58 protein-coding genes, 1 rRNA gene and 1 other annotated feature (1 of these 60 cut by a window edge) are annotated in these 56,771 nt (G+C 35.8%); of the genes, 57 read left to right on the forward strand and 2 right to left on the reverse strand.

The annotated features are described in order from the left end of the window. From RZ55_RS02450 to trxA, 36 genes are all read left to right on the forward strand, one after another. A protein-coding gene (locus RZ55_RS02450) for a cysteine desulfurase family protein (protein ID WP_057175673.1) crosses the window boundary here: on the forward strand, positions 1 to 512 show its final stretch. 637 nt of this gene lie to the left of the window's left edge; only the last 512 of its 1,149 coding nucleotides appear in the window; its start codon lies off the left edge, out of view; it ends in the stop codon at positions 510 to 512. Between the two features lie 15 nt (positions 513 to 527). Continuing rightward, the gene (gene thiI / locus RZ55_RS02455) at positions 528 to 1,745 is read left to right on the forward strand and encodes a tRNA uracil 4-sulfurtransferase ThiI (RefSeq protein ID WP_034532110.1); all 1,218 of its coding nucleotides are present in this window, start codon (positions 528 to 530) and stop codon (positions 1,743 to 1,745) included. Positions 1,746 to 1,857: 112 nt separating this feature from the next. After that, positions 1,858 to 2,355: a thiol peroxidase gene (locus RZ55_RS02460; protein ID WP_057175674.1), complete on the forward strand. Its 498-nt coding sequence runs from the start codon at positions 1,858 to 1,860 to the stop codon at positions 2,353 to 2,355. A 45-nt stretch (positions 2,356 to 2,400) separates the two neighbouring features. After that, positions 2,401 to 2,617 (forward strand) — a binding site (T-box leader). A gap of 37 nt (positions 2,618 to 2,654) precedes the next feature. Beyond that, complete coding sequence (locus tag RZ55_RS02465) at positions 2,655 to 5,315, forward strand: valine--tRNA ligase (RefSeq protein ID WP_057175675.1); 2,661 nt, start codon at positions 2,655 to 2,657, stop codon at positions 5,313 to 5,315. A gap of 61 nt (positions 5,316 to 5,376) precedes the next feature. Then, entirely contained in the window at positions 5,377 to 6,687 is a 1,311-nt protein-coding gene (locus tag RZ55_RS02470) for a bifunctional folylpolyglutamate synthase/dihydrofolate synthase (RefSeq protein ID WP_057175676.1), read from the forward strand. 166 nt (positions 6,688 to 6,853) lie between these two features. Then, positions 6,854 to 7,858 carry a rod shape-determining protein gene (locus tag RZ55_RS02475; protein WP_034532118.1) on the forward strand — a complete coding sequence of 335 codons (1,005 nt, stop codon included), beginning with the start codon at positions 6,854 to 6,856 and terminating at the stop codon, positions 7,856 to 7,858. A gap of 57 nt (positions 7,859 to 7,915) precedes the next feature. Continuing rightward, positions 7,916 to 8,767, forward strand: a complete 852-nt coding sequence (mreC, locus tag RZ55_RS02480) for a rod shape-determining protein MreC (protein WP_054483195.1) — start codon at positions 7,916 to 7,918, stop codon at positions 8,765 to 8,767. Between the two features lie 11 nt (positions 8,768 to 8,778). Next, a complete protein-coding gene (gene mreD / locus RZ55_RS02485) occupies positions 8,779 to 9,297 on the forward strand; it encodes a rod shape-determining protein MreD (protein ID WP_034532121.1) in 519 nt (172 codons plus the stop codon). Between the two features lie 33 nt (positions 9,298 to 9,330). Continuing rightward, positions 9,331 to 10,002 (forward strand): septum site-determining protein MinC, encoded by a 672-nt coding sequence (locus RZ55_RS02490; RefSeq protein ID WP_034534333.1) that lies wholly within the window; start codon positions 9,331 to 9,333, stop codon positions 10,000 to 10,002. Continuing rightward, positions 10,002 to 10,805 carry a septum site-determining protein MinD gene (minD, locus tag RZ55_RS02495; RefSeq protein ID WP_034534331.1) on the forward strand — a complete coding sequence of 268 codons (804 nt, stop codon included), beginning with the start codon at positions 10,002 to 10,004 and terminating at the stop codon, positions 10,803 to 10,805. The genes RZ55_RS02490 and minD overlap by 1 nt, the downstream gene beginning before the upstream one ends. Positions 10,806 to 11,124: 319 nt before the next feature. Further along, positions 11,125 to 11,763, forward strand: coding sequence for an amino acid ABC transporter permease (locus tag RZ55_RS02500; protein WP_034532127.1), 639 nt, complete (start codon positions 11,125 to 11,127; stop codon positions 11,761 to 11,763). Between the two features lie 11 nt (positions 11,764 to 11,774). Continuing rightward, on the forward strand, positions 11,775 to 12,413 hold the full coding sequence (locus tag RZ55_RS02505) for an amino acid ABC transporter ATP-binding protein (protein WP_034532129.1): 639 nt from the start codon (positions 11,775 to 11,777) through the stop codon (positions 12,411 to 12,413). Positions 12,414 to 12,416: 3 nt separating this feature from the next. Further along, positions 12,417 to 13,280: an amino acid ABC transporter substrate-binding protein gene (locus RZ55_RS02510; protein ID WP_057175677.1), complete on the forward strand. Its 864-nt coding sequence runs from the start codon at positions 12,417 to 12,419 to the stop codon at positions 13,278 to 13,280. Between the two features lie 20 nt (positions 13,281 to 13,300). Next, positions 13,301 to 14,575: an EF-P 5-aminopentanol modification-associated protein YfmF gene (yfmF, locus tag RZ55_RS02515; RefSeq protein ID WP_057175678.1), complete on the forward strand. Its 1,275-nt coding sequence runs from the start codon at positions 13,301 to 13,303 to the stop codon at positions 14,573 to 14,575. Next, positions 14,565 to 15,821: an EF-P 5-aminopentanol modification-associated protein YfmH gene (yfmH, locus tag RZ55_RS02520; protein ID WP_054483202.1), complete on the forward strand. Its 1,257-nt coding sequence runs from the start codon at positions 14,565 to 14,567 to the stop codon at positions 15,819 to 15,821. Before yfmF ends, yfmH begins: the two co-directional genes overlap by 11 nt. 78 nt (positions 15,822 to 15,899) lie before the next feature. Continuing rightward, positions 15,900 to 16,757 (forward strand): helix-turn-helix domain-containing protein, encoded by an 858-nt coding sequence (locus RZ55_RS02525; protein ID WP_057175679.1) that lies wholly within the window; start codon positions 15,900 to 15,902, stop codon positions 16,755 to 16,757. A 47-nt stretch (positions 16,758 to 16,804) separates the two neighbouring features. Then, positions 16,805 to 17,392, forward strand: a complete 588-nt coding sequence (gene pgsA, locus RZ55_RS02530; RefSeq protein ID WP_034532136.1) for a CDP-diacylglycerol--glycerol-3-phosphate 3-phosphatidyltransferase — start codon at positions 16,805 to 16,807, stop codon at positions 17,390 to 17,392. A 44-nt stretch (positions 17,393 to 17,436) separates the two neighbouring features. Then, positions 17,437 to 17,904, forward strand: coding sequence for a CinA family protein (locus RZ55_RS02535; RefSeq protein WP_054483206.1), 468 nt, complete (start codon positions 17,437 to 17,439; stop codon positions 17,902 to 17,904). A 90-nt stretch (positions 17,905 to 17,994) separates the two neighbouring features. Further along, positions 17,995 to 19,038, forward strand: a complete 1,044-nt coding sequence (recA, locus tag RZ55_RS02540; protein ID WP_057175680.1) for a recombinase RecA — start codon at positions 17,995 to 17,997, stop codon at positions 19,036 to 19,038. 196 nt (positions 19,039 to 19,234) lie between these two features. Then, positions 19,235 to 20,800 (forward strand): ribonuclease Y, encoded by a 1,566-nt coding sequence (rny, locus tag RZ55_RS02545; protein ID WP_057175681.1) that lies wholly within the window; start codon positions 19,235 to 19,237, stop codon positions 20,798 to 20,800. 79 nt (positions 20,801 to 20,879) lie between these two features. After that, positions 20,880 to 21,680 carry a TIGR00282 family metallophosphoesterase gene (locus tag RZ55_RS02550; RefSeq protein ID WP_054483208.1) on the forward strand — a complete coding sequence of 267 codons (801 nt, stop codon included), beginning with the start codon at positions 20,880 to 20,882 and terminating at the stop codon, positions 21,678 to 21,680. A 23-nt stretch (positions 21,681 to 21,703) separates the two neighbouring features. After that, complete coding sequence (gene mutS, locus RZ55_RS02555; protein WP_057175682.1) at positions 21,704 to 24,325, forward strand: DNA mismatch repair protein MutS; 2,622 nt, start codon at positions 21,704 to 21,706, stop codon at positions 24,323 to 24,325. 15 nt (positions 24,326 to 24,340) lie between these two features. Continuing rightward, a complete protein-coding gene (gene mutL / locus RZ55_RS02560; RefSeq protein WP_057175683.1) occupies positions 24,341 to 26,281 on the forward strand; it encodes a DNA mismatch repair endonuclease MutL in 1,941 nt (646 codons plus the stop codon). A gap of 13 nt (positions 26,282 to 26,294) precedes the next feature. Further along, positions 26,295 to 26,912 carry a Holliday junction branch migration protein RuvA gene (gene ruvA / locus RZ55_RS02565; RefSeq protein ID WP_034532150.1) on the forward strand — a complete coding sequence of 206 codons (618 nt, stop codon included), beginning with the start codon at positions 26,295 to 26,297 and terminating at the stop codon, positions 26,910 to 26,912. 13 nt (positions 26,913 to 26,925) lie between these two features. After that, positions 26,926 to 27,936 carry a Holliday junction branch migration DNA helicase RuvB gene (gene ruvB, locus RZ55_RS02570; protein WP_054483214.1) on the forward strand — a complete coding sequence of 337 codons (1,011 nt, stop codon included), beginning with the start codon at positions 26,926 to 26,928 and terminating at the stop codon, positions 27,934 to 27,936. Between the two features lie 67 nt (positions 27,937 to 28,003). Beyond that, positions 28,004 to 28,318, forward strand: a complete 315-nt coding sequence (gene yajC / locus RZ55_RS02575) for a preprotein translocase subunit YajC (protein WP_057175684.1) — start codon at positions 28,004 to 28,006, stop codon at positions 28,316 to 28,318. Positions 28,319 to 28,454: 136 nt separating this feature from the next. Then, complete coding sequence (locus RZ55_RS02580) at positions 28,455 to 29,423, forward strand: DHH family phosphoesterase (protein WP_054483257.1); 969 nt, start codon at positions 28,455 to 28,457, stop codon at positions 29,421 to 29,423. 3 nt (positions 29,424 to 29,426) lie between these two features. Beyond that, positions 29,427 to 30,788 (forward strand): DEAD/DEAH box helicase, encoded by a 1,362-nt coding sequence (locus RZ55_RS02585; protein ID WP_054605495.1) that lies wholly within the window; start codon positions 29,427 to 29,429, stop codon positions 30,786 to 30,788. 265 nt (positions 30,789 to 31,053) lie between these two features. Continuing rightward, on the forward strand, positions 31,054 to 33,696 hold the full coding sequence (gene alaS / locus RZ55_RS02590; RefSeq protein ID WP_057175685.1) for an alanine--tRNA ligase: 2,643 nt from the start codon (positions 31,054 to 31,056) through the stop codon (positions 33,694 to 33,696). Positions 33,697 to 33,775: 79 nt separating this feature from the next. After that, complete coding sequence (locus RZ55_RS02595; RefSeq protein WP_034532160.1) at positions 33,776 to 34,048, forward strand: IreB family regulatory phosphoprotein; 273 nt, start codon at positions 33,776 to 33,778, stop codon at positions 34,046 to 34,048. Positions 34,049 to 34,051: 3 nt separating this feature from the next. Beyond that, the gene (ruvX, locus tag RZ55_RS02600) at positions 34,052 to 34,483 is read left to right on the forward strand and encodes a Holliday junction resolvase RuvX (protein ID WP_034532162.1); all 432 of its coding nucleotides are present in this window, start codon (positions 34,052 to 34,054) and stop codon (positions 34,481 to 34,483) included. An 18-nt stretch (positions 34,484 to 34,501) separates the two neighbouring features. Continuing rightward, entirely contained in the window at positions 34,502 to 34,816 is a 315-nt protein-coding gene (locus RZ55_RS02605; protein ID WP_034532164.1) for a DUF1292 domain-containing protein, read from the forward strand. Between the two features lie 109 nt (positions 34,817 to 34,925). After that, positions 34,926 to 35,189: a cell division protein ZapA gene (zapA, locus tag RZ55_RS02610; RefSeq protein ID WP_034532166.1), complete on the forward strand. Its 264-nt coding sequence runs from the start codon at positions 34,926 to 34,928 to the stop codon at positions 35,187 to 35,189. Further along, positions 35,189 to 35,674 carry a CvpA family protein gene (locus RZ55_RS02615; protein ID WP_034534301.1) on the forward strand — a complete coding sequence of 162 codons (486 nt, stop codon included), beginning with the start codon at positions 35,189 to 35,191 and terminating at the stop codon, positions 35,672 to 35,674. The genes zapA and RZ55_RS02615 overlap by 1 nt, the downstream gene beginning before the upstream one ends. Before the next feature lie 13 nt (positions 35,675 to 35,687). After that, complete coding sequence (locus RZ55_RS02620; RefSeq protein ID WP_057175686.1) at positions 35,688 to 38,045, forward strand: endonuclease MutS2; 2,358 nt, start codon at positions 35,688 to 35,690, stop codon at positions 38,043 to 38,045. 84 nt (positions 38,046 to 38,129) lie between these two features. Then, positions 38,130 to 38,447 (forward strand): thioredoxin, encoded by a 318-nt coding sequence (trxA, locus tag RZ55_RS02625; protein WP_272946541.1) that lies wholly within the window; start codon positions 38,130 to 38,132, stop codon positions 38,445 to 38,447. A 48-nt stretch (positions 38,448 to 38,495) separates the two neighbouring features. Here the strand turns inward: trxA and RZ55_RS02630 are convergent, their stop codons facing one another. Beyond that, entirely contained in the window at positions 38,496 to 38,987 is a 492-nt protein-coding gene (locus RZ55_RS02630) for a YslB family protein (protein WP_052471501.1), read from the reverse strand. Positions 38,988 to 39,151: 164 nt separating this feature from the next. On the opposite strand from RZ55_RS02630, the gene racE reads away from it, so the two are divergent. The 19 genes from racE (at position 39,152) to RZ55_RS07345 (ending at position 54,815) form a co-directional block, all read left to right on the forward strand. Next, positions 39,152 to 39,967 carry a glutamate racemase gene (gene racE / locus RZ55_RS02635; protein WP_241772087.1) on the forward strand — a complete coding sequence of 272 codons (816 nt, stop codon included), beginning with the start codon at positions 39,152 to 39,154 and terminating at the stop codon, positions 39,965 to 39,967. A 2-nt stretch (positions 39,968 to 39,969) separates the two neighbouring features. Beyond that, entirely contained in the window at positions 39,970 to 40,560 is a 591-nt protein-coding gene (locus RZ55_RS02640) for an XTP/dITP diphosphatase (protein WP_054483224.1), read from the forward strand. 69 nt (positions 40,561 to 40,629) lie between these two features. Next, the gene (locus RZ55_RS02645) at positions 40,630 to 41,007 is read left to right on the forward strand and encodes a DUF948 domain-containing protein (protein WP_051592199.1); all 378 of its coding nucleotides are present in this window, start codon (positions 40,630 to 40,632) and stop codon (positions 41,005 to 41,007) included. Positions 41,008 to 41,022: 15 nt separating this feature from the next. Then, the gene (locus tag RZ55_RS02650; protein ID WP_034532178.1) at positions 41,023 to 41,445 is read left to right on the forward strand and encodes a YtxH domain-containing protein; all 423 of its coding nucleotides are present in this window, start codon (positions 41,023 to 41,025) and stop codon (positions 41,443 to 41,445) included. 156 nt (positions 41,446 to 41,601) lie between these two features. Further along, positions 41,602 to 42,603: a catabolite control protein A gene (gene ccpA, locus RZ55_RS02655; RefSeq protein ID WP_057175687.1), complete on the forward strand. Its 1,002-nt coding sequence runs from the start codon at positions 41,602 to 41,604 to the stop codon at positions 42,601 to 42,603. Between the two features lie 95 nt (positions 42,604 to 42,698). Beyond that, positions 42,699 to 43,433 (forward strand): YebC/PmpR family DNA-binding transcriptional regulator, encoded by a 735-nt coding sequence (locus tag RZ55_RS02660; protein WP_034532182.1) that lies wholly within the window; start codon positions 42,699 to 42,701, stop codon positions 43,431 to 43,433. A 90-nt stretch (positions 43,434 to 43,523) separates the two neighbouring features. After that, entirely contained in the window at positions 43,524 to 44,432 is a 909-nt protein-coding gene (gene comGA / locus RZ55_RS02665) for a competence type IV pilus ATPase ComGA (RefSeq protein ID WP_057175688.1), read from the forward strand. Next, complete coding sequence (locus RZ55_RS02670) at positions 44,410 to 45,381, forward strand: type II secretion system F family protein (RefSeq protein ID WP_057175689.1); 972 nt, start codon at positions 44,410 to 44,412, stop codon at positions 45,379 to 45,381. Before comGA ends, RZ55_RS02670 begins: the two co-directional genes overlap by 23 nt. Before the next feature lie 3 nt (positions 45,382 to 45,384). Beyond that, positions 45,385 to 45,690 (forward strand): competence type IV pilus major pilin ComGC, encoded by a 306-nt coding sequence (comGC, locus tag RZ55_RS02675; RefSeq protein WP_057175690.1) that lies wholly within the window; start codon positions 45,385 to 45,387, stop codon positions 45,688 to 45,690. A gap of 22 nt (positions 45,691 to 45,712) precedes the next feature. Continuing rightward, a complete protein-coding gene (locus RZ55_RS02680) occupies positions 45,713 to 46,111 on the forward strand; it encodes a hypothetical protein (RefSeq protein ID WP_143444177.1) in 399 nt (132 codons plus the stop codon). 137 nt (positions 46,112 to 46,248) lie between these two features. Further along, complete coding sequence (locus tag RZ55_RS02690) at positions 46,249 to 46,671, forward strand: competence type IV pilus minor pilin ComGF (protein WP_053792628.1); 423 nt, start codon at positions 46,249 to 46,251, stop codon at positions 46,669 to 46,671. Between the two features lie 236 nt (positions 46,672 to 46,907). Beyond that, positions 46,908 to 47,942 carry a class I SAM-dependent methyltransferase gene (locus RZ55_RS02695; RefSeq protein WP_057175692.1) on the forward strand — a complete coding sequence of 345 codons (1,035 nt, stop codon included), beginning with the start codon at positions 46,908 to 46,910 and terminating at the stop codon, positions 47,940 to 47,942. A 10-nt stretch (positions 47,943 to 47,952) separates the two neighbouring features. Next, positions 47,953 to 49,143: an acetate/propionate family kinase gene (locus RZ55_RS02700; protein WP_034532195.1), complete on the forward strand. Its 1,191-nt coding sequence runs from the start codon at positions 47,953 to 47,955 to the stop codon at positions 49,141 to 49,143. Between the two features lie 203 nt (positions 49,144 to 49,346). Next, positions 49,347 to 50,717 carry an amino acid permease gene (locus RZ55_RS02705; RefSeq protein ID WP_057175693.1) on the forward strand — a complete coding sequence of 457 codons (1,371 nt, stop codon included), beginning with the start codon at positions 49,347 to 49,349 and terminating at the stop codon, positions 50,715 to 50,717. A 121-nt stretch (positions 50,718 to 50,838) separates the two neighbouring features. After that, positions 50,839 to 51,447 (forward strand): metallophosphoesterase, encoded by a 609-nt coding sequence (locus RZ55_RS02710; RefSeq protein ID WP_054483242.1) that lies wholly within the window; start codon positions 50,839 to 50,841, stop codon positions 51,445 to 51,447. Between the two features lie 13 nt (positions 51,448 to 51,460). Next, the gene (locus tag RZ55_RS02715; RefSeq protein WP_054483244.1) at positions 51,461 to 52,834 is read left to right on the forward strand and encodes a bifunctional metallophosphatase/5'-nucleotidase; all 1,374 of its coding nucleotides are present in this window, start codon (positions 51,461 to 51,463) and stop codon (positions 52,832 to 52,834) included. Between the two features lie 12 nt (positions 52,835 to 52,846). Beyond that, on the forward strand, positions 52,847 to 53,395 hold the full coding sequence (locus tag RZ55_RS02720) for a YutD family protein (protein WP_034532203.1): 549 nt from the start codon (positions 52,847 to 52,849) through the stop codon (positions 53,393 to 53,395). Between the two features lie 12 nt (positions 53,396 to 53,407). Further along, positions 53,408 to 54,187 (forward strand): TIGR01457 family HAD-type hydrolase, encoded by a 780-nt coding sequence (locus RZ55_RS02725; RefSeq protein WP_034535331.1) that lies wholly within the window; start codon positions 53,408 to 53,410, stop codon positions 54,185 to 54,187. Between the two features lie 16 nt (positions 54,188 to 54,203). Then, positions 54,204 to 54,815, forward strand: a complete 612-nt coding sequence (locus RZ55_RS07345) for a TIGR01906 family membrane protein (RefSeq protein WP_431354840.1) — start codon at positions 54,204 to 54,206, stop codon at positions 54,813 to 54,815. 30 nt (positions 54,816 to 54,845) lie between these two features. On the opposite strand, the gene RZ55_RS02735 is transcribed toward RZ55_RS07345, so the two are convergent. After that, a complete protein-coding gene (locus RZ55_RS02735) occupies positions 54,846 to 55,487 on the reverse strand; it encodes a VTT domain-containing protein (RefSeq protein WP_057175695.1) in 642 nt (213 codons plus the stop codon). A gap of 147 nt (positions 55,488 to 55,634) precedes the next feature. On the opposite strand from RZ55_RS02735, the gene RZ55_RS02740 reads away from it, so the two are divergent. Beyond that, positions 55,635 to 56,225 carry a peptidylprolyl isomerase gene (locus RZ55_RS02740; protein ID WP_034530939.1) on the forward strand — a complete coding sequence of 197 codons (591 nt, stop codon included), beginning with the start codon at positions 55,635 to 55,637 and terminating at the stop codon, positions 56,223 to 56,225. A 383-nt stretch (positions 56,226 to 56,608) separates the two neighbouring features. Then, positions 56,609 to 56,771: ribosomal RNA gene (locus tag RZ55_RS02745) — 16S ribosomal RNA — on the forward strand; the annotation flags it as partial.

Below are 56,771 nucleotides of genomic sequence, written 5' to 3' on the forward strand. Positions count from 1 at the left end.
ACAAACGAAGTGGTAAGAAGATTGCTCCATTAATTACCGGTGGGGGGCAAGAACGTAACCTAAGAAGTAGTACAGAAAATCTACCTGCCATTACCGCAATGGCCCGTGCTTTACGTCTATTATTAGATGATGAAGATAAAAAGGTTGCAAAACAACGTAAAATCAAGCAAAATATTTTAGGACATATTTCTAAATTTGATAAAGTAAAGGTCTTCTCAAAGGATAACGAACACTTTGCACCACATATCTTATGTTTTGCAATCTTAGGAGTTCGTGGTGAAACTATCGTTCATGCTTTTGAAAGTCATGGAATTTTTATTTCAACTACAAGTGCATGTTCTTCTAAACGTCACGTTGCCTCAGGTACTTTATCAGCTATGAAGGTTGATGAAGATGAAGCAACTAGTGCTGTGCGTGTTTCATTAGATGAACATAACACAATGGAAGAAGCAGATCGTTTTAACGAAGTCTTTGACGAACTTTACGAAAGATTTAAAAAGATTAACTCATAGAAAGGAAATCCGTGAATGCAATATACTGAAATAATGGTCAGATACGGTGAATTATCCACAAAGGGTAAGAACCGTAAAGACTTCATTAAGCAACTAGGCAAGAACGTTGACAGAGTGTTGCATGATTTCGAAAACCTAAAGGTAAGTGCTAAGCGAGATCGTTTGCACGTTACTTTGAACGGTGATGACTCAGATAAGGTTATCGAACGTTTAAAGGATGTTTTTGGAATTGAAAACTTTTCTCCTTCAATTAAGGTAGAAAAGGATATCGATAAGGTTAAAGAAACCGCCGTTGAAATGGTGAAAGCCCAATTCAAAGATGGTATGACCTTTAAGATTGACACTCGTCGACAAGACAAGCATTTCCCAATGGACACTCACGACATTAACGATGCTTTAGGTGGATACATCTTGAGCAACGTTGATGGTATCAAGGTTCAAATGAAGAACCCTGACATCAAGTTAAGAGTTGAAGTTCGTATGAACGGTATCTTCTTATCAAGTGAAACCATTGATGGTGCCGGTGGATTACCTGTCGGTACTGGTGGACGTGCTACTATGATGCTTTCTGGTGGAATTGATTCACCAGTTGCAGCATACATGGGAATGAAACGTGGAGTGAAGTTAGATATGGTTCACTTCTACAGTCCTCCATACACAAGTGAACAAGCATTAGCTAAGGCAAAAGAATTAGCTGCTAAGTTGACTCGTTTTGGTGGTAACATTCAATTCATTCAAGTTCCATTTACCGAAATTCAAGAAGAAATTAAGGAAAAGGTTCCTGAAGGATACTTAATGACTATCCAACGTCGTATGATGTTAAGATTGGCTGCTAAATTGACACTAGACAGACACTGTAAGGGTGTCTTTACTGGTGAATCACTAGGTCAAGTAGCATCGCAAACCCTTGAAAGCATGATGGCAATCAATGACGTAACTACTGTTCCGGTATTGAAACCATTACTTTCAATGGATAAGACAGAAATCATTAAGATTGCTGAAAGAATTGATACTTACGACCTATCAATTATGCCATTTGAAGACTGTTGTACTGTCTTTACTCCTCCTGCACCAAAGACTAAGCCTGATTTAGAAAAGACTAGAGCATGTGAAAAGTTAATTGATGTTGAAGGACTAATGCAACGTTCATTAGATAAAGTTAAGATTATCGACATTAAACCAGGGGAAGAATTCTTGAATGCTCAAGAAGATGTTTTCGCTGAATTACTATAATCTATAAAAAGAGATCATCTTTATTGATGGTCTCTTTTCTTTTTGCTTGCAAATCAATCGTGTAAGTTGTATTTTAAATAACTAGCAACTACCAATTAAGGAGATTTATAACATGCAATTAAAATTTTTAGACAAACCAGTAGAAACTATCAAAGAACCAATGGATAAGGGGCAATCACTACCAGATTTCAAAGTCCTAGATTCTAACAACAACGAATTCACTAACAAGGACTTCATCGGCAAGCCAGCATTGATTTTAACTGTTCCAGACGTTAACTCAAGAGTATGTAGTCTAGAAGCTAAGAAGTTCAACAGAAACGCTGACAAGTACGAAAATGTTGAATTCTACACTATCTCAAAGAACTCAGTTGAAGAACAAAGTAACTGGTGTGCAGCTAAGGGTGTTGAAAGCATGCACTTATTATCAGATGCTGACACAGACTTTGGTAATCAGTCAGGTACTTACGTTAATGAAATTGACGCATTAGCACGTATGGTTTTTGCTATCGATGCCAATGGTGAAATTGTTTACCGTCAAGTTGTTGAAGAAATTGGTTCACAACCAGATTTCAAAGAAGCTCTAGCAGTTGTTGAAAAATTAAACAAATAGAGTTGACGATTTTCCAAAAATTGTCTAATATAATCAATATAGATTACAAATGCGAAGATCAAGAGAGTAGTTTTGATGATGAGTATCAGAGAAAAGATGATTAGGTGAGACATCTTTCCGTTATCAAAATGAAGGTAGCTTGTGAGCATTCATATTGATATTGATAATTTAGATATGAACGGGCCATCGTTAATTGGATTTAAGAGAAAGTATTTTTTTAATGCTTTAAATTAGGTGGTACCGCGAGCACTTCGTCCTATTGGATGGAGTGCTCTTTTTATTTACTGGAGGGATGGACTATGGCAAAAGAAACTGAAATGTCTACAAAGTATGACCATAACGCCGTTGAATCAGGTCGTTATGAAAAATGGCTAGAACAAGACGTTTTCAAACCAAGTGGTGACAAGAAGGCAAAACCTTACTCAATCGTTTTACCACCACCAAACGTTACAGGTAAGCTTCACTTAGGACATGCATGGGATACAACCCTACAAGACATGTTAATCAGACAAAAGAGAATGTTAGGATACGATACTCTATGGGTTCCTGGTATGGACCACGCTGGTATCGCTACTCAAGCTAAAGTTGAAGCAAAGTTAAGAGACCAAGGTGTTTCTCGTTACGATCTAGGTCGTGAAAAGTTTGTCGACAAAGTTTGGGAATGGAAAGACGAATACGCAGCAACTATCAAGAAACAATGGGCTAAGATGGGACTTTCACTTGATTACTCACGTGAACGTTTCACTTTAGACGATGGTTTATCAGAAGCTGTTCGTAAGGTCTTCGTTGATTTATACAACCAAGGTTTAATTTACCGTGGTGAATACATTATCAACTGGGATCCACAAGCACAAACTGCTTTATCAGATATCGAAGTTATTCATAAAGATGATAAAGGTGCTTTCTACCATGTTAAGTACCCATTTGTAGACGGTACTACTTTTGATGGTAAAGATTACATTGAAATTGCCACTACACGTCCTGAAACTATGTTTGGGGATGTTGCCGTAGCTGTTAACCCAAGTGATGAAAGATACAAAGACATCGTTGGTAAGAAGATTATGGTTCCTCTAGTACAAAGAGAAATCCCAATCATTGCCGACCAATATGTAGACCCTGAATTCGGTACTGGTATGGTTAAGATTACTCCAGCTCATGACCCTAATGACTTCAAGGTTGGTAACAGACATGACTTAAAACGTATTAACACTATGAACGGTGACGCAACTATGAACGAAAATGCCGGCAAGTACGTTGGTATGGACCGCTTTGATGCTAGAAAAGCAATGGTTGCTGACCTAGAAGACCAAGGTTACATGCTAAAGATTGACCCAATTGTTCACTCAGTTGGTCACTCAGAAAGAACCGGTGTCCAAGTTGAATCAAGACTTTCAACTCAATGGTTCGTTAAGATGCAACCACTAGCTGACCGCGCAGTTAAGAACCAATCAACTGATGATAAGGTTAACTTCGTGCCAGAACGTTTTGAAAACACATTCACTCAATGGATGGATAACATTCATGACTGGGTTATTTCAAGACAACTATGGTGGGGTCACAGAATTCCAGCATGGTACAACAAGCAAACAGGTGAAATGTATGTTGGAATGGAAGCTCCTAAGGATGCTGAAAACTGGGAACAAGATCCAGACGTTCTAGATACTTGGTTCTCATCTGCATTATGGCCATTCTCAACTTTAGGTTGGCCTGATGAAAACTCAGAAGACTTCAAACGTTACTTCCCAACTAATACTTTAGTTACTGGTTACGACATTATCTTCTTCTGGGTATCAAGAATGATTTTCCAAAGTTTAACATTTACAGACCGTCGTCCATTCAAGGATGTTTTACTTCACGGATTAATGCGTGATGCACAAGGCCGTAAGATGAGTAAATCACTTGGTAATGGTATTGATCCAATGGATGTTATCGATAAGTACGGGGTTGACGCATTGCGTTGGTTCTTAGCTACTGGTAACACAGCTGGACAAGACGTTCGTTTCAGTTACGAAAAGATTGAAGCTGCTTGGAACTTCATTAACAAGTTATGGAACGCTAGTCGTTACGTAATCATGAACCTAGGTGACATGGAAAAACCAGAATTACCTGATTCTTCAGAATGGAACCTAGCAGACAAGTGGATTCTAAGCAAGTTAAACAGCGTGGTAAACCAAGTTACTGATCACTTTGAAAAGTACAACTTTGGTGAAGCTGGCCGTGCATTATACGACTTCATTTGGAATGACTTCTGTGACTGGTACATTGAAATGAGTAAAGAAACTCTAACTGGTGACGATGAAAAGGCTAAGAATAACACTAGAAATATCCTAGCTTACACATTAGACAAGATTTTGAAACTAATGCACCCAATGATGCCATTTGTTACTGAAAAGATTTGGTTAACAATGCCTCATGAAGGTGAATCAATCGTGGTTGCTCCATACCCAGTTAACCATGACGAATTCAAGGATGCTAAGGCAGAAAAAGATATGGCTGCATTAATTGAATTGATTAAGGTAGTTAGAAATATCAGATCACAAGCTAATGCTCCAATGTCATCATCAATCGATTTATTGATTAAGACTGATAATGACGACTTGAAGAACATCTTCGAAGAAAACAAGCATTACATCGATCGTTTCTGTCATCCAAAGGAATTATCAATTGGTTCAGATGTTGTAGCTCCTAAGTTAGCTATGACTGGAATCATGACTGATGCTGAAATTAGTATTCCTTTAGCCGAACTAGTTGATTTAGATGAAGAAATCGCTAGAATCGAAAAGGAAATCGAAAACTACACATTTGAGGTACAACGTGCCGAAAAGAAACTTGCTAACAAGAAGTTTGTTGACAACGCTCCAGAACAAGTTGTTAACGCTGAAAAAGAAAAGCAAGCTGATAACCAATCTAAGTTAGATGCTGCAAAGCAACGACTAGAAGAAATTAAGAGTCAAAAGTAATTTAGATTAATTAAAGAGTCGGGCGATATTGGCCCGGCTCTTTTTTGAAGGGATGACAAAGATGGATTATGAAACAGCACTTAGCTTTATCCATGGTAGATATAAGTTCAAAAAGCATCCAAGTTTAGACATTATCAAGGACCTTTTAAACCGTTTAGGTAATCCACAAAAAGACATTAATGCGATTCATGTCGCTGGAACCAACGGGAAGGGTTCGACGGTGGCCTACCTTAGAAATATCTTTCAAGCAGACCATAAAACCGTCGGAACATTCACGTCACCATTTTTAATTAAGTTCAATGAACGTATTAGTGTAGATGGTGACCCGATTTCAGACGACGAATTAATTGAATTAGTGGAAAAGATTAAACCAATTGCTGAAGAAATGGATGAGACAATACCGGGCGGTGGTCCCACTGAGTTTGAAATTATCACTGCTATGATGTTCTTATACTTTGCCATGCATCCAGTCGATGTTGTGATTGTCGAAGTCGGAATTGGTGGTATTTTGGACTCTACCAACGTGTTTGAACCAACTGTCTCAGTGATTACAACGATTGGGATGGATCACATGAAGCTATTAGGTGATACGATTCCAAAAATTGCTAGTCAAAAAGCGGGAATTATTAAACAAAATCGTCCGGTTGTAATTGGTAAGGTCGATGACGACGCGATGGAAGTCTTTAAGAATAAGGCGGCAGAACTTGATGCGCCGCTATATGCTTACGGAAGTGAATTTAATACTTCTAAACCAGTCATGAACAATAACTGGCAACAATCATTTGATTATGAAGACGATGACAATTTGGTTCGAAACATCAAGACCAGCTTGCTAGGTTTTTTTCAACCCCATAATGCAGCATGTGCGATTAAGGCATATGTTTTACATCAACAAGATAAGGGCAAAGAGGTAAAAAGTTCAGCAATCGTAAGTGGGATTGCCAAGACAACTTGGCCAGGTCGTTTTGAAAGGGTTAACGACCAACCACTTGTTGTTTTAGATGGCGCCCACAATATTGATGCCGTAAACGAAATTAAGAAGTTATTAACTAAGGACTTCTCATCAAACGAAATTTACATCATTATTGGTATCTTAGCTGATAAAGATTACATGGATATGTTGAATATTTTAGGTAGTATTAAGAATGTTCATTTAGTATTAACTAAGTTTGAGGCATACGGTTCAAGACAAAGTGTGGATGTGGATGAGATAAGTGGTCAAATTAAGGCCAAAAATCCGGTGTCTGTTATCGATGATTGGAAACAAGCAATTGCTCAAACTGCTGGTGAAATGTCTGAAGATGACATGATTTTAATCACTGGATCGCTATATTTCATCTCAGATGTGCGAAAATTATTCAAATTAGAATAAAAAATTGTTAAATTTTAAATTCTTTAATGATAAATGTTGCAAAATCGTATACACTAGAGAGTGTTATTAAAAATTAAAAAATAACTATGGTATACTAAGAAAGTATGCAAAAAAAGGTGAAATTAAAAATAGCCAGCCAAATGTAATTATGAAGGGATGAAAAACTGTGTTTGGATTTGGAACTAAAAATATTGGAATTGATTTAGGAACTGCCAACACAATTGTTTACGTTGATGGTAAAGAAATTGTGTTAAGAGAACCTTCAGTTGTTGCTAAAAATACAAAAACTGGAGAAATCGTTGCAGTTGGACAAGAAGCAAGAGATATGATTGGTCGTACTCCTGCTAGTATTTCTGCAATTAGACCTATGAAAGATGGGGTAATTGCTGACTACGAAACTACTGTTACAATGCTAAAATACTACATTAACAAGACCGTAGGACATGCTTCAGGTAAGCCTTACGTTATGGTCTGTGTACCAAGTGGTATTACTGCTGTTGAAAAGAGAGCCGTAATCGATGCAACTCGTGTTGCTGGTGCAAAGGATGCTTACGTAATTGAAGAACCTTTTGCAGCTGCCATTGGGGCAGGTCTACCAATCATGGACCCAACTGGTAGCATGGTTGTTGATATTGGTGGTGGTACTACTGATGTTGCTACTATCTCATTAGGTGGTATCGTATCAAGTAGATCACTTCGTGTAGCCGGTGATCGTCTAAACGACGCAATTGCCGCTTACATCAGAAAGAAGTACAACCTATTAATCGGTGAAAGAACTGCTGAAAAGCTAAAATGGGATATCGGTTCAGCTTCAATTGAAGGTGCTAAAGATATCGAAAACGTTACTATTCGTGGTAGATACCTACTAACTGGTTTACCAAAGAGTGTGGAAATTACTGCTGAAGACGTAGCAAACGCTATTTCAGAACCAATTCAAGAAATCATTGGAACTGTTAAGGAAACCCTTGAAGAAACATCTCCAGAAATCTCTGCCGATGTTATCGATCATGGTATTGTCTTAACTGGTGGTGGTGCTTTATTGAAGAACTTACCACAAGTTATTTCAGAAGCTACTAAGGTTCCAGTTTCAATCGCTAAGAACCCGCTAGATTGTGTTGCAATCGGAACTGGTGAATCATTAAAGAGCATTGATATTATGAAGAGAAAATAGATTAAATAAGCGGGGAGGTTATCTTCCCGCTTATTTACTAGTTCGGAGGATTGAAAAATGCGTAAGTTTTTCTCCAATCGAAAGTGGTTAACTGCCATTTTGATTTTTATTATTTGTTTAGGTTTTATTTCCGTTTCTGTTTCAACCAGAAATAACAAATCAATGCCACCATTTATCCAACGTTTTGGAAATGACGTGGTAGGGATTGCTAGTTGGACTGTCGCTGTTCCTGCAAACTCAGTTAGACATGCTGGTGAAACAGTAAACAATCTAATTAACACATACAAAGAAAATCAAAAGCTAAAAGCACAAGTAGAAACAATTACAGCAACTAAGGTTAGAGACCAAGCTATTCAAAGCGAAAATGATCAACTAAAACGTGAACTTAAGATTAAAAGTGGTTTAGCTGATTACAATCCAATTGTTGCTGAAGCTTTAGTTAGAACTCCATCAGCATGGAACGACCAATTTGTTATTAACAAGGGTTCATCTGCTGGTGTTAAGAAGAACATGTCCGTTCTTGGCGCTAAGGGATTGATTGGACGCGTCATCGAAGTTAATAACAGTAACAGTAAAGTAGAACTAATTTCTAACACTGTTGATTCTGATAACAAGTTCCCAGTTGAAGCTACCAATTCAAAGGGTGAAACTGTTAACGGAATTATTAATGGTTATGACAGAAAGACTGGTCAATTAATCGTTGGTCATTTAAATACCAAGGTTAAGATTAAGGTAAATGACAAAGTATCTACAAATGGTCTTGGTGGAATTACACCAAAGGGTATTTACGTAGGTAAAGTTGCAAAGGTAACAACTGATGATTATGGAACTGCTACTAAGTTATACATTCAAACTCCAGCAAGCATGAATGATCTAGAAGTTGTTACAGTTGTAGATAAAACATCATAGGGGTGATTAGGATGAGAGAACACCAACCAATTAGATACGTTTTCATAATTGGATTGTTCATTTCTTTGTTCTTGGATGGATCAATTTCATTAATTTTTAGTCACCTTCTATATGGAAAATATATACTAGTCCCAAGCATTACATTTGCATGGTTATTCTTTGGTATGTACTTCATTAATCGAACAAATGAACACGTTGAAATATGGGCAGCCATTGCCGGATTATTGTTTGATTTGTTCTATACCGGGATATTAGGGGTGTACGTAATTGTCTTCCCAATCGCAATCATCATCGGTAGAAAGCTATATCGTTTCTTACCAATGAACATTGTGACCGGATTATTTTCATTTGCGTTTAACATTGCACTAATCAATGTTTTGGCTTATGGATTAAATCGTTTAATGAATGCTACTAACATGGCAGCTGGGTACTTTTTAATTCATGCAGTGATTCCAACTGTATTGTTTAACTCAGTGTTATTCTTAATTTTGTACGTGCCAATCGGGGTATTATTTGATCGAATTGAGTAGAGTAATAAAAGAGATAAGAGGGAGTATCTATAAATGCAATCTGTAGTACTTAAAGGAACCAAAGATGGATATGAGTTAATCCTAAAAGAAACAGCTAGTGTGAGAGAAATCCTAGTTGATTTGAAACAACTACTAGAAGGCCTTGGCGAAGAAAGTGAAAAAGGCAAAGACCAATTACATTTGAATGTTCAGATGGGTAACAGATTGATGTCAGAAGAAGATAAAAATGATATCATTAAGTTAGTTGATGACTATGAAAATCTAGTTATCGATAACTTTTTATCCAACGTTATTACCAAGGAAGAATCTGCTAAAATCATGGCGCAAAACAATGTTGAAGTGATGAGCAGAGTGATTAGAAATGGTCAAGAAGTAAATGTCGATGGTGATGTTTTATTCTTTGGTAAGATTCATGAAGGTGGAAAGTTAATTGCCACTGGTAATGTGTTTAATATGGGAGTTATCGAAGGAATTGTTCAAGCAGGTTTTCCTGATGACGAAAGTAAGTTAATCATCGGTAATTTACATACAGCACAACAAGTTCGTGTAGGAGAACAATACGATATTGTAGCGGATCGTCCAATTGAGGATTCTGAAAAGACAGTAGTATATGTAAACGACCTACACGTGCTAAGTTATGGTAAAATAAAGAATCTAAAAGAGATTAATCCAAAGTTCTTTAATCGAATTGGAGGTATTGAATAATGGGAAAAGCCATTGTAATTACATCAGGTAAAGGTGGAGTTGGAAAGACAACTTCAAGCGCTAATATTGGAATTGCGTTAGCAATGATGGGAAAAAGAGTTTGTTTGATTGACTTAGATATTGGTCTAAGAAACCTAGATGTTGTTATGGGTCTAGATAATCGTGTTATGTACGATATCGTAGATGTTGCAACTGGTAGAGTAAAGCTAGTTCAAGCAATGGTGAAAGATAAGCGTTTCGATGACTTATTATATCTATTACCTGCAGCCCAAAATACTGATAAGACAGCTCTAAACGAAGAACAAGTAAAGAGCATTGTTGATGAATTAAAACCAGATTTTGACTATGTCTTTATTGACTGTCCAGCCGGAATCGAACAAGGTTTCATTAACGCCGTTTCTGGTGCCGATGGTGCAATCGTTGTTACTACTCCAGAAATTTCAGCCGTTCGTGATGCCGATCGAGTAATTGGTTTATTAGAACAACATCCACTTCAAGAAACACCAAAATTAATCATTAATCGTATCAGAAAATCATTGATGCAAGATGACAACTACATGGATGTTGATGAAATCACCACCCATTTAGGGATTGATTTATTAGGTATCATCTTAGATGATGACAAGGTTATTAGTACTTCAAATAACGGTGAATCAATTGTTATGAACCCTGACAACCCAACAGCCCAAGGCTACAGAAACGTAGCTAGAAGACTTGAAGGCGAAACAGTTCCATTGATGAAGATTGATGTCAAAAAGGAAAGTGCATGGGATAAGTTTAAGCATTTATTTAAACGTAACTAAACTTTGTTATTGACTTACGATTGAAATTAAGTTATTTTATTATTTATCAAAAGACTTTGAGCAGAAATGCATTTGTATGTAATTCACAGAGATCCTAGTAACAGGTGAAAGCTAGGTAATTACAGCAGGTGTTCACATCTGTGAGTTGTTATTCTGAACGTAATTAGGAATAAACCGGTGCAGCCGTTATCTGCGAGTCAATAGACTCACTGAGCTATTTTGCGCGAGCAGAATAGGAAATTAGGTGGCACCACGTTTTCAACGTCCTTTTAGCATATTGCTAAAAGGGCGTTTTTTTTTATCAAAGGAGGAATAATTAATGCAATATATTTTAGAAATATTACCTTCACTATTTTCTGGGGTGGTAACCACATTAGAGATTTTCGCATTAACAATCGTTTTATCAATCCCATTAGGAATTTTAGTTTCCCTAGCATTAACCGGAAAGAATATTATCAAAGCAATCTTTGAATTTTATGTCTGGATCATGCGTGGAACTCCGCTATTATTACAATTGATTTTTATCTTTTATGGTTTACCAATTATCGGAATCGTGTTCCCAAGATTTGAAGCAGCTGTAATCGCATTTGTTTTAAACTATGCAGCTTACTTTGCTGAAATTTTTAGAGGTGGTTTTCAATCCATTCCAAAGAACCAATTCGAAAGTGCTAAGATGCTTCGCTTAACACGTTGGCAAACACTTCGTAAGATTATCATTCCACAAGTTTTCAAAATTGTGTTACCTTCAATCGGAAACGAAGTAATTAACCTAGTTAAGGATTCATCATTGGTATACGTAATTGGTATCGGTGACTTATTGCAAGCCGGAAATATCGCCACAGCACGTGACGTTACATTGGTTCCATTAATTCTAGTTGCTGTATTCTACTTGGTATTAACAGCGGTATTAACATTGGTACTAAGAAAAATTGAACAACGTTTTGATTACTGGAGATAGGAGGGATTAACATGTTTCAAGTAAAAAGTTTAAATAAGAGTTTTCAAGGTAAAACCATCATCAAGGACATGAACCTAGATGTTGCTGATAACGAAATCTTAAGTATTGTTGGTCCTTCCGGTGCTGGTAAGACAACACTATTAAGATGTATCACTGGTTTGGAAAAGGCTGATTCAGGTAAGTTCTTCTTGGATGGTGAAGAAATTGATCCAACTGATGATTCAAAATCAGTTATCGGTGTAGTATTCCAAGACTTTGGTTTATTCCCAAACTTAACTGTCATTGAAAATATCATTCTGGCACCACAATTAGTGTTAAAGAAATCAAAAGAAGAAGCATTAAAAGAAGCACAAGAATTAATCGACAAGCTAGATTTGACTGGTAAGGAATCACTTTACCCATACCAATTATCTGGTGGACAAAAACAACGTGTGGCAATTGTTAGAACTTTAGCAATGCACCCAAAGATTATTTGCTACGATGAACCAACATCTGCATTGGATCCTAAGTTAAGTGAAGAAGTTGGAAAGATTATTTTAGACTTAAAGAAACAAAATATCACACAACTTGTGGTTACCCACGATGTGGCATTTGCAAATCAAGTTGCTGACAAGGTGAAGGAAGTTAGACCGTTTAAAGAGGAGGGGTAGTCTATGAAGACCAAAATTTTAAAAATGGTTGGACTTATTAGTGTTTGTTTGATGGTTGTCATCATGCTATCTGGTTGTGAATCTGTTACAAAAAAAGCAGATCATCAAGATACATGGAGTCGTATCAAGAAGAACAAACAAGTGACCATTGGTCTGGATGTTACCTTCGTTCCGATGGGGTTTGAAAACAAGAGTGGTAAAATCACCGGTTTCGACGTTGATTTAGCTAATGCTGTGTTTAAACAATACGGTATTAAGCCAGTCTTTCAACCAATCGATTGGTCAATGAACGTAACTGAATTGAGAAATACTACCATCGATTTAATTTGGAATGGTTTCTCAATTACCCCTGAACGTCAAGCTGTTGTTAACTTCAGTAAGCCATACCTGGCAAATGATCAAGAATTAGTTACTTTGAAATCATCTAATATTAAAAAATTTAGTGATATGAAGGGCAAGTATTTAGGTGCTCAAAGTGGTTCATCTGGTCTAAATGACATTAATGATCAACCAAAATTACTAAAACAATACATTAAGAACCAATCACCAATTCTATATAATTCATTTACTAATGCATTTATTGACTTGAATCATGGTAGAATTAGTGGATTGTTAATTGATAGCACATATGCAAACTACTACATTGCACACCAACCTAATCCAAACCTATACAGGGTGGTTACAGGTAAATTCCCACAAGAACAATTCGGTGTTGGAATTCGTAAAGGTGATAAGACAATGCAAGCGAAGATTAATGCTGCATTTAAGAAGCTAGCAAAGAATGGTGAACTAAAGAAGATTTGTGAAAAGTGGTTCGGTAAGAACTACAACACACCATTAATGAAATTAACAAATAATATGAAATAGGAACTAGAGGTGGGGTTTTGTTGCATAAGAAATTAGCTAATGGAGTAGACTTAAATGTTATTTTAGAAGATAAATTCAAAACAATTTCATTTACTTTTGATCTAGTTAGCGAGGCTATTCCAGAAAATTTTGCTAAACGAGCAGTGCTTGCAGAATTGATGGAAATTAGTAATCAAGATTATCCAACGCAATCCAAATTAGCAAGATACTTATCATCAATGTATGGAGCCAGTTTTGGAACCAACGTTTTGAGATATGGTAATTTGTCAGTTCTAAGAATTAACTTGAGTATCCCAAATCCAAAGTTTGTGGATGCAAAAGATGATTTATTACAACAGGCTGTTAGTTTTATTTATAGTGTAGTATTCAAGCCATTGGCTGCTGATGGTCAATTTGATAAGGACACGTTTACCTTACAAAGAAACAACATGAAAAAATATGTTGAATCAGTGGCAGATGACAAACAATACTATGCTTCAACTCAATTGAAGAAATTATTTTACAAGGACTACTTAAACCGTGGTTCTTTTATATTTGGAACACCAAATGATTATGATTTAATTGATAGTCAAAATGAATATGAATACTATTCAAATGTTTTAAACAACGATAATATCAAGATTTCCGTGATTGGGGATGTTGATGAAGAAAGAATTTATAACTTATTTGATCAATTTAAATTGTCAGATCGAAGTGCTGAATATGAATTAGCACCATTGACTTCATTTAAGATGAATGATGATGTTGAAATGGTCGATAAGAAGATTCAATCATCACAAAGTTGTTTGAATTTAGGGTATCGTTTGCCAATTTTCTACAATAATAAAGAAGCAATGGCAGCGGTATTGTTCAATGCTATCTTTGGTGGAACACCACAATCTAAACTATTCAAAAATGTGAGAGAAAAGAACAGTTTAGCATACAGTGCAAGCAGTTCATACAACTCTATCAATGGGTTTGTAATGGTAAGCACTGGTATCAATTACAGCAATAAGGATAAGGTCTTAGCTATTGTTAAGGAACAATTAAACGATATTGCTAAGGGAAATGTCGACATCGACGTCTTAAATAGTATTAAGGCTGAAATGATTAACGCCAAAAAAGCTGTTTTGGATAGTCCTCGTCAAAACATGGAACAACAATTCGTTAATGGCTTGTTGAATCGTGCTCTATCATTTGACGAATGGAAGCAACGCGTTAATGATGTGACAATCGATCAAATTGCTGAGGTTGCTAAAAAGGTCGAATTGAATTCAATTTTCTTCTTAGATGGGAGGATTGATGATGCAAATTAAGGAGTATCGTAAGTTTAACGAAAAAGTATATATCGATAAGATGGACAATGGATTATCGGTAGTAGTCGTTCCAAAGAAGGGTTACCAAAAGACTTACGCCACACTTTCCGTGCGTTATGGATCTATTGATACCAACATTAATGGCAAGAATTATCCAGCCGGAATTGCTCATTTTCTAGAACATAAGATGTTCGATAAAAAAGATCATGATGCCATGGATGTCTTCTCCAAATACGGTGCAGGCTCTAATGCATTTACTAGTTTTAATAAAACCAGTTACCTATTCTCTACAACTGATAATGTTCATGAAAACCTAACTGAGTTATTGAATTTTGTGCAAGAACCTTACTTTAGTGACGCAAAGGTCGAAAAAGAAAAGGGCATCATTGGTCAAGAAATTAGTATGTATGATGATGAACCCGGAGCCGTTTTGTTCTTCAAGACAGTGCAAAACATGTTTCCTGATACGCCATTGAATGTTGATATTGCTGGAACAGAGGATTCAATCTATAAGATTACCAAGCAGGATTTGTATGACTCTTATAACTACTTCTATCAACCACAAAACATGCAACTTACAGTTGTTGGAAATGTTGTTCCTGAAGATATCTTTAAGTGGGTTAGTGATAATCAAAGTAAAAAGAGTTTTGATGAACCAAAAGATGTTAAAAGAACAACAATTCAATCTACTGAAATTGTGAGGGAAACCACTCATTACATGGATGTGAACCGTCCTAAAGTAGCTTTAGGAATTAAGGGTGATTCCAAATACAATGGTGACATCAAATATGAACTATCCATTTCATTATTACTACAACTTCTGTTATCAGAAGGTTCTGAGATTTATGAAAAAATGTATAACGATGGCATTATTGATGACTCATTTGGTTTTGACTTCGATTGCGAAGATCAGTTTAACTTTGCGGTATTAGCTGGTGAAACTGAAAAGATTGATGAGTTCATTGATAGAATTTCAGATGTATTGGTTAACTTTTCTGACTATATTTCAGATAAAGCTGATGAGTTTGAATTAATTAAGAAAGAAGAAATCGGTCAACACGTTTCAATGATGAATTCCATTGAAGCAATTGCAAATAACATGTCAGATAAAGATCATGGTTTTGAAAATATTTATGATGAAATTGAAATGATTAAACAATTAGAATTAGATGATTTAATCCATTATGGAAAATTATTCCTAAAACCTGACATGATAGTGAAAAACAAGATTTTTCCTAAAAATTAATTAGTTTAGATGTCTAGATAATATGGCTAATTATGATATACTGTAGATGTAAAATAATAAATAAGTGGAGTAGTACCTATGCAAAATAACAATGGAAAACAAGTAGAAATTGGTAAATCACTACACGAAGCACGTGTCGCCAAGGGAATGTCCATTGACGATATTCAAAAGATTACCAAAATCCAAAAACATTACCTTGAAGCAATCGAACAGGGGAACTTTGCTGAACTTCCTGGTGATTTTTACGTTCGCGCGTTTATTAAGCAATTCGCTGACACTGTTGGCGTTAACGGTATTGAACTATTGAATGAACATGATGATAGTCTACCTGATACTCAAAGCGAAGAATACGCTGATGAAGTATCAAAGGATGACGTTAATAGCCGTGTAGCTAGTCGTGGTCGTGAACACAGAAAAGACTCATTCCGTAAGGTTATGCCAACCATCGGAATTATCGTTGCAATTCTAGTAGTTGTTTGCGGTATTTGGGCAGTTGTTGTACATACTAATAGTTCTTCTCAAACTAGCATTAGTAGCAGTTCTGTTTCAGTTACTGGTTCTTCAGAATCATCAAGTTCATCAAGCAGTAAGGCTGATGACAAGAAGAAAGAAGATAAGAAGTCCACTGAAAAGAAAACTACCATCAAGGAAGTTAGCGCTACTAAGTATAATGTGACTGGTCAAAAAGAAAACACTGTTACTTTAAAGGCTACTGGTAGAGCATGGTCGTCAATCATGGCTGACAACAAGACTCTATTCCAAGGCTCACAAAACAGTGGTGATAAGAAGGATGTTAAGCTTCCAGCTGACACTAAGAGTGTTAACATTTCATTAGGTAACACCCAAGGCGCTAAGATCTTGGTTAACGGTACTGAATTGAAATACGACAAGAGCACACCTTTAACTACACAAATTACATTAGAATTTAGTAAATAAAAAAGAGGGCTTTGTTAAAGCCCTTTTTTATTTCTATGGAGGAAATTATGAATTTACCAAACAAACTTACATTAATTAGAATAATAATGATTCCATTATTCATTATCTTGCTTTCATGTGATATCAACATGGGAACAGTTATCTGGTTAGGAACAAGTATCCAAGTGACCAGAATTGTTGCAGCAATTGTATTTGCTGCTGCATGTATTACAGACTTCTTAGACGGTCAAATTGCCAGAAGACAACATTTAGTTACTAACTTCGGTAAATTCGCCGATCCATTGGCAGATAAAATGATTGTGATGTCAGCATTCATTATCCTAGTTTCATTTGGATTTGTTCCAGCATGGGTTGCAGCTGTAATCGTATGTCGTGAACTAGCCGTAACTGGTCTAAGACTAATCGTTGTCGAAAACGATGGCCAAGTCATTGCTGCAGCATGGCCTGGTAAGATTAAGACATTCAGTCAAATGATTGCCATCATCTTATTATTATTGAATGATTTCTTATTCATTCCATTTACAACCATTGGTTTTGGTACATTACTACTTTACATCTGCTTATTCTTCACCGTTTACTCAGGTGTTGAATACTTCTGGAAGAGTCGTTTCATTTTTGCAGATTCTTTCAAGTAAATCGATTTAATTATCGTATATATATAAGAAAGGTCGGATTATGTATGCAAATTGATACATCTATTGTTAACAAGCTAATTGACAATCAAATCACCATAACCGGAGCAGAAAGCTTGACGGCAGGGATGTTTCAATCCACCATTGGTGGAGTTCCTGGAGTTTCTGCTATCTTCTATGGTGGATTCGTTACTTATTCAAATGAGGCAAAGGCCAAGTTATTATCAATTCCAATGGATGTAATTGATGAATATGGTGTTGTTTCTGAACAAGTGGCAATTTGGATGGCTAAGCAATCCAAGCAAATCATGAATGTTGACGTAGGAGTTTCATTTACAGGTGTTGCCGGTCCTGATAGTTTGGAAGGCCAACCTGCAGGAACTGTATTTATCGGACTAGATTTCAAAGGAAATCAATTTGCAAAAGAATTTCATTTTAGTGGATCACGCCAAGAAGTGCGTGAACAGTCAGTGCAAGCTGCATTAAAAATGATTGAAAATGAGCATTCTAAATAATGCGAACTTTTGTTCTGTTTTTACTTGCTTTTTTAATGAGAGATTAGTATAGTATAAATATCGAATAGTTATCAAAGGGAGGTCAAATTAATGGCTGATGAACGAAAAGCGGCTCTAGATGGTGCCTTAAAACGAATTGAAAAAGAATTCGGTAAAGGTTCAATCATGAGAATGGGAGACCGTGGAGATACTAGAATTTCCACTGTACCAACAGGTTCCTTAGCACTTGATAATGCATTAGGTGTTGGAGGATTCCCACGAGGAAGAATTGTTGAAATTTATGGACCTGAAAGTTCAGGTAAGACTACCATTGCGCTACAAGCTGTTGCGGAAGTACAAAAACAAGGTGGAACAGCAGCATACATTGATGCTGAAAATGCTTTGGATCCAGTATATGCTACCAACCTAGGGGTAAACATCGATGATTTACTTCTATCACAACCTGATACTGGTGAACAAGGTCTACAAATTTGTGACGCCCTTGTATCTAGTGGTGCCATTGATATCGTAGTTGTCGATTCAGTTGCAGCTTTAGTACCTAGAGCTGAAATTGAAGGTGAAATGGGTGACGCTCACGTTGGTTTGCAAGCTCGCTTAATGTCACAAGCACTACGTAAGTTATCTGGATCAATTAACAAGACTAAGACTATTGCTCTATTTATTAACCAAATTAGAGAAAAAGTTGGTGTTATGTTTGGTAACCCAGAAACTACACCTGGTGGACGTGCTCTTAAGTTCTACTCAACTATCAGACTAGAAATCAGAAGAGCTGAACAAATTAAAGATGGTACTGACATTATTGGTAACAGAACTAAGATTAAAGTTGCCAAAAATAAGGTAGCTCCTCCATTTAAACGTGCAGAAGTTGATATCATGTACGGTCAAGGTATTTCACAAACTGGTGAATTAGTTGATATGGCCGTTGAACAAGACATCATTGGTAAGTCTGGTTCATGGTACTCTTACGGTGAAGAAAGAATTGGTCAAGGTCGTGAAAACGCAAAACAATTCTTACAAGATAATCCGGACAAAATGGAAGAAATTAACAAAAAAGTTCGTGCTGCATATGGCATGGGTGAAGATGATTCTGAATCAGGTGAAGCTGAACAAACAAGTTTGGACACTGGTGAATAATAACGATAAAGAAGCCGAAAGGCTTTTTTATTTTGCAAAAGAAAATAACATGTGTTGACACTTTCACAACTAAAATTTAAAATATAGTAATGTACATTGAACTATTTATTTAGTTCGCAAAATGACTAATAAATCATTCAATGCGCAATTATCAAAAACTTAATTAAATTAGATGATGTGGAGGTGCAATAAGCCTATGACTTATTTTTTACCTATGATCCTCGCAATCATCGCTGCTTTTGTAGTTGGTATCTCTGTGGGAATGTTTTCTAACAAGAAAATTGTTGATAAGAAATTAACAAAGGCCCACATGAGTGCACAAGATATTTTGGAAGATGCTAAACGACAAGCTCAAACTTCAGCTAAGGAAGCAATTCTTGAAGCTAGAGAAAAGAGTAACCATTATCGTTCAAACATCGAAAAAGAAATTAAGCAAAGACGAATTGAAGTTCAACGACAAGAAAATCGTCTAATCCAACGTGAAGATTCACTAGATCGTAAAGATGACGCCTTTGATAAGCGTGAAGATTCATTGAATAAGCGTGAAGAAAAGCTTAATTCAAACCAAAAGAAACTTGAACAAAAGCAACAGCAAGCTGATATGCTAGTTAAACAACGTCAAGATGAGTTAGAACGTATCTCTTCACTTTCTCAAGAAGAAGCACAAGAGCTAATTATTAACGAAACAAAGAAAGAATTAGCTGACGAACGTGCCAAGATGGTTAAAGATAGTTATAACCTAGCTCGTAAGGAATCTTCTGAGAATGCCAAGAATCTAGTTATTGAAGCGATTCAACAAAGTGCTGCTGATATCGTATCTGAAACCACAGTTTCAGTTGTTAACCTACCTAATGATGATATGAAAGGTCGTATCATCGGACGCGAAGGTAGAAACATCAGAACATTTGAAACCTTAACAGGGATTGATTTGGTTATTGATGATACTCCAGAAGCAGTTGTGCTAAGTGGATTTGATCCAATTAGAAGAGAAGTGGCCAAGATGGCACTTGAAAGTCTAATTAAGGATGGTCGTATTCACCCAGCTCGAATCGAAGAAATGGTAGATAAGAGTCGTCGAGAACTTGATGAAAAGATTCAAGAAATTGGTGAAGAAACAGTATTTGATTTAGGAATTCATTCATTGAGTCCTGAAATGATTATGATGATTGGTAAATTGAAGTTCAAGATTTACCATGGCCGTAATGTTTTGAGCCATTCTATTGAAGTTGCGAAGTTGTCAGGTGTCTTAGCCGCAGAATTAGGCGAGGACGTCATATTAGCAAAACGCGCAGGATTGTTGCACGAAATTGGTCGCTCTGCAGATAATGAAACAGAAGGTTCTCACATTGACCTTGGTGTTGACTTAGCCAAGAAGTTCAAAGAAAGTCCAGTTGTTATTGACTCAATTGCAGCCGATAATGAAGACAGTGAACCTAAGTACATCATTTCTGAATTAGTTAACATCGCAAACAAGATTGCGATTGCTAGACCAGGTGCAAAGAGTAAATCTCTTGAAAGCTTTGTTCATCGTCTAGAAAGTTTGGAAACAATTAGTGATAGTTTCGATGAAGTAAACAAGAGCTACGCAATTCAAGCCGGACGTGAAATTAGAGTGATTGTAAAACCAGAAAAAGTTTCTGATACTCAAGCAGTTGTTTTAGCTAGAGATATTAAAAATAAGATTGAAGAGGATATGGAATATCCTGGTCATATCAAGGTTACAATTATTAGAGAAGTAAGATCAATCGAATATGCAAAATAAAAAAAGGGCTTTTGCCCTTTTTTATTTTATGTAAAACGATGTAAAATAGTATATATATAATAATGAATTGAGGACGAAAATGAGAATACTATTTTTAGGTGACGTAGTAGGTAACTTGGGGGTAGATATGGTAAGCAAGTATCTACCAATTCTAAAAAGAGACTACAAGCCACAGGTAACGATTGTAAATGGTGAAAACTCAACATCATTCGGTCGCGGAATTAATAAAAAAGTATATAAACAAATTATGAGTGCAGGGACTGACGTAATTACTTTAGGAAACCATGCATGGAATAACGAAGAAATCTTCGATTTTATCGACGATACCAAAAAGTTAGTACGTCCTCTTAATTATCCTGGTAATGATGTTCCAGGTAGTGGATATACAATTATTAACGTTAATAATAAGAAGCTAGCGGTTGTTAATTTACAAGGAAGAATCTTTATTGATCCAATTGATGATCCTTTCCAAAAAATTGACGAACTTATCAGTGAAATTAAAAAAGAAGCAGATGCAATTTTTGTTGATTTTCACGCTGAAACAACCAGTGAGAAGAAAGCAATGGGAATGTATCTAGATGGTCAAATTTCTGCGATTGTGGGAACTCATACCCATGTACAGACCAATGATGACCAAATTCTAAAAAACGGTACAGCGTTCATTTCTGACGTTGGAATGTGTGGACCATTTGATAGTGTCTTAGGAATGAAGTATGAAAACATCATTCATCGTTTCATTACCCAACGACCAACTAGATTTGAAGTAGAAGAAAAAGGACGTGGAATCGTTTCCGGATGTGTTATCGATTTAAGAGACGATGGCACTGCGAGATCTATTGAAAAAATATTAATTGATCCAAATCACCCATACAAGGGTTAGTAGTAAAGGAGGATATTGTTTTAATGGCTAGTAAAACTAAACAAACACCAATGATGGAACAATATCAAAAAGTAAAAGATCAATACCCAGATGCTTTTGTTTTTTATCGTCTTGGTGACTTTTATGAAATGTTCAATGAAGATGCGGTAAAAGGGGCCCAAATTCTTGAACTAACATTAACTTCTAGAAGTAAGAATGCCGACAATCCAATCCCAATGTGTGGAGTGCCACACAAGGCGGTTGAATCATACATTGACACATTAATCGATAAGGGTTATAAAGTCGCAATTGTAGAACAAATGGAAGACCCTAAGTTGGCAAAGGGAATGGTCAAAAGATCCGTTACCCAATTGGTTACTCCTGGTACCAGAACTACAATGGGTGCCGAAAATGCTAAGGATAATAACTACTTAACAGCAATTGAATATTCAGATGCTGGTTATGGTTTTGCGTACGCTGAACTATCTACTGGTGAATTAAAGACCACTGTTTTAAGCAACATGAACAGTGTTTTAAACGAGTTAATGACCCTACAAACTAAGGAAGTAATCGTTAATCGTGAAATCTCTGAAAAAGATGTTGCACTAATTAATAAGGTTGGTATCTTGGTTTCATATCAAGATGACATTAAAGAATTAGATGATATGCAATATCTTTCAGAAGGTCTAAGACAAGACCTAGAAAAGAAGGTCGTAAATCGACTAACTACTTACATTGTGGACACTCAAAAACGTAGTCTTTCTCATATGAAGGCAGCTGTTGCATACAAGCCAGCTGAATTCTTGAAGATGGATCACAATTCACAATACAACCTTGAATTAACCAAGAACTTAAGAACCAACAAAAAGTCAGGTAGTTTACTATGGCTATTGGATGAAACCAAAACAGCAATGGGTGGTAGAAAATTACGTGAATGGATTGACCATCCACTAATTGACAAAACATCTATCGAAAACCGTCAAAACCAAGTCGACGATTTATTGAATCATTACTATGAACGTAGTGAAATCACTGACATGTTAGTAAAGGTTTATGATTTAGAAAGACTTGCTGGTAAGGTATCTTTTGGTTCAGTTAACGGTCGTGACTTAGTTCAATTAAAGACATCATTGCAACAAATTCCAAAGATTAAATACATTTTGGATGAAATGGATACCAAATCATTTGATGAAATTAACAATGATTTAGACCCAGTCGATGAAGTATCAGAACTAATTGAAAAGGCAATTACTGAAGAACCACCAATCTCAGTCACTGATGGTGGAGTTATTAAAGATGGCTACAACGAAATGTTGGATCAATACAGAGATGCAATGAACAATGGAAAACAATGGATTGCCGAACTGGAAAGTAAGGAACGTGAACTTACCGGTATCAATAACCTAAAGATTGGTTACAACCATGTTTTCGGTTACTACATTGAAGTTTCAAAGGCCAATCTAAGCAAGTTGCCAGAAGATAGATATGAAAGAAAGCAAACTCTTACCAATGCTGAAAGATTCTCTACACCTGAACTAAAGGAAAAAGAAAAGTTAATCATTGAAGCACAAGAAAAATCAAAGACACTTGAATATGAATTATTCAGTGAAGTCCGCGATGTTGTTAAGAGTGCAATTCAAAGACTACAAAAACTAGCCAATGCGGTATCTAGTTTGGATGTAATGCAAAGCTTTGCATCTATTTCTGATGAATACAGATTGGTTCGTCCAACATTAAATGAAGAACATAAGCTTGAAATCGTTGACGGTAGACATCCAGTGGTTGAAAAGGTTATGGGGCATCAATCATACGTGCCAAACGACGTGATTATGGATCCAGGAACTAACGTCTTGTTAATCACTGGTCCTAATATGTCTGGTAAGAGTACCTACATGCGTCAATTAGCTTTAACAGTCATCATGGCCCAAATTGGTTGTTTCGTTCCTGCTAAGTCAGCTGAAATGCCAATTTTTGACCAAATCTTTACCAGAATTGGTGCTGCCGATGATTTGATTTCCGGTCAAAGTACCTTCATGGTTGAAATGAAGGAATCAAACGAAGCAATTCAAAATGCTACCGATAACAGTTTGATCCTATTCGATGAAATTGGTAGAGGGACAGCCACATACGATGGAATGGCGTTAGCACAATCAATCATTGAATATGTTCACAACCACATCCATGCTAAGACACTATTTTCTACTCACTACCATGAATTGACAGAACTAGCTGATTCATTGGATGAACTACAAAACGTTCATGTTGGTGCAGTTGAAAAAAACGGTGAACTAGTCTTTCTACACAAGGTAAAGAAGGGTGCTGCTGATAAGTCATATGGTATTCACGTTGCTAAATTAGCTGGTTTACCAAATGAATTATTATCCAGAGCAGACGTCATCTTAAGTGACTTGGAAAACAACAATGAAAAGACTAATGCCGATAATGTTGTCATGGCAGAAAAATCAAGTCCAGTTGTTGAAGACGAAATTAATGAACCAGAACAACAACTTTCATTGTTTGGGGATGTAAAAGAACCCCAAAAGAAAAAACGTAAGAGTGGCGAAGATAAGATTCTAAAAGCTCTTAAGGACTTAGACTTGATGTCTAAGACACCAATGGATATTATGAATGAAGTATATAAATGGAAACGAGAAATTGATAAATAAATGAGGTGATTAATCTTGCATAAAATACATGAGTTATCAACAATTCTTGCTGATCAAATTGCAGCCGGTGAAGTTGTTGAACGACCTGCTTCGGTTGTAAAAGAATTAGTTGAAAATTCAATTGATGCACAAAGTACGCAAATTGATATCAATATTGAAGATGCAGGATTAAAGAGAGTCGAAATTATCGATGATGGAATCGGGATTAATCAAGATGATGTCGAAATCGCCTTTAAACGTCATGCAACAAGTAAGATTAATAACCAAAGAGATCTATTCAAGGTGCAATCCTTAGGTTTCCGTGGTGAAGCCTTGCCTTCAATTGCTTCAGTATCAGATGTTCATTTGAAAACATCGACTGGAGATGAAGGAACCCAGATTCATATCAAGGGTGGCGAAATTAAAGAAATTAAGCCAGCAGAAGCTAGAAGAGGTACAAGTATCTGTGTTGAAGACTTATTCTTTAATACACCTGCCAGATTGAAATACATGAAGACCATCAAGACCGAACTAGCCAATATTTCTGATATCGTCGATCGTTTAGCAATTGGTCATCCTGATATTGCATTTTCGTTGGTTCATAACCAAAGAGAAATCTTAAGAACATCAGGTAGAGGTCAATTGCAACAGGTAATTGGTGACATTTATGGTGCCAAGAACTTAAAGAGAATTATTAAGATTGAAAATGCTGATAATGACTTTAAGATTAGTGGTTTTGTCAGTTTACCTGAATTAACAAGGGCTTCTAGAAATTACGTCACCATCACTTTGAATGGTAGATATGTTAAAAACTACGCTTTATTCAAAGCAATCACCGATGGTTATGGATCTAAGTTAATGGTGGGTCGTTATCCAATTGCTGTATTAAACATCGAATTGGATCCGGTTTTAACTGATGTAAACGTTCATCCAACTAAGCAGACAGTTAGAATTAGTAAGGAAGACCAGTTATGCAATTTGGTTGCCAAAACAATCTATGATACGATTTATCAAGAAAACCTAATTCCTGAAGTGATGACTAGAGACCGTGCTGTTCAGCCAAGATACACAAATGAACAGTTACAAATGCAAATCAATCAATATTCGAAGACAAGGGAAGAACCAAAGAGTGAACCTTTAGTTAACGATTATGTTGAGCCCGTTTTACACCCTCAGGCAGAAGAGGAAGAATCAACACCTAAGGAAGACATCAAGACTTCTGATATTGATTCTATTTACATCAGTAATAAGGCACAATTGAACTATGAAGATGTACAAAGTTTTGCTCATCGCTACGAACATCCAGTCACTCCATTTGGAGAAACTGAAGTGACTGATGATGAGGTATCAAACAACGATGATCAACCTCGTTTTCCTAAACTGTTGTATATCGGTCAACTTCATGGAACTTATTTAATTGCTGAATCAGATGATGGTATGTACATTGTCGACCAACATGCCGCTCAAGAAAGAATTAACTATGAACGATTGAGAACTGAGATTGGAGAGGTATCTAACGACCAACAAAGCTTGTTAGTGCCACTTGTTTTGGATTATCCTAATCGTGATGCGTTAATCATTCAGGAAAAGTTGGGGATGCTACAAGAAGTTGGCCTAAATGTTGAACCGTTTGGGAAGAATAGCTTCGTGGTAAAGCAACATCCAACATGGATTGAAGAAGGCAACGAGGAAGAAACGATTCGAGAAATGATTGATTGGGTCATTAATCATAAGAACATCTCGGTAGCTTCATTTAGAGCACAAACAGCTATTATGATGAGCTGTAAGCAAGCAATTAAGGCTAACCATCACTTGGATAGAAAACAGGCGGTTCATTTACTTGATGAATTAGCGACAGTTAACAATCCGTTTAATTGCCCGCATGGCAGACCAGTTTTAGTATCTTTTTCTAATACAGATATGGAAAAGATGTTCAAACGAATTCAAGACCCACATACCAACGACAATTTTATGTAATCGAGGATAGACTATGTTTGAATATTTAAAAGGAACCATCGAAGATGTCCAACCAGGATACATCGTAGTTGATGTAAACGGGGTTGGATACCTGGTATACACATCTAATCCATATGTATACCAAGTAGATAGTAATGAAGAAGTGAAGGTATTCATTCACCAAGCCGTGACTGATTCATCACAATTACTTTACGGATTTTCCAGTCGAGAATTAAAATCAATTTTTGAAAAATTGTTAAATGTTTCAGGAATTGGTCCTAAGAGTGCACTAGCAATTATTGCCGGAAACGATCCACAATCATTACTAAACGCCATCAATACTGAAAATGTTACCTACTTAACTAAATTCCCAGGTGTGGGTCAAAAGACGGCTAAGCAAATCATCCTTGATTTGAAAGGAAAGCTAGACGACATTGCACCATCATTATTTGATGACTTTACTGCTGAAAACCAACCTGCATCTGATGATAAGTCAGACAACCAAGCACTTGAAGATGCACTAGAAGCACTAAGTGAATTGGGATATTCAGCACGTGATATTAAGAAGGCTAGAAAGGCATTAGAAGATATTGAAGTTACAACAACTGAAGATTACTTAAGACAAGGTCTAAGTGCTGTAACTAAATTTTAAGGAGGAGTATTAAATGGATGACAACCGCATTATCTCAGGCGATAGTGAAGGTATAACTGAAGAAACATTTGAAAAATCACTCCGTCCACAATACTTATCAGAGTACATTGGTCAAGACGACTTAAAGAAAGAGTTGTCAGTGTACATTAAGGCTGCCAAACAACGTGAAGAAACTTTAGACCACGTTCTGTTGTATGGACCTCCTGGATTAGGTAAGACCACCTTAGCGATGGTGATTGCAAATGAAATGGAAGCCAACATCAAAACAACCAGTGGCCCAGCAATTGAAAAGACTGGTGATTTAGCAGCACTGCTAAACGAGTTACAACCCGGTGATATCTTATTCATTGATGAAATTCACCGTCTTCCTAAGACGGTTGAAGAAATGCTTTATTCAGCAATGGAAGACTTCAGTGTTGATATCGTTGTGGGACAAGGCCCAACAGCGCATCCTGTTCATTTACCATTGCCACCATTTACTTTGATTGGTGCAACTACCAGAGCTGGATTGCTATCAGCACCATTTAGAGATCGTTTCGGAATCGTTGAACATATGAAGTACTACAATACCGAAGATTTACAAGATATTGTTTTACGTTCAGCTGATATTTTCCATACTAAGATTTACGATCAAGGTGCACATGAAATTGCTAGACGTTCAAGAGGAACACCTAGAATAGCGAACCGTTTATTAAAACGAGTTCGTGACTTTGCTCAAGTATCAAACGATGGAAACGTTGATGTCGATATTGTTGATACTTCACTTAAGATGTTGGGTGTTGATAACGAAGGATTGGATGCAACTGATATTAAACTGTTAAAGACCATGATTGAGTTTTACAATGGTGGTCCGGTCGGTGTATCAACACTTGCTGCTAATATTGGAGAAGAAGTGAATACAATTGAAGAAATGTATGAACCATATCTTCTTCAAATTGGTTACATTAAAAGAACGGCCAGGGGTAGAGTGGTAACCGATAATGGTTATCATCACCTTAATTATCCAATTAATCGTGATAATTAGGGACTGGACTATTAATGATAATTTTGATAAGATATATATTAAATTATGAGAGGTACGGTGAACTATAATGGGTAACTACAGTGGATTTATTATTTTAATCGTATTATTTGCGATTATGTATTTCTTGGTTATTAGACCACAAAAGAAACAACAACAAAAACACGCAGAAACATTAAAACAACTTCAAAAGGGTGACCACGTAACAACTATCGGTCGCTTACACGGTATCGTTGACGATATTAACGAAGAAGAAAAGACTGTTACTTTAGATTGCGACGGCATTTACTTAGTATTTGACCTAAACGCAATCGCAAAGGTAACTGCTCATGTTGCTGACGCTAAGTCAGATGACTCAGACAAAGAAGCTAAAGAAGAAAAATAATAAGTTGAAAGAGACAGTTTTCAGCAGTGCTGAAGGTTGTCTCTTTTGTCTGTTAAGGCCTAAACAACATAAATAACCATATGATATAATTATGTTATGAATTTATAGAAGGATATTAGGAGCGATTATGAGTAAAATGTTTAATTTTTTCAATTTATCAACGCAAAGTAAGATTATCAAAGCTATTTGCGATTTTGATACAATTATTATCCATAGACACCAACGACCAGATCCAGATGCATATGGTTCTCAAATGGGTTTAGCTAACATCATCAAGGCATCTTTTCCAAAAAAGAAGGTTTATTGTGTTGGAAAGCAATATCAAAGTTTTGATTGGTTAGGAACAACCGACGAAATTGATGACGATGTATACAAGAATGCATTGGTTATTGTTGTTGATACCGCTAACCAACCTCGAGTTGATGACGATAGATATACCCAAGGAAAGATGATGATTAAGATTGATCATCATCCAAATGATGACCAATTTGGGGACATTATGTGGGTAGAACCAGAAGCATCAAGTACATCTGAATTAATCTATGATTTGTTTGAATCCTCAAAGAAGTTAAAGATTAACGCAAATGCTGGTCGCTTATTATATGCTGGTATTATTGGTGACACTGGTCGTTTCAAATATCCATCTACTTCATCAAACACATTTAGGGTAGCGTCAGAATTGGCTAAGTTAGACTTCTCAATTAGTGAAGTTAACACAATTGAATCATCAATTGACTTACCAATGGCTAGACTATCCGCATATGTATATGAAAATCTAAGCATTACCGATAGCGGAGCCGCTTATATCGTATTAAGCGATGAAGTTTTGGAACCATTCAATTTAGGCAATGAAAGAACTTCAGCCGTTGTGCCACTTCCTGGCAATATCAATCAAGTAACCGCTTGGGCTATCTTTATTCAAAAAGAAGATGGCACATACAAGATTAGCTTGAGATCCAAGGGACCAGCTATTAATGAATTAGCCAAGGAATTTGGCGGTGGCGGTCATGATTTGGCAAGTGGTGCCGCTGCTAAAGACGAAGATGAAATCAAGTCGGTAATTAGTAAATTAGACGAATTAGTCGCTAGTTACAAAGGAGAATAATAAATGCCAAGTACATTTAAGCAATACAACTTAAAGCCATTCATCATGGATGCTTTAGATGAATTAAACTTTAGAGAACCAACCGCTATTCAGGAAAAGATTATTCCAGAAATCCGTAAGGGTAGAAGTGTTGTTGGTCAATCAGCCACTGGTAGTGGTAAGACCCATGCGTTCTTGTTACCAATTTTTGATAACTTAGACGTTGACACTTTGGAAGTCCAAGCTGTTATCACCACACCAAGTCGTGAATTAGCTTACCAAATTTACAACAATGCTAAGCAACTAGCTAAGCATTCAGACAAGACCATTCATATCGCTAACTACGTTGGTGGTACTGATAAGGTTAGACAAATTGAAAAGCTAAAGAATGAACAACCACAAATCGTTATTGGAACTCCGGGTCGTATTTCTGATTTGATCAAGGGTCAACATCTACAAGTTCATACAGCAACTCAACTAGTAATTGATGAAGCTGATATGACATTAGACCTTGGTTTCTTAAACGATATCGACAACATCGCTGCTAGTTTTGGTAAGGATGTTCAAATGATGGTGTTCTCAGCAACCATTCCACAAAAGTTGAAACCATTCTTGAAGAAGTATCTTGAAAACCCATACGTTGAAAACATTCCAAACAGAACTGTTATCAGTCCAACAATTGATAACTGGTTAATTTCAACTAAGGGTCAAAACAAGAACGACTTAATCTACAAGTTAATCACCATGGGTGAACCTTACCTTGTATTAATCTTTGCTAATACTAGAAAACGTGTTGAAGAAATTTACGAATTCTTACGAAACCAAGGATTAAAGGTGGGAATCGTTTCTGGTGATTTAACACCACGTGAACGTAAGAGAACTATGAAACAAATTCAAAATCTTGAATTCCAATACGTTGTAGCTACTGATTTGGCTGCTCGTGGAATCGATATTGAAGGGGTTTCTGACGTTATTAATGATGATATTCCAGAAGACTTGGAATACTTCATTCACCGTGTTGGTAGAACTGGTAGAAATAACATGCCAGGAACTGCGGTTACACTTTACTCTCCAGACGAAGAAGATGAAATTGACGCATTAGAAAAGATGGGCATTTCATTTAAGCCAAAGGTTATCCGTGGTGGGCGTGTTGAAGACACTTACGATCGTAACCGTAGAAAGTCACACCGTCGTGGTCATGACAAGCTAGAACCAACCATGATTGGTATGATTAAAAAGAAGAAGAGAAACGTTAAGCCTGGTTACAAGAACAAGATTAAACAAGAGCTTAAGCGAAACGATGAAATGAATCGTCGTATCCAACAAAGAGAAGAAGGACGTCGTAAGAGAAAGTCCAAGAAGAACAGTTCACAACGTTATAGATAACGTTTGACACCGGTTTTAATAAACCATATAATTTAGATATAAATTAGAGAACATGCTTGTATAATTTCATTTTAAGAGACATCTTGGTTGGTGAAAAAGATGATTGGGTTTATCAAGTGCTATCTCGAGTAATAATTAAATCGCTCTCTCAGCGTTATTGAGACTTAAAGAGGTATACGAAAAACATCGTTGCAAGTAAAGTGGTACCGCGCATATAGCGTCTTTACTAGCAACGGTGTTTTTGTGCTTATTGGAGGGAATTTCTATGAAAAAATTAGATAGTAGTCAAATTCGTGCTATGTATTTGGAATTTTTCAAACAACATGGTCACACAATTGAACCAAGTGCTTCATTAGTACCAAAGGATGATCCATCACTTCTATGGATTAACTCTGGTGTTGCCACAATGAAGAAATACTTCGACGGTAGTGTTGTTCCAAAGAACCACCGTTTAACTAGTTCACAAAAGAGTATTAGAACTAATGATATCGAAAATGTTGGTAAGACAGCTCGTCACCACACATTATTCGAAATGTTAGGTAACTTCTCAGTTGGTGATTACTTCAAGAAAGAAGCAATTACATGGGCTTTTGAATTACTAACTTCACCAGAATGGTTTGGTTGGGACAAAGAAAAGTTATACATGACTGTATATCCTGAAGATACTGATGCTAAGAAATTCTGGCAAGAAGCAGGGGTTGCACCTGACCACTTAATCGACATGGATGATAACTTCTGGGATATTGGCCAAGGTCCTTCAGGTCCAGATACTGAAATCTTTTACGACCGTGGAGAAAAGTACGATAATTTAGCTCCAGATGATCCAGAAAACTACCCTGGTGGGGAAAACGAAAGATATCTTGAAGTTTGGAACATTGTGTTCTCACAATTTAACCACAAACCAGATGATACTTACGAACCACTTCCAAGAAAGAACATTGATACGGGGATGGGATTAGAACGTGTTGTTTCAATTTTCGAAGACGCACCAACTAACTTTGAAACCGACTTGTTCATGCCAATCATTGAAAAGACTCAATCACTAAGTGATGGTAAGAAGTACGGTGAAAATGCTCAAGACGATATCGATTTTAAGATTATCGCTGACCACGCTCGTGCAATTACTTTCGCTATTGGTGACGGTGCTCTTCCATCAAACGTTGGTAGAGGATACGTTATCAGACGTTTAATCAGACGTGCCATTGTTTCAGGTCACCGTTTAGGCATCAAGGACGACTTCTTATACCAATTAGTTCCAGTTGTTGGTGAAATCATGAAGTCATACTACCCAGAAGTATTGGAACAAAAGGATTACCTAGAAAAGGTTATTCATTCTGAAGAAAAACGTTTCAACGAAACATTATCTGATGGTTTACAACTTCTTGGTGAATTAATGGACAACTTGAAGAAGACTAACCAAAAGACCGTTGAAGGAAAAGATGCATTTAAGCTATACGATACTTACGGTTTCCCATTGGAAATGACTAAGGAATACCTAGAAGATGCTGGATTCTCAGTTGATGAAACTGGTTTTAAGGCCGAAATGCAAAAGCAAAAAGAACGTGCTAGAAATGCTCGTGGAAACGACAAGTCAATGGGTGTTCAACGTGATCTATTAATCGACATTAAGACACCAAGTGAATACGTTGGGTACTCACAACTAGAAGTTGATGACGCCAAATTACTTGATATTATTGTGGATGAAAAATTAGTTGATCAAGCAGGCGCTGGAGAAGCTGAAGTTATCTTTGATAAAACTCCTTTCTATGCTGAAATGGGTGGTCAAGTTGCTGACCAAGGTACCATTGTTGATGAAGATGGTAACTTATGTGCAAAGGTTACTGACGTCCAACACGCACCAAATGGTCAAAACTTACACACTGTTGAAGTAATTACTAGTCTTTCAAAAGACCACCAATACAAACTAAGTGTTGATCGTAAGTTCCACGCATTGGTTGAACACAACCATACTGCAACCCACTTATTGGACCAATCATTGAGAAATGTTTTAGGTGACCATACTCAACAAGCTGGTTCATTAGTTGAACCAAACTACCTAAGATTTGACTTCACTCACTTCGGTTCAGTTACTAAGGAAGACCTACAAAAGGTTGAAGACTTAGTTAACGAAGAAATCTTCAAGGCAGAACCTGTTACTACTGTTGAAACAGATCAAGAAACTGGTAAGAAGATGGGTGCCATCGCCTTATTCGACAGCAAGTATGGTGATAAGGTGAGAGTTGTTAGTGCTGGTGATTACTCAGTTGAATTCTGTGGTGGTAACCACGTAAGCAACACTAGTCAAATTGGATTGTTCAAGATTGTTTCAGAATCAGGTGTTGGTGCCGGTGTTAGAAGAATTGAAGCCGTAACTTCAAAGGCTGCTTTTGATTACCTAAACAACGAAGAAGCACTTCTAAAACAAGTTGCTGATCAAGTTAAGACTATCCAAGTTAAGGAAGTTCCTAACAAGGTTGCTCAATTACAAGAACAAATCAAAGACTTACAACAAAAACAAGATAAGTTAGAATTAAAGATTGCTAGCCAACAAGCTAATTCAGTTTTCGATGACGTTAAAGAAGTTAACGGAAACAAGATTATCACTGGTGTCTTGAATGTTTCTGGAATGGATCAACTAAGACAACTAGCTGATACTTGGAGAAGCAAGAACTTATCAGACGTATTAGTACTTGGAACTCAAAGTGGTGAAAAGGCTAACCTAATCGTTGCTGTTAGTGATGAAAAAGTTAAGGATGGCATGAAGGCCGGTGACATCATTAAGGCAATTTCTAAGGAAATTAATGGTGGCGGTGGAGGCCGTCCAAACATGGCTCAAGCCGGTGGTTCAAAGCCTGAAGGATTACCTAAGGCAATGGAAGCAGCAGTTGCTTGGTTAGAAAACTTTTAAAAATAATTAATATTTAAGTTTTATTTTGTTCCAAGTAGAATTATAATAAACCTACATCATAGATTTAGAGGTGTTATAAATGAGTGCTTCAGATAAGACAATGTATTTTGATTTAAGCAACAATACTCCAAAGAATGTTCACGATACGCTTTTAATAGTATTTAAGGCATTGGAGGAAAAAGGATACGATCCATACAATCAAATTGTCGGATATTTAATTTCAGGAGATCCTGCATATATTCCTCGATTTAATGATGCTCGTAATTTAATTCGTCGATACGAAAGAGACGAAATTATTGAAGAGTTGGTTCGTTTTTACTTGGACAAGAATAATGATCGTGAGGAAAACTAATATATGAGATTAATGGGGATGGATGTCGGATCTAAGACAGTTGGGATTTCTGTTAGTGATTTATTGGGATGGACAGCGCAAGGTGTTGAAATCATTCCAATTAATGAGGACGAAGAACAATTTGGATTAGATCGGGTAGCCGAATTAGTCGAAAAATATGAAATTACGGGGTTTGTTCTAGGATTGCCTAAGAACATGAATAATACCTCAGGACCTAGGGTTGAAGCTTCAAAACGATATGGTGAAATGTTAAAGGAAAAGTTTAACTTACCAGTCGACTTTGTCGATGAACGATTAACAACTGTTGAAGCTGAAAGAATGCTTATTGAAAAAGCGGACACTTCTAGAGAAAAACGTAAAAAAGTTATCGATAAAATTGCCTCCGAATTGATTTTACAAACCTATTTGGATGGTAAAGGTAAACTAACAAGATAAAGAAAAGAGGGGTTAGCAATGGACAACAACAACGAAGAAGAACAACAACAAATTTCATTAGTTGACGAAAAGGGAAACGAAGAATTATACGACGTTTTATTCACTTTCGAATCTGATGATTTTGGTAAATCATACATCTTACTTTACCCAGCTGGTAAAGCAGATGATGAAGAAGTTAACATTGAAGCATATGCCTTACCAGAAGGCGATGATCCAATGGACCCACAAGGTGGAGATTTACAATTAATCGAAACTGATGAAGAATGGGAAATGGTTGAATCAGTGCTAAACACTTTATTAGATACCGATGACGGTGACGATGAAGAAGAATAAACAATAATCAAAAAGATGCCGCAACGGCGTCTTTTTTTGTGTTCTTTACTGGTTATAGTCTGCCTTTTCATGCTAAAATAGTGATGAAGTTAATGGAGGTTTATCGAAAATGAACGACACGAATCAACGCTTTAAAGCTAGTATTGGAAAAAAGAATTACACATTTGTAGGGAAGAGTTCCGCAGATCACATGAAGACAGTGACTGAATTAATGAATCGTCAATTGGTTCAATTAAAAGAAATGTCACCAGATATTAATGACGAAGATGCTGCTATTTTATTGGCGTTCAACGCATTTTCAGAACAAATTAAGTTACAAGAAAAATTAAATGAATTAACCGAAAATAACGAAGAAGAAGGAAACATGAACTAATGCTTTTTAATATTATTATCTTTCTACTACTTATCTATGGCGCATATGATGGATATCACCGTGGATTAGCACAAGAAATATTACGTGTTGTTGGTTTTTTGTTTAGCCTATTTGTTTCGCTATACTTTGCTAGAGATTTGAGCCAAGCTATCTTTGCAAACAGTAGTTTGATTAATGATCAAATCCTATGTAATAGTATCAGCTTCTTCATTATTTTCTTAATTTCTGGGATTTTTGTGCGTATTATTATCTCAATCGTAGATAAGATTACACATATCCCAGTCATTCACCAACTTAATGCATTAGGTGGAACCGTTATTGGATTGATTATCGCTTACGTGTCAATTCTATTTATTTTAAACGTGATTTCTGTTCTACCAAGTAATCAAATAACTAAACAATATCATCAGTCATCAGTTGCTGAGTTTATTGTTCATAAAACACCAATTATTTCACACGATTTATATGAAAAATGGCTAAGATAAGGTGATTAAATAAATGAATGAAAAAGTTCTATCAACTTTAGAATATGAAAAAGTTAAGAGCTCAATCGAGCAATACTTAACGACTCGAAACGGGAAAAAGGAACTAGCTGCACTATCACCGGTAGATAATCCTAACACTATTAATATGTGGCTTGATGAAACTGATGATGGGGCGCATATTTTACGTTTAGATAAAGAAATTTCTATTCCCAAGCTTGATGATGTAACTCCATACATGAAGCGTTTAAAGATCGACGCCTCATTGAATGGTAGTGAATTATCAAAGATAAATAAGATTTTAAAGACATCTAACTATCTAGTTAGATTTTTTAATAACCTAAGAGACGATGAAGTATCATTGAATCGTTTGTATAAACTAATTAATGAAATTCAGGCAGTCCCAAACATTTCACAACGACTATCTGATTCAATTGACGACGATGGCAGATTATTGAATACTGCCTCAAAGGAATTGAATGCAATCAGACGTCGAATGGATGTTATTAAGGGTGAAGTGCGTTCAATTATGAATCAATTCACTCAAAAACACAGTAAGGATTTAACTGAACCAATCGTCACAATTAGAGAAGACAGAATGGTGCTACCAGTTAAAGCCGAAAACAAAAATAAGTTTGGTGGAATTGTGCATGACCGCAGTTCCTCTGGCCAAACATTGTACATTGAACCAGCGTCAACCGTTGGTTTGAATACAGAACTTCGTCAAAAACAAATTGAAGAACGTCATGAAGAAAGACGTATCTTAATCGAATTATCTGATTTGATTCGTCCTTACCAAAGTGAAATTATCAATAACTCTAAGATATTAGGACACTTGGATTTGATTAATGCCAAGGCCAAATATGCGAGAGATTTAAAAGCAACTAGACCAGTTGTATCAAACGAAAATCATGTTAACTTAAAGCAAGCTAGACATCCTTTAATTGATATGAATAAGGTTGTTGCTAATGATTTATACATTGGTAAAGATAACAAGGCAATCATTATTACCGGTCCTAATACCGGTGGTAAGACCATCACTATCAAGACATTAGGACTACTTCAATTGATGGCTCAATCTGGTTTATTCGTGACAGCCAACGAAGGTTCATCCGTTGCTGTATTTGACAATGTCTTCGCTGATATTGGTGACGAACAATCAATTGAACAAAACCTAAGTACATTCTCATCACATATGGATAATATCGTTGATATTCTAAATGGAATTACTAAGAAGAGTTTGGTAATCCTTGATGAATTGGGTGCCGGAACTGATCCTAAGGAAGGTTCTGCTTTAGCCATCGCCATTCTCGACAAGATTGCCGAAAAGGATTGTGATGTTGTTGCTACAACTCACTATCCAGAATTGAAGGTATATGCTTACAACCGTCCACAAACGATTAACGCATCTATGGAATTCGATAGTGAAACCCTTCAACCAACTTATCATTTAATGATGGGTGTTCCTGGTCAAAGTAATGGTTTGAATATCGCATCTAGACTTGGTTTGGATGAATCAATCATTACAGAAGCAAGATCATTGGTTGACCAAGACAGCCAAGATTTAAACACAATGATTGTTGAATTAACTGAACAAACTAAACGTGCTCGAGTTGAAGCCGATGAACTAAAGGTTCAATTGGATGATGCTACCAAGTTACATGAAGACTTGAGTGAAGAATACGCTAAGTACAAGAACCAAAAGGATCGATTGGTAACTGCTGCTAAGCAACAAGCAAATGAAATTGCTGAAGCTGCTAAGAAGAAGGCGGACGCGATTATCAAGGATCTTCATGAAAAGCAACGTAAAGTTGGCCAAGTTACCATCAAGGAAAATGAATTAATTGATGCTCAAGGTCAATTAAACTCACTACGTCATGACGTTAACCTGGTTAATAACCGTGTATTAAAGAAGGCGAAAGCTAAACACGATTTCCATAAGGGTGACGACGTTATGGTTAAGTCATATGGACAACGTGGTGTATTGGTTAAGAAGTTAGATGATAATGAATGGGAAGTTCAATTAGGGATTCTTAAGATGAGAATTGCCGAAGGCGACCTTGAAAAAATCAAAGTTGATAATGACGAACAAAGATTTAATACCAAGGTTAAAAGAACTGCTTCCAAACGTGTATCTGCTAAGCTAGATTTACGTGGTCATCGATATGAAGAAGCAATGCATGAAGTTGATCAATACTTGGATTCTGCCGTGCTTGCGGGATATCCTTCCGTCACAATTATTCACGGAAAAGGGACCGGAGCACTTAGACAAGGTGTCACAGATATGCTTTCCAGCGATAGACGAGTCGACTCCTTTAATTATTCACCAGCAAATGCTGGAGGAGACGGTTCCACAGTGGTAAAATTGAAATAGAAAATTAAATCGTATAAGACTTATTCTTTGCATTTAATTACTAAACAGTCTAAACTTACTTTCAGTAAGAAAAATAAGGAGGCTATTAATATGGTTTCAGAAACAACAGATAAGACATTTGAAAAAGATACTGCCGAAGGTGTTACTTTAACTGATTTTTGGGCAACTTGGTGTGGTCCTTGCCGTATGCAATCACCAGTTGTAGACCAATTATCTGAAGAAATGGGTGACAAGGTAACATTCAACAAGATGGATGTTGACCAAAACCCAGAAACACCACAAAAATTTGGTATTATGAGTATTCCTACTTTATTAGTAAAGAAGGATGGCGAAGTTGTAGATAGCATCGTGGGTTACCACAGCAAAGAACAACTAGCTAAGATCTTAAACCAATACCTATAAGACAATAAAAAAAGAACGTTTAGCATATCGCTAAGCGTTCTTTTTTTATTATTGTTTTAAATCAAATTCTTTAACGGAATCTTCAATTACTGGAGCAGGATGCTTTGGATCCATATGTACTCTAATAAGGACGGTTCCATTTTTTTCTTCTTTAGGATTCATTTCAGCTTCAGAAATTACTCCGAATTGTTGTTGAGCAATTTGAGCTAAGAAACCGGATTCGAACATGAAGTCGGCATCTGGATTGGCTTCGATTCTTTTAGCAACGATATCTCCGCTCAATGTCCATTTGATTTCATGCTTGTTTTCAGAAGAAACAGATAAGTCACCTAAACCTGATTGTTTGAAAAATAGGACAGTATCCAAAGCGTCTTTTAATGGGAACTTTCTGGCAATCTTTTTACCAGCCCAATACATGATGCTGTGGGTATCATTTCCCAATAAATCATTTAATAATACGTCTCTTAATAATTCTTGGCCCCATAGAGGACGAGTAGAATCATTATCAATTATTTTATTGTAAAGATTATTGTTATCCATACTTGTTAACCTCAATTCCTTATATACAAATACATTATATTATAAATTTATCATAATTTATATATCCCAGGTAAAATTAAAGTAAATGTTTATCCTTAATAAATGTCAGATAGGGCTAAAAATGGTAATATAAAAGTAATGGAACTGAAAAGAGGGTTACTATTTTGAGCAAAAAAGCGATTGGTTTTATGGATTCTGGAGTTGGTGGCTTAACTGTTGCTAAGCTAGCGATGAAGGAATTACAAAACGAAAATATTGCATATTTGGGCGATGAAGCCCGTTTACCATACGGTGAAAAATCTAAAGAAGAAATTCAACAATATTCATTACAAATAGCAAACTTCTTAATTGAAAAAGAAGATATTAAAATGCTGGTGATTGCATGTAATACTGCAACTTCATACGCATTAGATTATTTAAGAAAGCATCTTCTTATTCCCGTAATTGGTGTTGTTAACCCAGGAAGCATTGCTGCGGTCAATAATACAAAGACCAATCGTGTTGGATTAATTGCCACTAATGGAACTGTTAAGAGTGGTGCTTACGAACAAGCAATTAATAAGATTAATAATAATATTGAGGTATTTAGCCAGGGCTGTCCTAGATTTGTCCCAATGGTTGAAAACCAAGAATACAAAGATGCCAAAAAACAAGAAGTGGTCGATGACGATTTATCAACTATCAATACGGATAACGTTGATACTTTAATTCTTGGCTGTACGCATTTTCCAATTATGCGTGAAATGATTCAAAAATCGGTTGGTGATTCAGTTAAACTAATTGATCCTGGATACGAAACAGTTAAGCAAATTAAGACGATTTTACAACAACATCACCTTGAAAATGATGAAGAGGGAAATCCTACTTATTCCTTCTACACCACTGGTGATGCGGATAAATTCAACCAGGTTGCAAATGAATGGCTTAACTACGAAGTACATGCCAAACACCTGCCAATTAAAGAACTAGAGGAGCTATGATTATGGACACAATTGTAATTGCGACTAACAATCAAAATAAGGCCCGCGAATTTCGCGAAATGTTTGCCGATAAAAATATTGACTTTAAAACACTTGCAGATTTTCCAGAATTAGGTAAAATTATTGAAAATGGTGATTCATTTGAAGAAAATGCCACCATTAAAGCACAAGCCATTTTCGAGCGAACTAACTTAGCCGTTTTAGCTGATGATTCTGGTTTGGAAGTGCCTGCATTAAATAATGAACCTGGAATTCATTCAGCTAGATATGCTGGAGACCATGATGATGACGCGAACAATAAAAAGTTATTAGCAAAATTAGGTGACAGTGACAAGCGTGACGCTAAATTTGTGACTTGCTTAGTATTATTGAATCAACATGGTGAAAAATTCGTCGTTTATGGAACTGTAGAAGGAACCATTCTAAAAGCCCCAAGAGGTGATAATGGTTTTGGATACGACCCATTATTTTATGTACCAAGTAAGAAGAAGACCATGGCAGAAATGTCTGATCATGAAAAAAATGAGATAAGCCATCGTGGAAATGCAATTAAACAACTATATAGTAAGTTTGATGAATGGTGGAAGGCTTAAGATTAAACTAATTGTAAGATTAAATAGTAAATGCTATTATAATCATATAAACGTATGAGGAGGGGTTGCATGACAATTGGAGGATTAGCTGGTTTGATTGCTGCAGTTGCATTTTTCATTATTGCAATTTGTGCTGCGGTTCTACTAATCAAGTTATCTAAGACTGTTGACGAGGTAAATAAGAATATTAATTCTATCTCTCAAGATATCACTGTAATATCAAAACAAGCCGAAGATATTTTAGCTAGCTCAAATTCATTAGTTAAGGATGTTAATGAAAAAATCAACACCTTGGATCCAGTTTATCAAGCTGCTGCAGATGTTGGACAAAGCGTTAGCGATTTAAATAACGCAACTCAAAACTTAGCCAAAAAGTTCCAAAACAGAAACAAGAAATCATTTATGGAAAAAGCCGCAGGTGCTGGCTTTAGAATGTTTAAAAAATAAAAGGGAGTGTTTTTTATGAAAAAGACAGGACTATTTTTATTAGGATTAACTACCGGTGCAGCCGCTGCTGCATACCTAGCATACCGTAAGATGGATGATGAAAAGACAAAGGAATTCGTTAACAGCACTGTAAAGACTGCAAACGACCTAAAAGATCGTGCATTAGACTATGCTTTTTACGCTTTAGATTCTGTTGATGACGTAAAAGAACAACTACAATACAAGACCTCAGATGCAAAGTCAAAGATTAAAGATGCTGCTGGCAAGGTTAACGATAATGTAGTTAACAAAGCACAATACTACTACGATGAAGGTAGTACCCAATTCCACAAAGCAGCTGACAACTTGAGAAACCAAGTTAGAAAAAACGCTGATGATAGTCAAGATATCGTCATCGATCCAGATGCTTTAAAACAAGAAGACAATTTAAGTAAATAATTTTTAAATTGTAAAAGAGGCCTGACTTTGTTAGGTCTCTTTTGTGTTTTCAAGAGGTGGTAGTCTTGTTAAATCATCGTTTATCTGATATATTTGTAAACATATTGAAAGCGCTATGAAAACAAACCAGGCGGACTTAAAGAGGAGTTTGAGAGAATGGAAAAGCAAAATGTAACTATTTACGATGTTGCTAGAGAATCTGGTGTTTCCATGGCTACTGTTTCCAGAGTTTTAAATGGTAACAGTAACGTACGACAAGCAACCAAAGAAAAAGTGTTGAAGGTCATAGATGATCTGGACTATCGCCCTAATGCTGTGGCAAGGGGACTAGCAAGTAAGAAGACAACAACGGTTGGGGTAATCATTCCCGATGTAACCGATGGATACTTTTCTTCACTAGCTCGTGGAATTGATGATATTGCTACCATGTACAAGTACAATATTATCCTAGCCAATTCGGATGATAATCCTGATAAGGAAGCATCAGTACTAAATACATTGTTAAGTAAACAAGTTGATGGAATTATCTTCATGGGTAATGAAATTAATGATGATTTAAGAGCTGATTTTAAGCGTTCTGACTGTCCAATCGTGCTTGCAGGTTCAGTTGATATTAACAACTCTGTACCTAGTGTAAACATTGATTATGCAGATGCTGTAAAGAATGAAACAGAACGTTTAATCAAAAATGGTAATTCTAGAATTGCCTTTGCATCTGGTTCAATGAAACAAGATGTTAATAAGGAATACCGACTAAAAGGATATGTTGCTGCTCTAGAAAACAACGGCATCAAGTTTGATGAAAAGTTAGTTTTCGAAACCAAGGGAACATATGAAGACGGTTATGATTTGGCTGAACAAATCATCAATGATAAGATTACTGCGGCTGTAGCAACTAATGATGAATTGGCTGCCGGAATCTTAAATGGAATGACCGATAGAGGTGTTTCAGTGCCACAAGATTTTGAATTATTCACAAGTAATAATACAAAATTAGCTAAGATGATGAGACCACAATTGTCTTCAATCACTCAACCCTTGTATGACATTGGTGCGGTAGCAATGAGATTATTGACCAAGATCATGAACAAAGAAGAGATTGATAATCGCTATGTGGTTTTAGGCTATGAAATACTTGAACGCGACTCAACTAAATAGCTGATATAGTAACTTGATTAATTATATACTGATTGATATAATTGATATGTTTGTAAACTAATGAAACAATAGAATTCGAGAGGAGTGCTGTGATTATGTCAGGACATTCAAAATGGCATAACATTCAAGGACGTAAAGGTGCCCAAGATAAAAAGCGTGGTAAGATTTTCCAAAAATTGTCTCGTGATTTATACCAAGCTGCTAAAGCTGGTGGTCCAGAACCAGATGGTAACCCACAATTACGTCTTGTGATTGATAAAGCTCATGCTGCCAACATGCCTAAGGATAACATTCAACGTGCTATCGATAAGGCTTCTGGTCAAGGTGGAGCAAACTACGAAGAAATTACTTACGAAGGATATGGACCTGCTGGTACAGCTATCATGGTTTCTTGCTTAACTGATAACAAGAACCGTACTGCTGCTGCCGTACGTTCAGCATTCAGTCACCATGGTGGTTCACTAGGATCAAATGGTTCTGTTTCATACATGTTTGACCGTAAAGGATACATCGTTATCCTACGTGACGGTTTAGACGTTGATGAAGACAGCATGTTAATGGATGTTTTAGATGCTGGTGGAGAAGACATGAAGTCAGATGACGACCAATTTGAAATCTTCACTGCACCTTCAGATCTAACTGCTGTTAGAGATGCTTTACAAGAAAAATATGATTTAGATACTGCTGAAGTTACAATGTTCCCTCAAAACAAGACTGCTGTACCAAGTGACAAAGTTTCACAATACACTGGTCTAATTGACGAACTTGATGAAAACGATGACGTCCAAGACGTTTACGAAGCAGCTGAATTACCTGAAGCAGCTGAATAATAAAATGAGATGCACATATGTGCATCTTTTTTTGTATAAAAATAAATGAAACCTCTACTTTTTTCGAATATAAAAAGTGGAGGTTTTTTTATGAGTATTTCAAATTATTTTGATAATTTAATTAATCAAGCAATTGAAGACAAAATCAAAGACATTTATCTTCTGCCGATTAATGAAAATTACATTGTTAGGGAACATACAGGATTAAGTATTGAGAATCATGATTGTATCAATTATGAAAAAGCGAATAAATTAATCAATTACTGTAAATATATTGGTGGGATGTCAATTAGTGAGCGAAGAAGACCACAGATTGGTTCATTTGAGTTTATCAATAACCAAAAGAAGTTTTTCTTACGTTTTTCCTCAGTTGGAAATTATAAAAATCACGAATCAATGGTAATTAGAATTATTTATTCATTGGATGACGAGACTATTAATTACGACAATGAGGATCAATTCTATCGACTAAAGGAATTATCCAAACAAAATGGGATGATTATTTTCGCTGGTAAGACCGGTTCAGGAAAGACAACATCAATTTATCATCTAGCTAATTCAATGAGCGCAAATAAGTTGATTATGAGTATTGAAGATCCAGTTGAAATTATTAATACTAATTTTATTCAGTTACAGGTTAATGAATCAGCTGACATGGGCTATGACGAATTGATTAAGGTTGGACTAAGAAGTCGTCCAGACGTCTTTATTATTGGTGAAATTAGGGATGCTAGTACTGCTAAATCAGCAGTTCGTGCAGCACTATCTGGTCATTTGGTATTAACTACAATCCATGCCAGAGATATTGATGGTGTCATTAACAGATTAGGCCAATTGGGTTGTGACTATGATGATTTATTTAACTGTTTAAACTCAGTCGTCTTTCAAACGTTGTCGGTAAAAAATCAAAGAGATATTTCAGTGAACATGGATATTAGAAATGATTTTGCGGGTTTGAAAGAAAGGATAGTTGGTAATGGAAAAACTATCGCTGAATAAACAGTATTATCTGTTTAAGAATTTAAGTGATTTATTTAGTGCTGGATTCACGATTAAGGAATCACTACAGTTCCTATCTGAAGTAGGTGGTAGGCAATCAACAATAAAAAAGATTGCTAATAAGTTGAGTGAAGGCAGTAGCTTTAGCGATAGCATTGTTGGTTTGGTGCACAACGATTTTTATAACCAAATTATGATCAGCGAAAAATATGGTGATCTGTCCTCCTGTTTAGCCGAACTAAGCCACTTTATTGAAGTTAAACTAAAAAATAAATCAAAGATAAAAGACTTACTGTTTTATCCAATTGTATTAGTGATTATTTTGATTGGAATCGTTTATGCAATCAATGCTTTTGTATTACCGCAATTAAGTTCGATTAATTCCATGCAACATTATGATTTGGGTTGGTTATATATAATTTTATTCTGCATGTTTATGGGGATTTTAATCGTCTCGGTGATGTATAAACGATTACCATTACTAAGAAAAAGAGACGTTATATCGAGAATTCCGTTTATCGGAAAAATATATAAAGCATATATGGGCTATATATTGTCGCTTGAATTAAAAATGTTGATTCAAAACGGCATTGATTTAAAGAATATCCTAAGCATTTTAAAGGATTTTAAGCCAAATACTATTATGTATCTGTTAGGAGAAAAGGCACGCCGCTTAGCTAATCATGGAGAAGATGTCGGGCAACTAACTAAAATGTATTCGTTTATTCCAACCGAGTTTAATGGCTTTTTTCATCATGGCTCAAAGGTGTCAGAAATATTAATCAAACTAGAGGCTTTTTCACAGATTAAGTTTGAGGAAATGAATCGTCGTTCTAATCAACTAATTAATCTAATTCAACCGCTGTTATTTTTATTTATTGGAATTTGTATTGTGTTGGCATATTTAGTTGTTCTTATGCCAATTTATTCATCATTGAAAGGAATTTAAAAAATGAACAAGAAAAAAGCAGGCTTCACACTAATTGAAATGACAATTGTATTATTTATTATTTCACTACTAATTTTGATTGTTGTCCCAAATGTTTCAGGACAAAGAAAACATGCAACCGACGTTCACGTCCATGCAATGCAAACTTTGGTCCAAGGTCAAATTGATTCGTTTACGTCTGATGAAAATAAGGGAGACGTAAGTATGGATGCGCTTGTTAAAAATGGTTACCTAACCCAAAAACAAGCTGATCAAGCTCAAGAAGAAGGCATTCAAATTGTTGATAACAAGGCCGTGGCAAAAGAATAAATCTGCATTCACTACAATTGAGATGCTGATTGTCTTAATCATTAGTGCGATTTTTATGTCATTATGTATATTTTTATATCAAGGTGTTCATATTAATGATAAGGAGTTAGAAAATGATTTTTGGGCCAATTTTAAGGTGTATTGGAAACAAGGAATTGTCAATAGTGAATATAGCAGATTAAAAACACATATTTACCAGAAAAATCATGACATTATCTTTTTTAACGATGGTCATCATAATAAACTGAAAATGCCTGATGGTATGCGTTCGGAGGATAATTTATCAATAACTATTAATAATGACGGATATGTTGCACCGCAAACTTATGAGTGGTATTCCAAGGCAACACATACCCGTTATCTTTTAAAAGTACAGCTTGGTGGAGGTACTTATAAAATATATGAAGAATATTATGAATAAAGGCTTTATTATGATTGATTCGATTACAGCACTGACTCTAATTTCGGTGGGGATGATTTTCTTTTGTGAATCAAACCAACATATGTATGACAATCTCGATAAAGCTAGAAGAACTTTGATACAAAAGAGAATAGATTATGAAAAGAGAAAAGGGCTTTACGATTATTGAAACGATTATTGCACTAACGATAATGGGTTTGATTGCGTTTTCGATTACAATGATTAATCCATTGAAGAAATCATATAACACAAAAAATATTCATGCTGTGGATTTTCAGATGTTTCTAAAGAATATCGAATTACCTAAGAAACACTACTTTTTATATAAAATTGTTGGTGGAAAGTTGTTATATATAGGGAGCAAGACGTATGACAAAGAGTATGAAATGTTTAAAAGAGGCAGAATGATAATTTTAACAGGTATGAATGGTGGGTTTTATCCGCTATTAGATGATGTTGAAAGTGTTAATTTTAAAGAAGTAAAGAAGCATTTAGCAGTGAATGTGGAATTTACAAACGGTGAAAGTTATGAGGATGTGAGTTCAATATCTTATGAGTAAAAAATGTGGATCAGCGACATTGATTTCGATTGTCGTTCTATCGGTCTTATCAATTTTCTTATTGATAAAATATGAAAAATATAATGCTGAAATGCAGACGATAGATAAATTGATAAAAAGTTATGAATAACGATAATTTATATGCAAGTTATTAATGGTTTATCTTGAATTTTCTTGTAAAAATCTGGTAATATGAAAGTTGTTATTAAGTGATAATACTTTTAAGGGAGTTGAGTGTGCTGACTGAGAAAGATACAGAAACTCTGTTTAAAGTTTTCAATTCTTCAGCTGAAATCTTGAAAGACAAGCTAGGGGTATCATATCTTGATGCATTCATCGAGACTGGAGATAACCTTATCAATGACGGACAAGTTCATGTTGAAGATGGTATACCAGATAGTGACACAGTTTCTAAGTTAGAAGGATTATACCGAGACGTAGATTATCAATCTACGGATGCAGAAACTGTAAGAAAGGCAATTCAAATTTGCATGATCAAAGCAACCAAAGAGGATGCGATTCAAGCAAATCACCAAATAACACCTGATACAATAGCTTCTATCATGGGCTATTTAGTTATTAGATTAGTTAAGAATGCCAAGCATCTACAGATTCTGGATTTATCCGTTGGAATGGGTAACCTATTAACTACGGTTATGAATCAATTGAAGGATGCAGTTAAGGATATTGATTTGCATGCTATCGGAATCGATAATGATGATTCCATGTTAGCCGTTTCAAGCATAAGTACACAAATGCAAAGAAATGATAAAAATACTGAACTTATTTACCAAGATTCAGTTGCCAATATTTTGGTAGATGATGCAGATCTAGTAATTTCTGATTTACCAATTGGGTATTATCCGATTGATGAAAATACCACTAACTATAAGACAAGATCAACAGATGGTCATTCATATGCTCACCACTTGTTAATCGAACAAGGGATGAACCATATCAAACCAGGTGGTTATGGGGTTTTCTTAGTACCAAGTAATATCTTTAACACGCCGGAATCAAAATCATTGTTAAAATGGATTCAAGATAATGCTTATCTTCAAGCATTGTTGAATCTACCAAAAGAAATCTTTAACAATGCAAATGCTCAAAAAGCAATTTTGATTCTACAAAAGCATGGTGAAGATGCCCACCAAGTTGAAAAAATTATGATTGGTGAGTTCCCATCATTTAACGAAGTATCTGCTTTCCAAAAATTCTTAGCAGAACTAGTTGAGTGGGAAGAAAAGGATTTATTATCTAAAAAAAGTTAGGAGAACTATTATGGGAAAGTCAATTGCAATTAACGCAGGAAGTTCCACATTAAAATTTAAATTATTCGAAATGCCTTCAGAAAAATTAATTTCAAGCGGGGCAATCGATAGAATTGGTTTAACTAAATCAGATGTTGAAATTAAATATGGTGATGGCGAAAAATTCCAAAAGACAATGGATATTCAAAACCACGAAGAAGCTATTAAACTTGTATTAGACAAACTACTAAGCTTAAACATTATTGCTGATTACAACGAAATCACAGGTGTTGGTCACCGTGTTGTTGCCGGTGGTGAATACTTCACTGATTCAGTTGTTATTGACGATGATGTTTTAAGTAAGTTAGAAGAACTGTCTGAATTAGCTCCACTTCACGAACCAGCAAATATTCTAGGAATCAAAGCATTCAAGAAGATTTTGCCAGATGTAATTAGTGTTGCCGTATTCGATACTTCATTCCATACTTCAATGCCAGAAGAAAACTACATGTATGCTTTACCATACAAGTACTACCGTGATCACAAAGCTAGAAAATACGGTGCACATGGTACTAGTTACCGTTACGTATCAGGCCGTGCTGCAGCTATGATGGGCAAGAAACTAGAAGACTTAAAACTAGTTATCATGCACTTAGGTGCCGGTGCTTCAATCTGTGCCGTAGACCATGGTAAGTCATTAGATACTTCAATGGGCTTCACTCCATTAACTGGTATCATGATGGCTACTAGATCTGGTGATGTTGACCCTTCACTACTTGCTTACATTATGCAAAAAGAAGGCATTTCAGATATTAACGAAATGATTAGCATCCTAAACAAGAAGTCAGGTTTAGCTGGTGTGTCTGAAGTTTCTGCTGATATGAGAGATCTAGAAGCAGTTAAGGATGAAAACCACCAAGCTGAATTAGCTCGTAACATGTACATGAACAGAATCGTTAGATACGTTGGTCAATACGTTGCTGAAATGAACGGTGTTGATGGTATCGTATTTACAGCCGGTGTTGGTGAAAACGATATTGGTATCAGACAAGAAGTTGCTGATAAGTTAAGCTACTTCGGTGTTAAGGTTGATCCTGAAAAGAACCACATTCGTGCCGTTGAAAGAGATATCAGTGCTGACGATGCTAAGATCAAGACATTATTAATCCCTACAAACGAAGAATTAATGATTGTTAGAGATATCGAACGTCTTAAAAAATAATAAAAAAGAGACCAAATAAGGTCTCTTTTTTATTTTCATGGATTGATGAAAATAATTCAATTAAATATAAATAACATGAACAAACGTTGAAACGCCGCGGGTTAAACGTCGCTAAGCGCCAGTGTATAAAGGCTCAGACGTATTGCGGTTTAAATAAAATATGTATAATTAAAATCATAGAATATTTAGAGGAGGGTGATGAAATGCAAGAATCACCGAAACAAGAAGGCCAACAGCTTTCTAGAGGTTTAAAAAATCGTCATGTTCAATTAATCGCTTTAGGCGGAACCATCGGAACTGGTTTGTTCCTAGGAGCTGGTGAATCCATTCATTTTGCAGGACCATCAATTATTTTAGCTTACTTAATTGCTGGGATTGCTGGATTCTTTATCATGAGATCACTTGGCGAATTATTATTATCAAACGTTGATTGTCATTCATTTATTGAATTTATTGAAAAGTACTTAGGCGAAAAAATGGGATTCGTTGCCGGTTGGACTTATTGGGCCTGCTGGATAACAATTGCCATGGCTGAAATTACTGCTGCCAGTTTGTACATAAAGTATTGGTTCCCAAGTGTGCCACAATGGATAACTGGTTTAATCATCATTATTATTTTATTCCTATTGAACACAATTAATGTATCAGCATTTGGTGAAACTGAATTCTGGTTTGCATTAATCAAGGTTGTTGCTATTTTAGCTTTAATCGCAACAGGAATTGTACTAGTAATTATGAATTACAAGACCCCAGTGGGTCATGCAAGTCTTTCAAACCTATTTGGTCACAAGATGTTTGCACACGGTATCTCAGGATTCTTAATGAGTTTCCAAATGGTAATCTTTAGTTTTGCCGGAATTGAAATGATTGGTATGACTGCTTCAGAAACACACGATCCTGAAAAGGTTATTCCAAAGGCTATTAACGAAGTTCCTTCAAGAATTTTAATTTTCTACATTGGTTCATTAGTAGCATTAATGTGCATCTACCCATGGAACTACATCAATGCTTCATCAAGTCCATTCGTGCAAGTATTCCAAAACATTGGAATTGCCGGAGCTGCATCAATCATCAACTTTGTTGTGTTAACTGCAGCTGTTTCCGCATGTAACTCATCAATCTTTACAACAGGTAGAATGGCATACTCACTATGCTACGGTACTGACAATAAGGTTGGTAAGAAGATTGGTTCATTAACTAAAAACGGTTTACCAGCAGCGGGAATCGTATTCTCAATTGCTGTTATCGCAATCTCACTATTCTTGAATGCTTTCATTCCTGATGGTGTTTTCCAATTGATTTCAAGTGTAGCCACCACATGCTTCCTATTCATTTGGGGATTAATCGTTATTGCACATATTAAGTACAGAAATTCTGTTAAGAAGAACAAGGAAGAAGACAAGCTAACATTTAGGATGCCTTTATTCCCACTTTCAAGTTACTTTGTATTAGCATTCCTACTATTCGTAGCTGTTGTATTGCTATTTAGAGTAGACACAATGATTCCATTAATCGGATCAATCGTATGGATTGTATTCCTATACATCTTCAAGGTTGTTAAAGACCGCGTATAAAAATAAAACAGGTTCAACGACTAATTACTTAATTAAGTGGTTAGTTTGCTTGAAGCTGTTTTTTTATTTTTCATTTACTCAATAATAGTTTATTCTATTAGTAAGGAAGTAGGTGGCAAGAATGAAATACTTTATAGCGGATACGCATTTTCTTGATAAACACATGATAGGAAATAAGAATTTCGCGCCACGACCATATTTCTTTGTGGATGAGATGGATAACGATATCATTAAAAACTGGAATGAAGAAGTTTCTGACAGTGATATTGTTTATCATTTAGGCGATATCGCAGTCTGTCATGAAAAGCCCCAAAGAAAAGCACATGAAAAAATTTATGATATTTTAAAACAATTGAATGGAAAGATTGTCTTTATTAAAGGAAATCATGATAGTAGAGCTTTGTTCAAGTTCATTGAAAAAAATAACTATGAATTAAATGGAAAACCAAAGTTTTCTTTCCACGATGTCGGAGCCTTGATTAAGATGAATCACGCCCAATACTATATGACTCATTATCCATTGATGATGGGCCAGGTTGGGCCAATTATTGATCTTCATGGGCATATTCATCACTATTCAGTGCCGGTTAAGGAAAATATCAATGTTGGAGTCGATAGTCCAGAAAAAGACTATTTAGGCTATGAGAAGCCATTTGGTGCTCCGTTTAGCGAACAGGATATTTTTAAGATGGTGGAACAAAAGAAAATTGATTTTGCCAAAAGACGATAAGGAGGAAGTAAGTTTGGAAAAAATTGCTATTTTACATACCAATGATTTACATTCACACTTTGAAAATTGGCCAAGAATAAAAAGATATTTAATTAGCGAAAAACAAAAGCTGGAAAAACAAGGTTATTTTGTCATTACTGTTGATTTAGGTGATGCGTTAGATAGAGCTGATCCATTGACCGATGCTACTAATGGTAAAGCCAACGTTGAATTATTAAATCAAATTGGCTATGATGCCGCAACAATTGGTAATAATGAAGGTTTAACCAATAGTAAAGACCAGTTAAATCATTTATATGATGACGCCAACTTTGACGTTGTTTTAGCTAATATTGTCGATTCTGATACTAAGAAGAGACCTACTTGGGCTCATGAGACCAAAATGATTAACACACCTGATGGTAATCACATCAAGATTTACGGTTTAACAGCCCCATACCAATCAACATACACTCTTGAGGGATGGACCCCAATCGATGACCAAGAAAAGATTCCTGAATTATTGGACAATGATAAGGATGACGAAGTACTAGTATTGTTATCTCACTTAGGGGTTACTCAAGACAGGTTAATTGCTAAGAAATTTCCACGTTTTGACGTTATCATTGGAAGTCATACTCACCATTTGTTTGAACATGGTGAAAGAGATAATCAATCATTATTGGCTGCTGCTGGTAAGTACGGATACTACGTAGGAAAAGTAACACTAGAAGTTGAAAATGATCACGTTATCAATAGTGAAGCTAGTGTTGTTAAAACTAGTGACTTACCTGTTGAACCAGAAGACAGTAAGTGGCTTGATGCTTTAGAAAAACGTGGTCAAGACATTCTGGCTCAATCTAAAGTTGCTAAGTTAGATGAAAAAATGGATAATGGTCTTCGTGGTAAACCAAGAATGGTTAGCGAATTTCTATCTGCGATGAAAGAAAAGGCAGGCACTAAAGCAGCAATCGTTAATAATGGATTGTTCTTACACGCTCTTCCAAAAGGCATTGTAGATAAGAACCAATTACACCAAATCTTGCCACATTCTATGCATGTAACTAAGACAACATTATCAGGTAGCGACTTATGGCGCATGGTAATGGAAATGCAAAAGAATTGGAAATTCCTAATTGCATATGAACAAAAGGGAATGGGCTTTAGAGGAAAGTACTTTGGCCAATTGAACTATGATGGAATCGATGTTGACGACCAAAACAATGTTTACTTCGATGGTAAATTGATTGACTTTAATCAAACCTACGAAATCGCATTATTAGATCATTACATCTTCATTCCGTTCTTTCCAACGGTTGCAATTAAGGGTGATAATAATATCTTGTATGATCAAACGCTTAGAGAAGTGTTCGCATCATACCTATCAAAGAAATATCCGCTAGAATAGGAGAGGATAATTTTGGATCGTAAGAGTATTGAAGAGCTAGTCGAAGAAAAGAATAGTAACTATAAACCACTAGCTAACATAAAACTTGAAGACGAAAAGACCATTTTAATTAATGGCCACAAATATGAAATCATCAGTAATCGTAATAACTGTTTTAATATTGATGACTTCACTGCTAGTTACAATCCCATTTTTAGTAGATACAGCTTTATCGTTGGTGATTACGGATACGGCGTATTAAGACTAAAGGGATTTTCTGACGATGGTAGTAACACACCATTACAAAACCAATTCATGGCAATTCAAGATTATTTATATGAATATGCCAACATGGGCGCGGACTACTTTGTCTTGCATAACTTAGAAGTAAAGACTAAGCCAAATGGTTCTTTCAATAAGCGAAGAGGACGTCGTTCATCTAATAAGAACAACCGTCATGCCTTTATTAAAGAAAAGGTCACTAATGAAAAGCCTCGTGTTGATAAAAGAGAACACGTGACAGTGACCCAATCAAAGGGACATGGTAAGAGACACTTTACAATTAAACAAAGAACGGACTAGGAGAGAATATTAATGACAAAGTATAAGGGTTATTTCATTGACCTTGATGGCACAATTTATGCCGGAAGTAAGAGAATTCCAGCTGCCAAGAGATTTATCGAAAGACTACAATCAAATGGGATTGATTTTCTTTTCGTAACCAATAACACAACCAAGATGCCAGAAGATGTAGTTAAAAACCTAGGTGATAATCATGACATTCATGTGAGTGTCGATAATGTTTACACTGCCGGACTAGCTACTGCTGATTATGTAAAAAAAGATGCGGAAAGTAATCAATTCGACAAGACAGCTTATGTTGTTGGTGAAAAGGGATTAATAACTGCTCTTCAAAATAACGGTTTTGAAATTACTGATAATAATCCTAGTTATGTAATCGTTGGGTTAGATAGTTCAGTCACTTATGATCAATTAAGTAAGGCAGTTCTATTAGTAAGAGATGGTGCTAAATTTATTGGTACTAATCCAGATAGCAATATTCCAACTGAAAAAGGGATGCAACCAGGAGCAGGTTCATTAGTAAAACTTGTTGAATACGCAACCCAACAAAAACCGGTTTTAATTGGTAAACCAGAATCAATTATCATGCAAAACGCATTGGATAAGATTGGTTTGAATAAGTCTGATGTAGTCATGGTTGGAGATAACTATATGACTGATATTTCAGCGGGTATTAACTTTGGCATGGATACCCTAATTGTCTACACTGGTTTATCTACAAAGGAACAAGTGGCACAAAAAGAAGTTCAACCAACTCATCAAATTGATTCATTGGATGACTGGGAAGTTTAATTTGAATATTGAATTTATGAAGTATCGAGCATTGTCGTTAGTAATCATCTTGTGGTTTATAACTTGCTCGATATTTTTATTTATGAACATGCCATTTATATATACGTCAGTTGTCCACATATTAAACGTACAACATGATATTAAAATGAGTTCAGGACAAATCAGTGATAATTACTTATTGATTATTAGATATTTGCAGTCATTCTTTATTAGTGATATGCAAACGACGTTGCCAATTAATAACGTGGTAAGTATACACTTTGGGGATGTGAGAAGGTTAATTCTTTTAAATAATCTCTTTATTATAGTTATGACGCCAATAGTCATCAAAATATTGATTAGATTAAAGAAAAATCGCCTTTTATGGCTTTTAAAATCAGCTTTTAGGCAAATATACGGATGTTTTGTATTTCTTTTTGTGTTTGCCTTAATTGATTTCAACGATGCGTTTATCTTTTTCCATAAAATCCTATTTAGAAACAACGACTGGATTTTTAATGCAAAAAAAGAACCAATCATCATACTGTTTCCAGATCAGTACTTTATGATTGGCTTTGCTTTTATATTTATATTTGTAACATTATTTTATTTGATACTATTACGATTTATTAATAGATCAACACAATAAAAGAAGGACTCCAACATAGGAGTCCTTCTTTTATTGTGCTTTCTTTTCTTTTTTGAACAATGCTACCAAAGCAGGGATACAAGTTACTAGGATGATACCAAGTACAACCACTGAGAAGTGTTCTTGTACGAATGGGATGTTTCCGAAGAAGTATCCTCCACCACAACATAGTAGTACCCAGACGATACAAGCAGCTACGTTATATTTAACGAACTTGCTGTATTTGTAACCACTTGAGGCTGCAATGAATGGTGCGAAAGTTCTGATGATTGGCATGAATCTAGCAATAAATATAGCTAAGATACCGTATTTATCAAAGAAAGTTTTTGCTTTGTCTAGTTGTTCTTGTTTAATGAACTTACCAATGTGTTTTTGTTTAGTAAGTTTATTACCAACTTTTTCACCAAGGAAGAAGTTTAATGAGTCACCGACGATTGAAGCAATTAAGAATAGGATGATAAATATGAATATACTTAGGTGATATTTTGGATTTGCAGAGATAGCTGCTGCTGCAAATAGTAATGAATCCCCAGGTAGGAAGGGCATAATTACGATTCCAGTTTCGATGAAGATTACTAGAAATAGTAGTAGGTAGGTCCAATCACCAAAATAATTAACCAAGTTAATGATGTGTTGGTCAATGTGTAATATAAAATCTATTAAAAGTTGCATTTCTCTCTCCTTTTGTTGTTTAACTATATTTTAACAAATTTACATGATTTACATTAAAGTTTTTTTAAAATAATTTAGTAAAAACACTTAATCATTTTTACTTCGTTAGCTATAATAGATATAGCAATTAAATATTTGGAGGACAAAATGACTCAATATCCACAATTAAGTATAGATGATAAATATAAGCCGATGGCTATTCTAAAGACAAATTATGGTGACATTCAAATAGCTTTGTTTGAAAAACAAGCACCTCAAGCAGTAGAAAACTTCATGAAATTAGCAGAAGTTGGTTACTATGACGGAACAACTTTCCATAGAGTTATTAAAGACTTTATGATTCAAGGTGGTGATCCAACAGCAACCGGAGCGGGGGGAGAAAGTATTTGGAATCGTCCATTTGATGATGAATTTTCTAAAGACTTATACAACGTACGTGGAGCTGTGTCTATGGCTAATTCTGGTCCAAACACCAATGGTAGTCAGTTCTTTATTGTACAAAATAAGACACTTCCTGAAACACTAATGGATCAAATGAATGAAGCAGGATTCCCTGAAGAAATCATTGACTATTACGTTAAGAATGGTGGAACACCATGGCTAGATTTCAGACATACTGTGTTCGGACAAGTAGTTAAGGGTATGGATATCGTTGATAAGATTGCAGATGCTAAAGTAGATGCAAGTGATAAACCCGTTGAAGATGTTCTAGTAAACAAAGTAGAAATTTTCAAATAAGTACTTGACCGTCAAAAGACTTCCTGGTAGTATAAATATTGCTGTTGAGAGAGATTACTTAATCTTCTCAAATGACCTTGAAAAATTGATGTTGACAGTGATTGATGATTTTGATATCATAATCAAGTCGCGTTAAATCAGTTGATTTCAAGCGTTGGCAAATAAAAAAAGTTATTGACACTGTGTTGATAATTTGCTATGATTAATGAGTTGTCGATTGAGACAGCAAGTTAATAAAAGGTAGATCTTTGAAAACTGAATAAGATTGATAATCGATGATGTGTAAGGAACTTACAACTTGGTTGTAAGAATTAAACATTGCGAAGTCAATTCGCTTATAAAATAACAATTTATTCAGAAGAGCTAAGTTAAGCTTTTCATCTTAAGATGAGAGTTTGATCCTGGCTCAGGACGAACGCTGGCGGCGTGCCTAATACATGCAAGTCGAACGAGCTCTCCCAAATTGATTTTATGCTTGCATAAATGATTTTTGGATTCGGAGCGAGTGGCGAACTGGTGAGTAACACGTGGGTAACCTGCCCCGAA

The sequence above is a fragment of the Apilactobacillus kunkeei genome (assembly GCF_001421115.1).
In the GTDB taxonomy this organism is placed as follows: domain Bacteria; phylum Bacillota; class Bacilli; order Lactobacillales; family Lactobacillaceae; genus Apilactobacillus; species Apilactobacillus kunkeei_F.

What these genes read in the sequence shown, in the direction of transcription:
- thiI (WP_034532110.1), top strand. Translation starts at nt 528, where the DNA reads ATGCAATATACTGAAATAATGGTCAGATACGGTGAATTATCCACAAAG.
- RZ55_RS02460 (WP_057175674.1), top strand. Translation starts at nt 1,858, where the DNA reads ATGCAATTAAAATTTTTAGACAAACCAGTAGAAACTATCAAAGAACCA.
- RZ55_RS02465 (WP_057175675.1), top strand. Translation starts at nt 2,655, where the DNA reads ATGGCAAAAGAAACTGAAATGTCTACAAAGTATGACCATAACGCCGTT.
- RZ55_RS02470 (WP_057175676.1), top strand. Translation starts at nt 5,377, where the DNA reads ATGGATTATGAAACAGCACTTAGCTTTATCCATGGTAGATATAAGTTC.
- mreC (WP_054483195.1), top strand. Translation starts at nt 7,916, where the DNA reads ATGCGTAAGTTTTTCTCCAATCGAAAGTGGTTAACTGCCATTTTGATT.
- mreD (WP_034532121.1), top strand. Translation starts at nt 8,779, where the DNA reads ATGAGAGAACACCAACCAATTAGATACGTTTTCATAATTGGATTGTTC.
- RZ55_RS02490 (WP_034534333.1), top strand. Translation starts at nt 9,331, where the DNA reads ATGCAATCTGTAGTACTTAAAGGAACCAAAGATGGATATGAGTTAATC.
- minD (WP_034534331.1), top strand. Translation starts at nt 10,002, where the DNA reads ATGGGAAAAGCCATTGTAATTACATCAGGTAAAGGTGGAGTTGGAAAG.
- RZ55_RS02500 (WP_034532127.1), top strand. Translation starts at nt 11,125, where the DNA reads ATGCAATATATTTTAGAAATATTACCTTCACTATTTTCTGGGGTGGTA.
- RZ55_RS02505 (WP_034532129.1), top strand. Translation starts at nt 11,775, where the DNA reads ATGTTTCAAGTAAAAAGTTTAAATAAGAGTTTTCAAGGTAAAACCATC.
- RZ55_RS02510 (WP_057175677.1), top strand. Translation starts at nt 12,417, where the DNA reads ATGAAGACCAAAATTTTAAAAATGGTTGGACTTATTAGTGTTTGTTTG.
- yfmH (WP_054483202.1), top strand. Translation starts at nt 14,565, where the DNA reads ATGCAAATTAAGGAGTATCGTAAGTTTAACGAAAAAGTATATATCGAT.
- RZ55_RS02525 (WP_057175679.1), top strand. Translation starts at nt 15,900, where the DNA reads ATGCAAAATAACAATGGAAAACAAGTAGAAATTGGTAAATCACTACAC.
- pgsA (WP_034532136.1), top strand. Translation starts at nt 16,805, where the DNA reads ATGAATTTACCAAACAAACTTACATTAATTAGAATAATAATGATTCCA.
- RZ55_RS02535 (WP_054483206.1), top strand. Translation starts at nt 17,437, where the DNA reads ATGCAAATTGATACATCTATTGTTAACAAGCTAATTGACAATCAAATC.
- recA (WP_057175680.1), top strand. Translation starts at nt 17,995, where the DNA reads ATGGCTGATGAACGAAAAGCGGCTCTAGATGGTGCCTTAAAACGAATT.
- rny (WP_057175681.1), top strand. Translation starts at nt 19,235, where the DNA reads ATGACTTATTTTTTACCTATGATCCTCGCAATCATCGCTGCTTTTGTA.
- RZ55_RS02550 (WP_054483208.1), top strand. Translation starts at nt 20,880, where the DNA reads ATGAGAATACTATTTTTAGGTGACGTAGTAGGTAACTTGGGGGTAGAT.
- mutS (WP_057175682.1), top strand. Translation starts at nt 21,704, where the DNA reads ATGGCTAGTAAAACTAAACAAACACCAATGATGGAACAATATCAAAAA.
- ruvA (WP_034532150.1), top strand. Translation starts at nt 26,295, where the DNA reads ATGTTTGAATATTTAAAAGGAACCATCGAAGATGTCCAACCAGGATAC.
- ruvB (WP_054483214.1), top strand. Translation starts at nt 26,926, where the DNA reads ATGGATGACAACCGCATTATCTCAGGCGATAGTGAAGGTATAACTGAA.
- yajC (WP_057175684.1), top strand. Translation starts at nt 28,004, where the DNA reads ATGGGTAACTACAGTGGATTTATTATTTTAATCGTATTATTTGCGATT.
- RZ55_RS02580 (WP_054483257.1), top strand. Translation starts at nt 28,455, where the DNA reads ATGTTTAATTTTTTCAATTTATCAACGCAAAGTAAGATTATCAAAGCT.
- RZ55_RS02585 (WP_054605495.1), top strand. Translation starts at nt 29,427, where the DNA reads ATGCCAAGTACATTTAAGCAATACAACTTAAAGCCATTCATCATGGAT.
- alaS (WP_057175685.1), top strand. Translation starts at nt 31,054, where the DNA reads ATGAAAAAATTAGATAGTAGTCAAATTCGTGCTATGTATTTGGAATTT.
- RZ55_RS02595 (WP_034532160.1), top strand. Translation starts at nt 33,776, where the DNA reads ATGAGTGCTTCAGATAAGACAATGTATTTTGATTTAAGCAACAATACT.
- ruvX (WP_034532162.1), top strand. Translation starts at nt 34,052, where the DNA reads ATGAGATTAATGGGGATGGATGTCGGATCTAAGACAGTTGGGATTTCT.
- RZ55_RS02605 (WP_034532164.1), top strand. Translation starts at nt 34,502, where the DNA reads ATGGACAACAACAACGAAGAAGAACAACAACAAATTTCATTAGTTGAC.
- zapA (WP_034532166.1), top strand. Translation starts at nt 34,926, where the DNA reads ATGAACGACACGAATCAACGCTTTAAAGCTAGTATTGGAAAAAAGAAT.
- RZ55_RS02615 (WP_034534301.1), top strand. Translation starts at nt 35,189, where the DNA reads ATGCTTTTTAATATTATTATCTTTCTACTACTTATCTATGGCGCATAT.
- RZ55_RS02620 (WP_057175686.1), top strand. Translation starts at nt 35,688, where the DNA reads ATGAATGAAAAAGTTCTATCAACTTTAGAATATGAAAAAGTTAAGAGC.
- RZ55_RS02630 (WP_052471501.1), bottom strand. Translation starts at nt 38,987, where the DNA reads ATGGATAACAATAATCTTTACAATAAAATAATTGATAATGATTCTACT.
- RZ55_RS02640 (WP_054483224.1), top strand. Translation starts at nt 39,970, where the DNA reads ATGGACACAATTGTAATTGCGACTAACAATCAAAATAAGGCCCGCGAA.
- RZ55_RS02645 (WP_051592199.1), top strand. Translation starts at nt 40,630, where the DNA reads ATGACAATTGGAGGATTAGCTGGTTTGATTGCTGCAGTTGCATTTTTC.
- RZ55_RS02650 (WP_034532178.1), top strand. Translation starts at nt 41,023, where the DNA reads ATGAAAAAGACAGGACTATTTTTATTAGGATTAACTACCGGTGCAGCC.
- ccpA (WP_057175687.1), top strand. Translation starts at nt 41,602, where the DNA reads ATGGAAAAGCAAAATGTAACTATTTACGATGTTGCTAGAGAATCTGGT.
- RZ55_RS02660 (WP_034532182.1), top strand. Translation starts at nt 42,699, where the DNA reads ATGTCAGGACATTCAAAATGGCATAACATTCAAGGACGTAAAGGTGCC.
- comGA (WP_057175688.1), top strand. Translation starts at nt 43,524, where the DNA reads ATGAGTATTTCAAATTATTTTGATAATTTAATTAATCAAGCAATTGAA.
- RZ55_RS02670 (WP_057175689.1), top strand. Translation starts at nt 44,410, where the DNA reads ATGGAAAAACTATCGCTGAATAAACAGTATTATCTGTTTAAGAATTTA.
- comGC (WP_057175690.1), top strand. Translation starts at nt 45,385, where the DNA reads ATGAACAAGAAAAAAGCAGGCTTCACACTAATTGAAATGACAATTGTA.
- RZ55_RS02680 (WP_143444177.1), top strand. Translation starts at nt 45,713, where the DNA reads ATGCTGATTGTCTTAATCATTAGTGCGATTTTTATGTCATTATGTATA.
- RZ55_RS02690 (WP_053792628.1), top strand. Translation starts at nt 46,249, where the DNA reads ATGAAAAGAGAAAAGGGCTTTACGATTATTGAAACGATTATTGCACTA.
- RZ55_RS02700 (WP_034532195.1), top strand. Translation starts at nt 47,953, where the DNA reads ATGGGAAAGTCAATTGCAATTAACGCAGGAAGTTCCACATTAAAATTT.
- RZ55_RS02705 (WP_057175693.1), top strand. Translation starts at nt 49,347, where the DNA reads ATGCAAGAATCACCGAAACAAGAAGGCCAACAGCTTTCTAGAGGTTTA.
- RZ55_RS02710 (WP_054483242.1), top strand. Translation starts at nt 50,839, where the DNA reads ATGAAATACTTTATAGCGGATACGCATTTTCTTGATAAACACATGATA.
- RZ55_RS02725 (WP_034535331.1), top strand. Translation starts at nt 53,408, where the DNA reads ATGACAAAGTATAAGGGTTATTTCATTGACCTTGATGGCACAATTTAT.
- RZ55_RS07345 (WP_431354840.1), top strand. Translation starts at nt 54,204, where the DNA reads ATGAAGTATCGAGCATTGTCGTTAGTAATCATCTTGTGGTTTATAACT.
- RZ55_RS02735 (WP_057175695.1), bottom strand. Translation starts at nt 55,487, where the DNA reads ATGCAACTTTTAATAGATTTTATATTACACATTGACCAACACATCATT.
- RZ55_RS02740 (WP_034530939.1), top strand. Translation starts at nt 55,635, where the DNA reads ATGACTCAATATCCACAATTAAGTATAGATGATAAATATAAGCCGATG.